The following is a 56,265-nucleotide window of genomic DNA, read 5'->3' as shown; positions in this document are numbered from 1 at the left end:
GGCGCCTCGATCAGCTCGACCGGGGTCGGCTCGAACACGCCGAGCTTGTCGAGAAACGCCTTTTGACGCGCGCCGCCGATATTCAGCGCCATCTTGGCGGTGCCGACATTCGACGATTCGACGATGACATCGGTGACGGAGAGGAGCGGGCCGTAATTCTTGTTCTGGAACTCGCGGATCGTGAAGCGGCCCCATTTCATCGGCGCGTCGGCATCGACCATGGTGTCGGGATTGACCTGCCCCAGCTCCATCGCCTGCGCGGCGGTGAAGATCTTGAAGGTCGAGCCGAGCTCGTAGACCCCCTGCACGGCGCGGTTGAACAGCGGGCTGTCGCCGGCATCGCCCTCGGTAAGAGGGCGGGGACGGTCGTTGGGGTCGAAATCGGGCAACGAGACCATCGACACGATCTCGCCGGTATGGATGTCCATGAGGATGCCGGCCGCGCCCTTGGCGTTCATCAGCCGCATCCCCCCCTCGAGCACCTGCCGCATCGTGTGCTGAACGGTGGTGTCGATGCTCAGTTGCAGCGGCGTGCCGCCATTGGCGGGGTCGCGCAGCCAGTCGTCCATCGCCTTTTCGATGCCCGCGACGCCGATCACCTCGGCTGAGCTGACGCCCTCGCGGCCGAAGCTCGCGCCGCCCAGCACATGCGCGGCCAGCCGCCCGTTGGGATAGAGCCGCATCTCGCGCGGGCCGAACAACAGCCCCGGATCGCCGATATCATGGACGGCCTGACGCTGTTCGGGGCTGAGTTTCTTCTTGATCCACAGGAACTTGCGCGGCCCGGTGAAGTCCTTGATCAGCTCTTCCTCATCCATGTCGGGAAAGATCTCGGCCAGCTTCTTCGCGGTGCCGATCCGGTCGATCATGTTGGGCGGCTGCGCATAGAGCGCGAAGGTCGGCAGATTCGTCGCGAGGAGCCGGCCGTTGCGATCGACGATATCGGCGCGCTGCGCGACGATGGCGTTGCCCGCGGCGGCGGCGCGCGGCTCCACCGGCTCGGAGGCGGCCAGCAGCGCCATCCGCCCCCCGATGGCCAGAAAACCGCAGATGAAAAAGACGCAGAGCACCAGCAACCGCCCCTCGGCGCGGCGGCGGGCGGTGTCGCGCATGTCCTCGCGGCGCAGGCGGCGATTCTCTTTCTCGATGGCGTCGGGGTTCTCGCCCTTGCGGCGGGCCTCGAGCACGCGGGCGAGCGGGCGCAGGGGGGTGCGGGTCATTGCAGGGCTCCGAGGCTGTCGACGGTGGCCACCCCGTCGAGATCGAGCGGCGCGCCCAGGCTGTCGCCGCGATAGGGGATCTGCGCCGCGTCGGCGAATTGCTGCGGGGCGAGCGGCAGCAGGCCCAGCCGGTCGAAATTGATCTCGGCCAGGTCGCGCAGCCGCTCGGGTCGGTTGAGATAGGCCCATTCGGCCCGCAGGATGGTCAGGTCGGAATGGGCCCGCCCGATCTGCGCCTGAAGCCGCTCGACCTCGCGCAGGGATTGCTGGGTCGCGTAGTTCTCGGAATAGGCCCAGTAGGCCAGCGCGATGACGGCCAGTCCCGGCAAGACATAAAACAGCGTCTTCATGTCGTCCTTCCAAATGGGCCATCGTATTTCGGCAGGCCGAGCGCGGCGCGGGGCGCGGGCCCGGCAGGCGCGTCGGTGCGCCGCGCGATGCGCAGCCGCGCCGAGCGGGCGCGCGGGTTGGCCGCGACCTCGTCGGCATCGGCCTTGATCCCGCGGGTCACGTCGGCAAAGCGGGGCGCGGCGATGCGGGCGGCCGGCGCGTGTCGGTTGCCCGCCCCTCCGCCATCCGAACGTGCCTGCAGGAACCGTTTGACGACGCGGTCTTCCATCGAGTGAAAGCTGACCACGGCCAGCCAGCCGCCCGGCGCCAAGGCCCGCTCGGCCGCCTCGAGCCCGGCGGCGAGCTGGCCGAACTCGTCATTGACCGCAATGCGCAGCGCCTGAAAGCTGCGTGTGGCGGGGTGGCTCTGGCCGGGCTTGGGGCGCGGCAGGACGCCCGCCACGATCTCAGCGAGGCGCCCGGTGGTCACGATCGGGGCCTCGGCGCGGGCGCGCAGGATGGCGCGGGCGATGCGGCGCGCGGCGCGTTCCTCGCCGTAATGAAACAGGATATCGGCCAGCGCGGCCTCGTCGGCGGTGGCCACGAGATCGGCCGCGGAGGGGCCGTCATCGCCCATCCGCATGTCGAGCGGCCCGTCGCGCATGAACGAGAACCCCCGCTCGGGGCGGTCGAGCTGCATCGAGGACACCCCGAGATCGAGTACGACGCCATCCGCGGGCGCGCCCGCGAGCCGGTCGAGTTCGGAAAACACCCCCTGGCGCAGAACCAGCCGGTCGCCCAGCGCGGCGGCCCAGCCCTCGGCCATCGCGAACACGGTGGGGTCGCGGTCGATGCCCACCACGCGCGCGGCCCCGGCGTCGAGCAGGGCCCGCGCATAGCCGCCCGCGCCGAAGGTGCCGTCGACCCACAGCCTCGAGACCGGCGCGCAATGCGCAAGGATCGAGCCGATCAGGACAGGGACATGGGGGCGGTCCGGGGCGGCGGCCATGGTCAGGACGCTCCGGGCAGCGGACCGGTCAGCAGCGAGGCCGGGTCGAGCGTATCGTCGATCTCGTCCTCGTCGGGGAAGTGCGGCATGGCCATCGTCTCGTAGGCCTCGGGGCTCCACATCTCGATATGCTCGCCCGAGCCGACCATGACCACGGTGCCCGCCGCCTCGGAGCCCTTTACGCTTTCGGGCAGGCCCAGCAGCGGCCGCGCCTTGGCGGGGATGACGATGCGGCCGTTGGGGTCGATGGGACAGGCCACCGCCGAGTGGAAATAGAACCGCTCGAGCATCCAGCGCCGCTTGGTGCCGGGGGTGTGGCTGCGGACCAGTTGGGTGATGCGGTTCATCCGCTCCTTGTCGATCACCTCGATATAGGCGCGGCTGGAGTTGATGAGCATGATGAGCCGGGGATTCTCGCCGGCAGGGCGGTTCTGATCGTTGAGATCGAGCAGGCGACGGAATTCGGCGGGCACCGACATGCGGTACTTGTTGTCGACCTTGGGGTCGTGCTTGCCGAAATATCCGTCGAGCACCTCGTCCCGCCCTCGCTGCTGCCCCGTATCGCGGGGGCCTGCGCCCCGAAACGATTGCGGCGACCCGGACTGCTGCCACTGCCCGGATCGCCGCCCTGCCCGGAAAACCGGGCCTTATCCGACTGCGCGCGCCGCCTGGGGGGATGTCGCTCGCCCGCGCGCCGGAGCCTTCAACCATGGAAAGACGCTTGCCTGTACTACTTCCAGCCTCTGTCGTAAGCCGTTGTTATTATTAGGTGTTCAGGATCTTGATCGTCCCTCGTTCACCGTCGCTTTCCATGGCTAATGGGATAGCTTGGGATCACGTACCACCGCAACCATTTTCTTCGCCAGACGCGCCGCGGTCGGTCGCGACTATGGCCCGAACTACACACAAAGAGAAATATTCCGTGACGAACACCGCGCATCTCGTGGGTGTGTCACTCGACACATACCAGATGTAGGGATGAAAAGACTCGACAGATTTGGGCGGAATTGGGGCGGTATCGTGCCGGTTCTGCCACGCCCGGCCCCCCGCAGCCATATTCCTGCGTGAAAAGACATGGCCTCGCCGGGAATCGGGGGGCTGGTGGACTCCGATTCCATCGAGACCCGGCGGTGGATTCCCATCTCATCCGAACCCGGCACCCGCCCATGGGCATCGCCGACGCGCTTCCAAGCCCCCGAGCCATGCGTTTGCTGCAAAGCAGCATTGAGCGGCGGCGGGATTGTGCAATCGCAGCATGAGCGTATGTTCTGCCCAACACCGGCGCTAACACGGCCGGCACGCAGGATTGCACGAGGACGAGTTCGATGAGCGACGCCACCTTCCGCCCCGCCCGCCAAGGCGGCACCGGCCTTGCCGGGATGTTCGCCGGCCTGCGCGCCCGGATCGCGGCGCGCCGGATCTATGTCGACACGGTGCGCGAACTGTCGCGCCTGTCGAACCGCGAACTCGCCGATCTCGGCCTGCACCGTTCGGCCATCGAGGCCGCGGCGCGGGATGCGGCCTACGGCCGGGTCTGATCCCGGCGGAACGAATTCGGCACGGGCGCATTCAGCCCCGAGCCACATGAGACAGCGGAACGGGCCGACCTCCTCCCCGGCTTGTTTCGCTCAGCGCGGCGGCGCCGACCTCCTCCCCGGCGTCGCCGCGAAATCATACCCGAGTTACGGGCGCCCTCTCCTCCCTTGGGCGCACGTATGATCGCGGCGGCGCCGACCTCCTCCCCGGTGCCGCCGCAACAGTTTCCCGGTTACGCGCACCCTCTCCTCCCTTGGGTGCACGTAAGATAGCGGCGGCGCCGACCTCCTCCCCGGTGCCGCCGCAACAGTTTCCCGGTTACGGGCGCCCTCTCCTCCCTTGGGTGCACGTAAGATAGCGGCGGCGCCGACCTCCTCCCCGGTGCCGCCGCGCATCTTCTCTGTTTCCTGAAATACTCACGGGCGCGACGCCCGGCCACCGCGCGTCAGAACGGCACGTCGTCCGCCGCATCGGCCGGGACGACGTAGCGGCCGACGACCTTCTTGGTGCCCGCCTTGTCAAAGGCGATCCCGAGCTTGTCGCCCTCGATTCCCTCGACCGTGCCGTATCCGAACTTGGTGTGGAACACCCTGTCCCCCTCGGAAAAGGCGGAAACGGCCTGCGCGTCGATCACCATCTCGCGGGTTTCGCGCGGCTGGCTCATCGGGCGCGACTGCGCGCGGGCCTGCAGCCGCCGCCAGCCGGGCGAATTGTAGACATCGGCGCGGCTGGCCTTGTCGTGCAGGTCGCTGGCCTGGCCCGTCATGATCTGGGGCGACGCGCTCGCGGCCATTCCCGCCGCGCCGAAGCCGCCGCCATAGAGGCCCGGCGGGGTGAGAACCTCGACGTGATCGGCGGGAAGCTCGTCGATGAACCGCGACGGCAGCGCCGATTGCCATTGCCCGTAGACGCGGCGGTTGGCGGCAAAGCTGACGGTCGCAACCTCTTCGGCGCGGGTCAGGCCGACATAGGCGAGGCGCCGTTCTTCCTCTAGGCCCTTGAGCCCCGATTCGTCCATGGAGCGTTGGGACGGGAAAAGCCCGTCCTCCCACCCCGGCAGAAACACGGCGGCGAATTCCAAACCCTTGGCGGCGTGCAGCGTCATCACCGACACGCGATCCTCGCCCCGGTCCTTCTCGTTATCCATGATCAGCGCGACATGCTCGAGAAACCCTTGCAGGTTCTCGAAATTTTCCAGCGCCTTGACCAGTTCCTTGAGGTTTTCGAGCCGTCCGGGCGCCTCGGGCGTCTTGTCGTTCTGCCACATCGCCGTGTAGCCCGATTCGTCGAGAATGCGCTCGGCCAGTTCGACATGGCCGGTCTCGGGGTCGCGCACCGCGTCGTGCCAGCGGTCGAGCCCGTCGACGAGGCGGCGCAGCTCGGCCCCGCCCTTGCCGCCCGGCCCCCCTTCGGAGAGCAGGATCCGCGCGCCGTCGAGCAGCGAGGCGCCATGCGCGCGGGCGGTGGTCTGGATCCTTTGCTGGGCCTTGTCGCCCAGGCCCCGCTTGGGCGTGTTCACGATCCGCTCGAAGGCGAGATCGTCGTCGGGGCTGACGGCGAGGCGGAAATAGGCCATCGCGTCGCGAATCTCGAGACGTTCGTAGAATCGGGGACCGCCGATCACGCGATAGGGCAGCCCGATGGTCAGGAACCGGTCCTCGAAGGCGCGCATCTGATGGCTGGCGCGCACGAGAATCGCCATCTCGTTCAGGGCGATGGGGCGCATGCCGCGCGTGCCGCGCATGGCGGCCTCGATCTCCTCGCCGATCCAGCGGGCCTCTTCCTCGCCGTCCCAATGCCCGATGAGGCGGACCTTTTCGCCCTCGGTCTCGGCCGTCCAGAGCGTCTTGCCCAACCGCCCCTCGTTGGCGTCGATCACGCCGCTCGCCGCGGCGAGGATATGCGGGGTAGAGCGGTAGTTCTGTTCCAGCCGCACCACCTTGGCGCCCGGAAAATCCTTTTCGAACCGCAGGATGTTGCCCACCTCGGCGCCGCGCCAGCCATAGATCGACTGATCGTCGTCGCCCACGCAGCAGATGTTGCGATGACCCTGCGCGAGCAGGCGCAGCCACAGATACTGGGCGACGTTGGTATCCTGGTACTCGTCCACGAGGATATAGCGGAACCAGCGCTGGTACTGCGCGAGCACGTCATCATGCGTCTGGAAGATCGTGAGCATGTGCAGCAGCAGGTCGCCGAAATCGACGGCGTTCAGCTCGATCAGGCGGCGCTGGTAATAGTCGTAAAGCTCGGTGCCGCGATTGTTGAAGGCCGACGCCTCGGAGGCGGGCACCTTTTCGGGCGTCCAGGCGCGGTTCTTCCAATGGTCGATCAGCCCCGAGAGCTGGCGCGCGGGCCAGCGTTTCTCGTCGATATTCTCGGCCGCAATCAACTGCTTGAGCAGGCGAAGCTGGTCGTCGGTATCGAGGATGGTAAAGTTCGACTTGAGCCCGACGAGCTCGGCATGGCGGCGCAGCAGCTTGACGCAGATCGCGTGGAAGGTGCCCAGCCACGGCATCCCCTCGATCGCATGGCCCATGGACCGGCCGACGCGATCCTTCATCTCGCGCGCGGCCTTGTTGGTGAAGGTGACGGCGAGGATCTCGTTCGGCCGGGCGCGACCCTGAAGCATGAGGTGCGCGATTCGCGCGGTCAGCGCCTTGGTCTTGCCGGTGCCCGCCCCGGCCAGCATCAGAACGGGGCCGTCCAGCGTCTCGACCGCCTCGCGCTGCGCGGGGTTGAGGTCGTCGAGATAAGGCGCGGGGCGCGCGCCCATGGCCCGTTGGGACAGGGGAACGGCGGCCGCCTCGAAGGCATCGTCTTCGTCGAACTGACTCATGGCCGACAATCTAGACCGGGACGCGCCCGAACGGAAGGGCGCGTTCGCGCTCCGTTCCGCATGTTGCGGCGGCCCGCCCGGAACGCGGCCCCGGCGGTCCGCATTTCCCACCCGGATCGACCGAAGGGAAGCACCATGCTGCTGGCCATTCTCTATTCGACGCTCGCCGGCGCGACGATTCCGCTGGGCGGCTGGCTCGCGATGCGCGGCTGGCCGCCGGCAAGGGGCGCCCGCGCGACCGAGATCACCCATGGCGTCATCGCCTTCGGCGGGGGCGCGCTGGTCGCGGCGGTGGCGTTCGTGCTGGTGCCCGACGGCGCCGAAAAGGTGCCGGTGTGGCTGGCGTTGGCGGCTTTCGCGGCGGGCGGCGTGTTCTTTCTGTGGCTCGACCGCCGGATCGCGCGTTCGGGCAGCCAGAAATCGCAGCTTGTCGCGATGCTGTCGGATTTCATCCCCGAGGCGCTGGCGCTGGGGGCGCTGATGGCCTCGGGGGGGTCGCGGCTGTTGATGGCGCTGCTCATCGCGCTTCAGAACCTGCCCGAGGGATTCAACGCCTTTCGCGAAATGGAAAAGGGCGGCGGGCATGACCGCGGCCGCACCCTGAAGATCTTTGCCGCGCTGGCCTGTCTCGGACCGGTGGCGGCGGTGCTGGGCCATGTCGTGCTGTCGGATTTCGACGGCGTGCTGGGTACGGTCATGCTCTTCGCGGCGGGGGGCATCCTTTACCTCGTCTTCGAGGATATCGCCCCGCAGGTGCGGCTCGAGCGCGATTTCCTGCCGCCGCTCGGCGCCGTGGGCGGGTTCGCGCTGGGCATGGCGGGGCATCTGATCCTGCCGTGAGGGCAGGCGCGGCCCTTGCCCGTGCATCGGCTTGACCCTACGCTTTGCCGCGACTGCGAAAGGCGCACCCCCATGACAGAATTCGACAAGATCCTCATCGCCAACCGCGGCGAGATCGCCATACGCGTGATGCGCGCGGCCAACGAGATGGGCAAGCGGACGGTCGCCGTCTATGCCGAGGAGGACAAGCTGAGCCTCCACCGCTTCAAGGCGGACGAGGCCTATCGCATCGGCGCGGGGATGGGGCCGGTCGCCGCCTACCTGTCGATCGACGAGATCATCCGCGTGGCCCGCGCCTGCGGCGCCGACGCGATCCACCCCGGCTATGGGCTGCTTTCGGAAAACCCCGATTTCGTCGATGCCTGCACCGCCGCCGGGATCGCCTTCATCGGGCCCAGGGCCGAGACGATGCGACAGCTGGGCGACAAGGCCAGCGCCCGGCAGGTAGCCATCGCCGCGGGCGTGCCCGTGATCCCGGCCTCGGACGTGCTGGGCGAGGACATGGCCGCCACCCGCGCCGCCGCCGGGGACATCGGCTATCCGCTGATGCTCAAGGCCTCGTGGGGCGGCGGCGGGCGGGGGATGCGCGCCATCTCGGGGCCGGACGAGCTGGAGGAAAAGGTGCTGGAGGGGCGGCGCGAGGCCGAGGCGGCCTTTGGCAACGGGGAGGGATATCTCGAAAAGATGATCCTGCGCGCCCGCCATGTCGAGGTGCAGATCCTCGGCGACCGGATGGGAAACATCTATCACCTGTGGGAGCGCGACTGCTCGGTGCAGCGGCGCAACCAGAAGGTCGTCGAGCGTGCCCCCGCCCCCTATCTCTCGGGCGCGCAGCGCGAACGCATCTGCAACCTCGGCAAGAAGATCGCCGAGCATGTCGGCTATGAATGCGCCGGCACCATCGAGTTCCTGATGGATATGGAAACGGGCGAGTTCTATTTCATCGAGGTCAACCCGCGCGTGCAGGTCGAGCACACCGTCACCGAGGAAGTGACCGGCATCGACATCGTGCGCGCCCAGATCCTGATCGCCGAGGGCAAGTCGCTGACCGAGGCGACCGGCACGGCCAGCCAATACGACGTCGCGCTGTCGGGCCACGCGATCCAGTGCCGCATCACCACCGAGGATCCGACCAACAATTTCATCCCCGATTACGGCCGGATCACCGCCTATCGGGGGGCGACGGGCATGGGAATCCGGCTCGACGGGGGCACGGCCTATTCGGGCGCCGTCATCACGCGGTTCTACGATTCGCTGCTGGAAAAGGTCACGGCCTGGGCGCCGACCCCCGAGGCCGCCATCGCACGGATGGACCGCGCCCTGCGCGAATTCCGCATCCGCGGCGTCAGCACGAATATCGACTTTGTCATCAACCTGCTGAAACACCCCACCTTCCTGTCGAACGAGTATCACACCCGCTTCATCGACCAGACGCCCGAGCTGTTCGATTTCCGGCCGCGTCGCGACCGCGCGACCAAGCTGCTGACCTATATCGCCGACGTGACGGTGAACGGGCATCCCGAGACCGAAGGCCGCCCCCGCCCCCATGCCGAGGCGCGCGCCCCCGTGCCCCCTGCCCTGCGCGCCGAAAGCCCCGCGCACGGAACCCGCCAGATCCTCGAGGAGGACGGACCGCAGGCGGTGGCCGACTGGATGGCGGCGCAGACCCGCCTGTTGATCACCGACACCACCATGCGCGACGGGCACCAGTCGCTGCTGGCGACGCGGATGCGATCCATCGACATGATCCGCGCCGCGCCCGCCTATGCGGCGAACCTGCCCGGCCTGTTCTCGGTCGAATGCTGGGGCGGCGCGACCTTCGACGTGGCCTATCGGTTCCTGCAGGAATGCCCCTGGCAGCGCCTGCGCGACCTGCGCGCCGCTATGCCGAATGTCATGACGCAGATGCTGTTCCGCGCCTCGAACGGGGTCGGCTATACCAGCTATCCCGACAATGTCGTCGCGGGTTTCGTCGCGCAGGCGGCGGCGTCGGGAGTGGACGTGTTCCGCGTCTTCGACAGCCTCAACTGGACGCCGAACCTGCGCGTCGCCATGGATGCGGTGAACGAGGCCGGAAAGCTCTGCGAGGGCTCGATCTGCTACACGGGCGACATGTTCGACCCCGACCGGGCGAAATACGACCTCAAGTATTACGTCGCCATGGCGCATGAGCTGAAGGACGCGGGCGCGCACGTGCTGGGGCTCAAGGACATGGCGGGGCTGCTCAAGCCGCGCGCGGCCGCGGTGCTGGTGCGCACGCTCAAGGACGAGGTGGGCCTGCCCATCCACCTGCACACCCACGACACGGCGGGCATCGCCTGCGCCACGATCCTCGCCGCGGCCGAGGCGGGGGTGGACGCGGTCGATTGCGCCATGGACGCGCTGTCGGGCAATACCAGCCAGGCGACGCTCGGCACCATCGTCGAGGCGCTGCGCCGGACCGACCGCGATACCGGGCTCGATATCGACGCGATCCGCGAGATCTCGAACTACTGGGAGGCCGTGCGCGCCCATTACGCGGCCTTCGAGAGCGGAATGCAGGCCCCCGCCTCCGAGGTCTACCTGCACGAGATGCCCGGCGGGCAGTTCACCAACCTCAAGGCGCAGGCGCGCTCCATGGGGCTCGAGGAGCGCTGGCACGAGGTCGCGCATACCTATGCCGAGGTGAACCGCATGTTCGGCGATATCGTCAAGGTCACGCCGTCCTCCAAGACGGTGGGCGACATGGCGCTGATGATGGTGAGCCAGGGCCTGACCCGCGCCGAGGTCGAAGACCCCGCCACCGACGTCACCTTTCCCGATTCGGTGGTCGAGATGATGCGCGGCAGCCTTGGCCAGCCCCCCGGCGGGTGGCCGCGCGGCATCCGCGACAAGGTGCTCAAGGGCGAGACCCCGATCGAGGGGCGGCCGGGCGCGCATCTGGCGCCGGTCGATTTCGAGGCCGCGCGCCGCGATGCCGCGCAGGCCGCAGGTGGGGTCGCGATCGACGACGAGGATTTGATGGGATACCTGATGTATCCCAAGGTCTTCGCCGATTACCGCCGCCGCAACGAGGAATACGGCCCGGTCCGCACCCTGCCCACGCAGACGTTTTTCTACGGGATGCAGCCGGGCGAGGAGATCTCGGTCGAGATCGACCCCGGCAAGACGCTCGAGATCCGTTGTCAGGCCGTGGGCGAGACGAACGACCGCGGCGAGGTGCGGGTGTTCTTTGAGCTGAACGGCCAGCCCCGCGCCGCCCGCGTGCCCGACCGCAAGCGCGCCGGCACCCGCGCCGCCGCGCGCAAGGCCGAGCCGGGCAACCCCGCGCAGATCGGCGCGCCCATGCCCGGCGTGGTGGCCACCGTCGCGGCCGAGCCCGGCAAGCACGTGCGGCAGGGCGATCTGCTGCTGACCATCGAGGCGATGAAGATGGAGACCGGGCTGCATGCCGACCGCGACGCGGTCATCAAGGCGGTACTGGTCACTCCCGGCGCGCAGATCGACGCCAAGGACCTGCTGATCGAATACGAGACCTGACACCGGGCCGGGCGGCGCGCGGACGCCGCCCGCTTTTCCCGGTCGAAAGCCCTTGCACCCGCGGCGCGGCGGCGATAAATCGCCCCCACCCAACGGTAAGCGGGCGTAGCTCAGGGGTAGAGCATTACCTTGCCAAGGTAAGGGTCGGGCGTTCGAATCGCCTCGCCCGCTCCATTGGGACCGACAGACTGGCAGCGCGGGCGTAGCTCAGGGGTAGAGCATTACCTTGCCAAGGTAAGGGTCGGGCGTTCGAATCGCCTCGCCCGCTCCAGTCGTCACGGTTTCCCGTATCGTCGAAACCCATGCGGCGGCGTCGCTCAACCCGCCTCGACCAGCCGCCCGCCCGACAGGCGCACCTGCCGGTCCATGCGTCCGGCCAGCTCGAGGTTGTGGGTCGCGATCAGCGCGGCCAGCCCCGTCTCGCGAACCAGTGTCATCAGCGCCTGATAGACCGTCTCGGAGGTTTCGGGGTCGAGATTCCCCGTCGGCTCGTCGGCCAGAAGCAGGCGCGGCGCATTGGCCAGCGCCCGGCACAGCGCGACGCGCTGCTGCTCGCCCCCCGACAGGGCCGAGGGGCGGTGATCGGCGCGGTGCTCGACCCCGACCGAGGCGAGCAGCCGCATGGCCCGCGCCCAAGCCTCGGCCCGCGCGACACCATGGGCCAGTTGCGGCAGAACGACATTCTCGGCCGCCGTGAACTCGGGCAGAAGGTGGTGGAACTGGTAGACGAACCCCACATCGGCGCGGCGCGCGCGGGTGCGGCGGCGGTCGGGCAGATCGGTCATGTCTTCTCCGCCCAGCCAGACGCGGCCGGCATCGGGCGTGTCGAGCAGCCCCGAGATATGCAGCAGCGTCGACTTGCCCGCCCCCGAGGGTGCGACCAGCGCCACGACCTCGCCGCGCGACACGGTCAGATCGGCATCGCGCAGCACCTGCACCGCATTGGGCCGGCCGGGGTTGTAGCCCTTGGCGATCCCGTCGAGCCGCAGAACCTCACTCATAGCGCAGCGCCTCGACCGGGTTCATCCGCGCCGCGCGCCGCGCGGGAAAGATGGTGACGACAAAGCTGAGCCCCAGCGACAGGGCCACCGCCGACAGCACGTCGCCCGCCTGGAGCTTCGCCGGCAGCGCATATATCCCCCGGATCGACGGATCCCACGCGCCGCCGCCCGACAGCCAGTTCACGGCCGAAAAGATCGGGTCGATATAGATCGCGAAGAGAACGCCGAGGATCACCCCGAACAGCGTGCCCAGCACCCCGGTCAGCGATCCGCAGATGAAGAACACCCGCAGCACCGACCCTTCGGTCAGGCCGACGGTACGCAGGATGCCGATGTCGCGGCCCTTGTTCTTGACCAGCATGATGAGCCCCGAGACGATGTTCATCGAGGCGATCAGCACCAGCACCGAAAGGATCACGAACATCACGTTATCCTCGATATCGAGCGCGCGCAGGAACGACCCGCTGGCATCGCGCCAGGTCCAGGCCAGCGCCGCGCCGCCCGCCGCGTCGAGAATGGCGGGCACGGCGGCATCGACCGCGTCGGGCTCGTCGAGCATGACCTCGATCTCGGTCGCGGCGTTATCGGCGTTGAAATAGGTCTGCGCGGCGGCAAAGGGCATGTAGACCCGCGTGCGGTCGATATCGTAGCGCCCGGCGGTAAAGATATAGACGACCTCGTAGGCCGAGACCCGCGGCGAGGTGCCGAAGGGCGTGCGCGCCCCGTCGGGCGAGATCAGGCGGATCGTGTCGCCCACCCGCGCGCCCAGCTCGCGCGCGACGCCCGAGCCGATGGCCACACCCTCGATATCCCCGACGCCGAACCGATCGAGCGTGCCCTCGGCCTCCTGCGGCTCGGCCACGCGGGGCACCTGCGCGAGATCGGAGGCGCGGATGCCGAACACCTCGACCCCGGCGTTCCGGCCGGCGAGGCTCGCCATGACCTGCCCGCGGACCAGGGGCGCCGCGGCGCTGACGCCGTCTATTGCGGCGATGCGCGCGGCCCGGTCGTCGTAATCCTCGATCTGCGCCGTGCCGCGGCCCGCGGCCGAATAATCGGCCTCGTAGACGGTGACATGGGCATTGGCCCCGAGGATCGTGTCGACGAACTCGGCCCGGAACCCCGCGCGCACCGACAACGTGGCGATCAGCGCGAAGACGGCGAGCGTGATGCCGATGAGGCTGATCCAGGTCATGCCGCTCACCCCGCCCTCTGCGCGGCGCGCGCGCAGGTAGCGCCAGGCGATGAGCCATTCGAAACGCGAGAACGGTGCGGGAGAGGCGGCCACGGCGGGGGCTCCGGGGTTTGGCGATGCGCCGGAGCCTTGGCGGCTTCGCGCCCGGCCGTCAAGCCGCGCGCGGGCGGACCCCGCGCCTCCGCCCCCGTCTTCTCTTTTCCAAATACCCATATGCGGCCGGCGACAGGCGGCGCGTCCGCCGGTCAGGCGGCTTTCGGCCGAAAGGCCTCGGCGGGCCAGTTGGCCGCGGCGGCGGGGGTGATCCCCTCGCGCTCGAGCACGGCGCCGACCAGCCGGAAGCCCAGCGTATGGCCCGCCCAGCGCGCCCGCCCGCCCGCGCCATAGAACCATTCGGCATGATCATAGCCCGGATCGTCCCAGGCGCTCAGCGCCTCGGACATGGGCGGGTCGATCTCGTCGTCGTCATAGGCCTTTTCCCAGGGCGCGGCCGGGGGGCCGAAGGCCTGTTTCGCGAATTGCCCGGCCAGCCCCTCGCTGACCAGCGCCTCGCCCAGCGTGCGACCGTAGCCCGGCCCGTCCCAGCGCATCGAGTGGTGCATCCCATGCGCGAGCGACCGCTGGAACACGCCGTTGGGGTTGCGCGTGATCTCGGGATTGGCGGGATCGACCGTGATGAAGATCTGCCCCGCGCTTGGCGAATGGCCCAGATGCCCCAGCTCGGGCACGACCTCGGTGCCGGGGCGGATGACGATATCCACGGGGCCGGGATCGCAGATGGCGCGGATGCGCGAATCGGCATCCTTCACGATCCGGGCGAGCCAGGCGCGGTTGGTGCGCAGACGCCCGCGGGCGTCGAGGAAATGCAATGTCGAGGCGGTCATGGCCCCTGTCTGGTTCGCCCCGCGCGCTGCCGCAACCCTGACCTTGCGGCCGCGCCCGATCCGCGCGACTTTCCGCCCGCCCCTTCCCTGCACGGACCAAAGGCCATGTTCCAGAGCTTCACGATCGACGCCCCGTCCGAGCCGCATGGCGACCGTATCGCGCGGCTGCGCGAGGGGATGCGGGGGGACGGGCTCGACGCGTTCCTCGTTCCGCGGGCGGACGCCTTCCAGGGCGAATACGTCGCCCCCTGCGATGCGCGGCTGGCCTGGCTCACGGGGTTCACCGGCTCGGCCGGGATCGCCGCCGTTACGGGCGACGCGGCCGCGCTGTTCGTTGACGGGCGCTATACCATCCAGGGGCGCGAACAGGCCCCCGAGGGGGTCGAGATCGTCGACTGGCCGGCGACGCGGCCGGGCGAATGGCTGGCCGGACGGCTGGCGCGCGGCGCGCGGGTGGGGTTCGATCCGTGGTTGCATACCCGTTCCGAGATCGACGCGCTGGAAAAGGCACTCGGCCCCGATATCGCCGCGGTGCCCGTGGGGGCGAACCCGGTGGACGCGGCCTGGCCCGACCGCCCCGCCCCGCCCCGCGGCGCGGTCACGCGCTGGCCCGACCGGCTGGCCGGCCGCACCCGCGCCGAAAAGACCGCGGGGATCGCGGCCGATCTGCGCGCGGCGGGGCAGGATTGGGCGGTGCTCAGCCTGCCCGACAGCATCGCGTGGCTGCTTAACATCCGCGGCAGCGATATCCCGCGCAACCCGGTGCCCCATGGGTTCGCTATCCTCGAGGCGGCGACGGGCGGCGTGCGGCTGTTCATCGACGCGGCCAAGCTGGACGCGCTCGGCGGGGCGCTCAAGGGGGTGGCGGTCTTTCCGCCCGACGCGATCCTTTCGGCGCTGGCCGAGCTCTCCGGCACGGTGCGGCTCGACCCCGACAGCGCGCCCCATGCCTTCGGGCGGGCGCTGGAACAGGCGGGGCTGCGGATCGACTGGGCGCCCGATCCCTGCCTCTTGCCCAAGGCGCGCAAGACCGATGCCGAGATCGCGGCGACCACGCAGGCGCATCTGCGCGACGCCGCGGCGATGTGCCGGTTCCTGCACTGGCTCGACGGGCGGCTGGCCGCGGTCTGCGACGGCACCCCCCTGACCGAGATCGACGCGGTCCGCGCGCTCGAGGGGTTCCGCGTCGATACCGGCGCGCTGCGCGATATCAGCTTCGAGACCATCGCGGGGGCGGGGCCGAACGGCGCGCTGCCGCATTACCGGGTGAGCGAGCGATCGAACCGCGCGCTCGCGCCGGGCGAGCTTTTGCTGATCGACAGCGGCGGGCAATACGAGGACGGGACGACCGACATCACCCGCACCTTTGTCGCCGGGCGCCCCGATGACGACCAGATCGACAGCTATACCCGCGTGCTCAAGGGGCTGATCGCCCTGTCGCGGGCGCGGTTCCCCAGGGGGCTCGCCGGGCGCGATCTCGACCCGCTGGCGCGCGCGGCGCTGTGGCGCGGCGGCAAGGACTACGCCCATGGCACCGGCCACGGCGTCGGGGTCTACCTGTCCGTCCACGAAGGCCCGCAAAGCATCAGCCGGCGCGGCAAGTTGCCGCTCGAGCCGGGCATGATCGTGTCGAACGAGCCGGGCCATTACGTCGAGGGACGGTTCGGCGTGCGGCTCGAGAACCTCATCGTCGTCGTGCCCGCCCCGCGGATCGAGGGCGGCGACGCGGGGCGGGACATGCTGGCATTCGAGACGCTGACATGGGTGCCGTTCGAGCGGCGGCTGATCGACGTGGACGCGCTGTCGCCCGGCGAACGCGCCTGGATCGACGCCTATCACCAGGGCGTCGCGCATCGCATGACGGGGCGGCTGCCGCCCGAGGTCGCCGATTGGCTGGGGCGGGCCACGCGCCCGCTTTGAGGCCCGCGTTGCGCCGCCGGGGTTTGCTGCTAAGGTTCGCGGCGCCGCCTCCCGCGCCGCCTCCGCGATCCGTCGTCGGGCCGCTCGGGCGCGCGCGGCGCGCAACAGGGAACGAGGGACGCATGAGCGGCGATATCAGGATCGAGAAGGCCGAAGGCACATGGGTGGTCCGCGCGGGCGGCGCCGTGGTGGGCGAATCGCAGGACGCCAAGCTGCTTTACGAGGACGACCGACCGTTCATCGTCTATTTCCCGCGCGAGGATATCGCGATGGCGTTCCTCGACCCTTCGGAGAAACGCACGCATTGCCCCCATAAAGGCGACGCCACCTATTTCTCGATCCAGTTGAAAAGCCTCGTCGTGCAGGACGCCGCCTGGAGCTACGAACACCCCAGGGACAAGGTGTCGCAGATCGCGGGACATCTCGCCTTCATGCACGAGAACGTCACGGTCGAGCGGGTCTGACCCCGCCTGCACCGCGCCCCGGCCGGCCGTCAGGAATGTTCCTCGGCGGCGGTCGCGGCCAGCGCGCGGTTATAGGCCCTGAGCGCGTCGAGATGGAACAGCGCGCCCAGGATCTCGGGCGGCTCGCCCGGCGCGCCCATGCGCACCACCGGCAAGAAGGGCCGGTTCGTCGTCTCGAAGATCGGCATGGCCATCTTGAGCGTGGCGTTGCCCTCGACAAAGATGCCCTCCTCGATGGCCTGCCAGATCGCGTCGTCGGGCGCGGCGCGGTCGTGGTCGGGGGTGCGCATGACGTTCTGCACCCGGAACATCGACAGCAGGTAGGCCTGAGGCCCCGCCGAGACGCCGATATTGCGCCGCTCGAGCTGGGTGAGAAAGAACGACCGGTGCACCAGCCGCGACGCGACCGCCGACGAGATCGAGACCGCGACCATCACGGCAAGCCCCGTCTGCCAGTCTCCGGTCAGCTCGAACACGATCAGCGTGGTCGAGATCGGCGCGCCGAGAACCGCGGCGGCCAGCGCCCCCATACCCGCCAGCGCGTATAGCGTCTCGGACCCGGACTGGTCGGGAAAAACCGAGGTCGCGACCAGCCCGAAGGCTAGCCCCACCAGCGAGCCCAGCATCAGCGAGGGCGAGAATATCCCGCCGCCCATCCGTCCGCCCATGGTGATCGCCACGGCCGCCGTCTTGACCGCGGCGAGCGTCACCGCCGTTGCAAGGGTCAGCTGCCCCGTCAGCGCCTGCGATGTCGTCTCGTAGCCCACGCCGATGATCTGGGGAAAGGCCAGCGCGATGACTCCCAGCAGCGCGCCCGCCAGCATCGGGCGCAGCGGCCCCGGCAACCTCAGCCGGGCCTGCGCGGCATTGCCCAGATCCTCGACCCAGAACACCGAGCGCATGAGCACCACGGCCATGAGCCCGCAGACCAGCCCGAGCAGGAGAAAGGCCGGAAGCTCGGTGTAGAAGGCCAGCGCGCCCGGCTCGGTCAGGGTGAACTCGGTCACGTCGCCGAACTCGAGCCGGTTGATGACGGTGCCCGCCGCGCTGGCGATGACGATGGGGGCAAAGGCATGAAGCGCGAAATGGCGCAGCACCACCTCGAGCGCGAAGAGCGCACCGGCGATGGGCGCGTTGAAACTGGCCGAGACCGCCGCCGCAACCGCGCAGCCCAGCAGGTCGCGCGCCGTGATCCCGCGCGCGGCGATGGCATCGTTGACCCATGTGGCCAGCACCGCCGCCATCAGGACTACCGGCCCCTCGCGTCCCGACGACCCGCCCGAACCCAGCGTGATGAGCGAGGCCGCCGTCGAGGCGACGCCCGCCCGGGTCTCGACCCGGCCATCGCGCAGCGCCGCGCCCTCGATCACCTCGGCGACGGAATGAACGCGCCCCTCGCGGGTGAACCGGTGCAGGATCAGCCCCACGACCAGCCCGCCCAGCATCGGCCAGAGCACGACGAGCTGCCACGGAAGCTCGCGCGCGGCGGTGGTCAGGCGCTGCACCTCGTCGACATCGTAGAGCAGCGTCTGAAGCGCCTCGATGCCCTTGCGGAAGAACAGCGCGGCAAAGCCCGAGGCGATCCCGATGCCCAGCGCAATCAGCCAGAACTGCACCTGCCCCGGCCCGCGGTCGCGCAGCAGGTTCCACCCGCTCCGCGCCCGGACGAGCAGCGGCGCCAGCCGCGAAGCCTGCGATCCGGGCTTGACCCCTGCCATGTATCGCCCACTATCCCCCAGCTATTCCAAGGCGTTAGTTTACATAGGTCACAAGGCGATGCCAGACGGAGCACAGCCGGGCGGCCCTCTCGCGCGCCGCAGCGGCGGATGAGCGGCGGGCGGGGCGCCTCGGTCGCGGCCGTTATGGTCGCCGCGATGCTGTGGGGGACGACGGGAACGGTGCAGGCCGCCCTGCCCGCGGCGCGCGATCCGCTGGCGGTGGGCGCGCTGCGGCTGGCATTCGGCGCGGCGGCGCTGGTGGCGCTGGCGCTGGCGGACCCGGCCTGCCGGCGCGCGGCGCGGGGGCTGCCATGGCGGGGCATCGGTTTCGCCGCCATCGCGATCGCGGGCTATAACCTGTTGTTCTTTCACGCGGTCGGGGCGGCCGGCGTCGGGATCGGCACCGCCGTCACCATCGGCAGCGCCCCGCTTTGGACCACCGCGTGGGAGATCGCGTCCCAGCGCCGCCTGCCGGGCGCGCTGCGCGCGGGCGGGCAGCTCGTGTCGGTGGCGGGGGTGGGGCTGCTGGGGCTCGGTGCCGGGTCCGCCATGGGTGCCGGTGCGGGCGCGGGCATCGCCGCGGCGCTGGGGGCGGGGGCCTGCTATGCCGCCTATTCGCTGGCCACCAGCCGTATCGGGGCGCGCGCGCCATCGACCGCCATCGCGGCAGCGACATTCACGCTGGCGGCGCTGCTGACGGCGCCGGTGCTGGCCCTGCGCCCGCCGGTGTGGATCGACGCGCCCGCCGACTGGGCGCTGATCGCGTATCTCGGGGTGGGAGCGACGGGCCTGTCCTATGCGCTGTATACATGGGGCCTGCGCGGCGTCGCAGCCTCGACCGCGGTCACGCTGGCCCTGGCCGAGCCGGTGACGGCCTGGATCCTGGCCGGCACCCTGGTGGGCGAGCCTGTGACATGGCGCGCGAGCCTCGGGATCGGGGCGATCCTTGCAGGGCTCGCGGTCGTGGCGCTCGTGCCCGCGCGGCGCGGGCCATAGAGGCTCAGCCCTTTTCGAGCGCCTCGATCCGGGCCTTGAGCGCCTCGTTCTCTTCGCGCGCCTTCTGGGCCATCGCGCGGACGGCGTCGAACTCTTCTCGGGTCACGAGATCGCGATCGGCGAGAAAGCGGTCGATCATCCCGTTCATGGCGGTCTGCGCCTCGTCCCGCGCGCCCTGTGCCACGCCCATGGCGTTGGTCATGAGCTGCGAGAAATCGTCGAACATCTTGTTGCGGGTCTGCATGCCTGTCTCCTGATGGGGCGTGCATGACATATGGAGCCACGCCCCCCGGACGCAAGGTTGACTTCCCCGCGGACCGGAGGCCTTGTCCCCGCCATGCTGCTGGCGATCCCCTTTCCCGACATCTCGCCCGAGATCTTCACGATCCGGCTGGGCGATTTCGCGTTCTCGCTGCGCTGGTACGCGCTGGCCTATATCGTGGGCATCCTCGCGGGCTGGCGGCTGGCGGTGATGGCGGTGCGGCGCGATGCGCTCTGGCCCGGCGGCACGGCCCCGATGACCGCGCAGGCCGTCGAGGAATTGATGACCGCCATCGTCCTCGGCGTGATCCTCGGCGGGCGGCTGGGGTTCGTGCTGTTCTACCAGCCCGCCTACTACCTGTCGCATCCCGCCGAGATCCTCGCCGTCTGGCAGGGCGGCATGTCGTTTCACGGCGGCATGCTGGGCGTCGCCATCGGCATCGCGTGGTTCGCCTGGCGCAAGGGCGTGCGGCCGCTGGCGGTGCTCGACCTTGCCGCGCTGGGCACCCCGCCGGGGCTGCTGCTGGGGCGGATCGCGAATTTCATCAATGCCGAGCTTTGGGGGCGGCCGACCGACCTGCCCTGGGGGGTCGTCTTTCCCGGCATCGCGGCGCAGGACTGCCCCGGCGTCGCGGGGCTCTGCGCGCGCCATCCCTCGCAGCTCTACGAGGCCGGGCTCGAAGGGCTGTTGCTGGGGGCCGCGCTGATCTGGCTGGCCTTCGGGCGACGCGCGTTTCGCCGCCCCGGCCTGCTGACGGGCGTGTTCCTCGCGGGCTACGCGGCCAGCCGCATTTTCGTCGAGCTGTTCCGCCAGGCCGATGCGCAGTTCATCACCGCGACGAACCCGATGGGCTATGTCGTGCAGATCGGCGGCGCGGGCCTGTCGATGGGCCAGGTCCTGTCGCTGCCGATGCTCGCGATCGGGGTGGCCTTCATCGTCGCGGCGCTGTCGGGACGCACGGCGCGGGCATGACCCCGCTCGGCCGGATTCTCCTGCGCCAGATCGCGGCCACCGGCCCGCTCAGCGTGGCCGATTACATGGCGGCCTGCCTGCTGCACCCCGATCACGGCTATTACAGCACCCGCGACCCGCTGGGCCGGGCCGGCGATTTCGTCACCGCCCCCGAGATCAGCCAGATGTTCGGAGAGCTCGTCGGGCTGGCGCTGGCGCAGGCCTGGCTCGATCGCGGGTCGCCCGCACCCGTGATCCTTGCCGAGCTGGGGCCGGGGCGCGGCACGCTGATGGCCGACGCGCTGCGCGCGACGCGCGGCGTCGCGGGGTTTCACGCCGCGATCCGTCTGCATATGGTCGAGGTCTCGCCCGATCTGCGCGCGGCGCAATCGGCGGCACTTTTGCAGTTCGCGCCGATGTTTCACGACCGCCCGGACGAGCTGCCCGACGACCTGCCGCTGTTTCTTGTCGCCAACGAGTTTTTCGACGCCCTGCCCATCCGCCAGTTCCTGCGCGACGGCGAGGGCTGGCGCGAAAGGCTGGTCACGGCCGAGGGCGACAGGCTGCGCTTTGCGCTCGGGCCCGTCGCGCGGCTGGCGGCGCTCGAGCACCGGGTGGCCGATACCGCGCCGGGCGACATGGTCGAGACCTGCGCCCCCGCGACCGCGATAGCCGAGGAGCTGGGCGGCCGCATCGCCGCGCGGGGCGGCATCGCGCTCTTGTTCGATTATGGAAAGGACGGCGCGCCCGGAGACACGTTCCAGGCGGTCCGACGTCACGAAAAGGAAAGCCCGCTGGACAATCCGGGGCAGGCCGACCTGACCGCGCATGTCGATTTTGCGGCCATCGCCGCGGCCGCGCCCTGCGCCGTGGCAGGCCCCGTGCCGCAGGGCGTCTGGCTGGAACGGCTGGGCATCACCGCGCGCGCGCAGGCGCTGGCGCGCGGGCTGACGGGCGCCGCGCTCGACACCCACATCGCCGCCCACCGGCGCTTGACCCACCCCGACGAGATGGGCCAGCTTTTCAAGGCGATGGCCCTGCATGACGGGGCCGCACCGCCACCGGGGCTGACATGATCCGCCCCCCTGCCCGCCCGGAGGCGCCCGTGACGCTCGAGATCCTCACCTCGGACCTGCTCGCACCGATGCGACACGGGTTCTTTACCCGGCGCGGCGGGGCGTCCTCGGGGGTGTTTCGCGGGCTGAATTGCGGCGCGGGCTCGACCGATCAGCGCGATATCGTGGCGATCAACCGCGGCCGGGCCGCGATGGCGATGGGCGTGCCGGCCGCCCAGCTCCGCAGCCTGCACCAGGTCCATTCGCCGCGCGTCGTGGTGGCCGACGACACCCCGCCCGAGACGCCGCCGCAGGCCGATGCGCTCGTCACCGCAACGCCGGGCATCGCCATCGCCGTGCTGACCGCCGATTGCATGCCCGTCCTTTTTGCCGACCGCGCCGCCGGTGTCGTGGGGGCGGCCCATGCGGGCTGGAAAGGGGCCGTGGGCGGCGTGCTCGAGGCGACGATCGACGCGATGGAGCGGCTGGGCGCCCGGCGCGGCGATATCGCGGCGGTGATCGGCCCCTGCATCTCGGTCGAGGCCTACGAGGTCGGGCCGGAGCTGCGCGCGGCCTTTGTCGCCGAAGACCCCGCGGCGGAACGGTTCTTCACGCCCGCGCGGGGCGACCGCCTGATGCTGGACCTGCCCGCCTTCGGGTTGGCCCGGCTGCGCGCGGCGGGCATCGAACGCGCCCGCTGGACGCGCCATTGCACCTATGCCGATCCGTCGCGCTTTTTCTCGTACCGGCGCGCCACCCACCGGCGCGAGGCCGATTACGGGCGGCTGCTCTCGGCGATCCGGGCGGGCTGAGGCACCGTCGCTCCGCCCGCAAATGCCCCGCGTTCGACGCGCGAGCGGCGCGAGCCCGTCCCATTGCGGCCCGAATCCGGCGCCATCCTCACGGCACCGAAAACGCCAAAGGATCGCCCCATGACCAAGCGCCGCTGGATCGCCGCCGCAATCGACAGCTCTCGCAAGTATCGGGCGACGCTGCCCTTTCAGCGCGGATACCGCCCCGTTCGGGCCGCCGACGCCGCCTGAGCCCGCCGCCCGACGCGCCCTTTCCGCCAGACCGGAGGTCTGACCATGTCCACGGACGAGCGGCCGGTTCGGCCCAACGCCTATCCCCCGTCGCGCGGGCCCTGGACCGTGCGCCAGAAACCGCGCTCGGGGCCGGCAGAGTTGCCGCCCCTGACGCAGCGCTATCATGTGATCGGACTAGACCGCGCGGGCGACCCGGTCGAGTTCACGCGCATGGGGCCCGCCACGCCGCTTTTCACCCAGACCTTCGGCGCCATCGTGCATGGCGGGCTGGTGCAGACCATCGACGGCCCCGTCGCGGTCGAGGATCTGCTGCCCGGCGACCGGGTCATCACCTCGAACGGGGTGGACCGCCTGGTGTGGAAAGGCGCGCGCACGATCCTGCCGGGGCGGCGGAAAAGCGCGCTCTACCGAATTCCGGCCGATGCGCTGGGGCTGGGCCGGCCGTCGCGCGACATCCTGCTCGGCCCCGCCGCCCGGCTGGTCAGCCGCCGCGACGCAGTGCGCCGTCTGCTGGGCGTCGATTCGGCGCTGGTGCCGATCTCGGCGCTGGTCGACGGGCAGGCGATCATCGAGATCGCGCCGATCTCGCCGCTGCAATGCTATCACCTGGCCTTTGCGCGGCACTGCACCTTCACCGTCAACGGGCTCGAACTGGAAAGCGCGCATCCCGGCCGGATCGACCGCATCGCGGGGGCCGCGATGCAGGCCCTGTTCCTGTCCTTCTTTCCGCATCTCGAACGGATGGACGAGTTCGGCGCGCTGTCGATGCAGCGCGTGCGCGACGACCTGATCGACCGGATCGTCGCCTGAGGCTCAGGCCCGCCGCGCCAGCCGCGCCTCGAGCACGTCGAAGGGCACGCCCGGCGCATCCTTGGCGCCGCGGATCACGAGCGATGTCTTGACGCTGGCGACATTCGCCGCGGCCGTGAGTTCCGAGGTGAGGAAGGTCTGAAAGCTCGACAGGTCGGGCGCCACGCATTTCAGGATGAAGTCCACCTCGCCGTTCAGCATGTGACATTCCCGAACCAGCGGCCAGGCGCGGCATTTCTCTTCGAAAGCGGCCAGATCCGCCTCGGCCTGGCTTTGCAGCCCCACCATGGCAAAGACCTGCACCTCGAAGCCCAGCGACCGCGCATCCACCGACGCGTGAAATCCGCGGATGAACCCCTGCTCCTCGAGCGTGCGGACCCGCCGCAGGCAAGGCGGCGCCGAGATGCCCACCCGCCGGGCGAGTTCCACGTTGGTCATGCGACCGTCGGCCTGCAATTCCGCCAAGATCTTGCGGTCGATCGCGTCCAGCTTGTGCCCCGGCATCGTCTCACCCATCTGATTTGTCCGAACCCTATGTTCACAGCGCATTCAGCGCAATATTGTTTCACGTTGGCGCAAGATTGCGTCCCGGCCCCTGCCGGGCACGCCGCGGCGGGGGTTCCGGGCCGGGCGGGAAGCTCCTATATCGGCGCCAGATCGCCTTGCAAGGGAATACGCGCCATGTCCAAGACCCGCGACGTCAAGCTGCTCATCATCGGGTCGGGGCCGGCCGGCTATACCGCCGCCGTCTATGCCGCCCGCGCCATGCTCGAGCCTGTGCTGGTGCAGGGCATCCAGCCCGGCGGGCAGCTCACCATCACCACCGATGTCGAGAACTGGCCCGGCGACGCGTCGGTCATGGGCCCCGACCTCATGACCCGGATGGAGGGGCATGCCCGCGCCATGGGTGCCGAGATCGTGTCGGATCACATCGCCTCGGTCGACCTGTCCTCGCGCCCCTTCACCGCCATCGGCGACGACGGCACGACATGGCGCGCGCAGGCGATCATCCTCGCCACGGGGGCGCAGGCGCGCTGGCTGGGCCTCCCGTCGGAAGAGGCGTTCAAGGGCTTCGGCGTCTCGGCCTGCGCGACCTGCGACGGGTTCTTCTACCGCGGCCAGCCGGTCGCGGTGATCGGCGGCGGCAACACGGCTGTCGAAGAGGCGCTGTTCCTGACCAATTTCGCCTCGAAGGTGACGCTGATCCACCGCCGCGACGAGCTGCGGGCCGAAAAGATCATGCAGCAGCGCCTGTTCGACAATCCCAAGGTCGAGGTGCTGTGGAACCATCAGCTCGACGCGGTGACGGGAACGGACTCTCCCAAGGGGGTCGAGGCGGTGCGCGCGCGCCATGTCGAGACGGGCGAGATCACCGAGGTGCCGGTCAAGGGCGTCTTCATCGCCATCGGCCATGCCCCGGCCTCGAGCCTGGTCGAGGGCCAGCTCGAGACGCATCTGGGCGGCTATGTCGTGGTCGAGCCGGGCACGACCCGGACCTCGGTGCCTGGGGTGTTTGCGGCGGGCGACCTGATCGATCACGTCTATCGCCAGGCCGTGACCAGCGCCGGCATGGGCTGCATGGCCGCGCTCGACGCCGAGAAATTCCTGGCCGAACAGGGCGCGACCAGCGGCAAGGACATGTCCGAGCCTCTGGGATGGGGCGCAAAGGTCACAGAAGGCGCCTGATCGCCCCGCATTCCGGCGCGACCCGAACGGGCCGCGCCGGAGGCCGCCTTAGCGCACTTCGCCCGTGGGCTGGGGGGTCGAAGCCGTCTCGGGCGGCAGGACCGGATAGACCACCTCGGGCATCTCGCCGGTCAGCGACCCGAGGAAGGCCGTGATCGCGTCGATCTCGTCCTCGTCCAGATCCGCGCCGAGCTGCGATTCGGCCATGACGGCCACCGCCGTGCGCAGGTCCCACACCGCCCCCGAGTGGAAATAGGGCGCGGTCAGCGCGATGTTGCGCAGAGGTGCGGCCCGGAACACGTATTCGTCGATGGCGGTCTCGGTCACGGCGAACCGGCCCTTGTCCCCCTCGGGCAACACGTCGGCGCCCGGCTTCTCGACGAGGCCGAAGGGATAATACCCCTCGCCGCCGAGATTCACGCCGCCATGGCACGAGGCGCAGCCCGCATCGACGAAAAGCTCGAGCCCCGTCTTCTCGATATCGCTCAGCGCCGCGTCGTCGCCGTTCAGCCAGGCGTCGAAAGGCGCCGGGGTGATGAGCGTCGCCTCGTAGGCCTCGATCGCCTTGGCGAAGTTGTCGAAGGTCACCGGATCGTCCTCGTCGGGGAACGAGGCTTTGAACCATTCGACATATTGCGGCATCGAGTTCAGCGTCGCGATGACGTTGTCGGGGGTGTTGGCCATCTCGACGCCGGCCTGCACCGGGCCCTTGGCCTGCTCGGCGAGGTCGGCGGCGCGGCCGTCCCAGAACTGCGCGTCGTTGAAGACCGAGTTGAGCACCGTGGGCGAGTTGCGCGGCCCCTTTTGCCAGCCATGCCCGATCGAGACGGGCATGTTGTCGTCGCCCCCCGTGGCGAGGTTGTGGCACGAGTTGCACGAGAACACGCCCGAGGCCGACATGCGCGGGTCAAAGAAAAGCGCCTTGCCGAGGTCGATCTTGGCGGGGGTGATCGGGTTGTCGTTCACCGCGGGAACGGTCGAGGGCAGCGGGCGGAACAGATCGGCGGCCACCTCGCGCAGCTCCTGCTGCGCGGCGGCGGCGCAGGCGATGGAAAGGGTCAGTGTGGCTAATCCGGTGGATCTGGCTAGGCGTCTCATGACCGGTTCGTTCCTTCTCTCGGGATGATGAGCGGCCACAGGCTTGCACGCGGCACGGATAACGCCTTGATCCAAATCAAATTGTTCGACGCTCACATGGATTTCGCGGCGCCCGGCCTTCTCTGTTTCCGCAAATACTCACGGCGGGCCGCCGCAGCACGCGGCCGGCCGCAGCAAGGGCGCGAAACCCGGCCCCCGCCCCATGGCGCGGGGGCGATCTGGCGCCGCATTTGCCGCCAAGATGTGCCATTGGCGCCGCGATTCGCGCGGATGCGGCTTTTTGCCTTGGCTTGGCGCCATGCGCGGGCTAAGCGCGGGCCGCCGTCCGAGGGGCGGCCGCGGAACCGTCACTGAGGCCTTTGCCGATCATGCAGCACCAGAATTTCGCCCCCGTCCCGGAACTCTACGTCTCGTACGAGAGCGCCCAGAAGCTGAAGGTCGAGGCCGGCGATCTGGTCTCGCACGATCTGACCCCGCGCCAGATCTGCGACCTCGAGCTGTTGATGAACGGCGGATTCGCGCCGCTCAAGGGCTTCCTCGGGCAGGAGGATTACGACAGCGTCGTCGAGACCATGCGCCTCAAGGACGGCAGCCTCTGGCCGATGCCGATCAATCTCGACGTCTCCGAGGACTTCGCGTCGCGCATCGAGATCGGGCAGGACATCGCGCTGCGCGACCAGGAAGGCGTGATCCTCGCCACCATGACCGTCACCGACAAGTGGAGCCCCGACAAATCGCGCGAGGCCAGGCATGTCTTCGGCGCCGATGACAAAGCGCATCCGGCGGTGAACTACCTGCACAACGAGGCGGGCGCCGTCTATCTGGGCGGGCCGGTCACGGGCATCCAGCAGCCGGTGCATTACGATTTCCGCGCCCGCCGCGACACGCCGAACGAATTGCGCGCCTTCTTCCGCAAGATGGGCTGGCGCCGCGTCGTCGCCTTCCAGACGCGCAACCCGCTGCACCGCGCGCACCAGGAACTCACCTTCCGCGCCGCGAAAGAGGCGCAGGCCAACCTGCTGATCCACCCGGTCGTGGGCATGACAAAGCCGGGCGATGTCGATCACTTCACCCGCGTGCGCTGCTACGAGGCGGTGCTCGACAAGTACCCGGCCGCCACCACCCATATGAGCCTGCTCAACCTCGCGATGCGCATGGCCGGCCCGCGCGAGGCGGTGTGGCACGGCCTGATCCGGCGCAACCACGGCGTGACCCATTTCATCGTCGGCCGCGACCATGCCGGGCCGGGCAAGAACAGCGCGGGCGAGGATTTCTACGGCCCCTATGACGCCCAGGACCTGTTCCGCGAGCATCAGGACGAGATGGGCATCGAGATGGTCGACTTCAAACACATGGTCTATGTGCAGGAGCGCGCCCAGTACGAGCCCGCCGACGAGATCGAGGAAGGCGTGACCGTCCTCAACATCTCGGGCACCGAGCTGCGCCGCCGCCTGGCCGAAGGGCTCGAGATCCCCGAATGGTTCAGCTTTCCCGAGGTGGTGAAAGAGCTGCGCCGGACCCGCCCGCCGCGGGCGCGTCAGGGCTTCACCGTGTTCTTCACGGGCTTTTCCGGCTCGGGCAAATCGACCATCGCGAATGCGCTCATGGTCAAGCTGATGGAGATGGGCGGCCGCCCGGTGACGCTGCTCGATGGGGATATCGTGCGCAAGAACCTCAGCTCCGAGCTGGGTTTCAGCAAGGAACACCGCGACCTCAACATCCGCCGCATCGGCTATGTCGCGAGCGAGATCACCAAGAACGGCGGTATCGCGATCTGCGCGCCCATCGCGCCCTACCAGGCGACGCGGCGCGCGGTGCGCGAGGATATCGAGAATTTCGGCGCCTTCGTCGAAGTGCACGTCGCCACGCCCATCGAGGAATGCGAGCGGCGCGACCGCAAGGGCCTCTACAAGCTCGCGCGCGAGGGCAAGATCAAGGAGTTCACGGGCATCTCGGACCCCTATGACACGCCCGAGAACCCCGAGCTGCGGCTCGACACGACCAATGTCGATGTCGACAACTGCGCCCACCAGGTGCTGCTCAAGCTCGAGAGCATGGGCCTGATCGCGGCCTGAGCGACCCCGACCGCCCTGCCGGACATGCAAAGACCCGCCCCGAGGGGCGGGTCTTATCTTGTCGGGACGGGCGTCGCGTCAGGAATAGGTGGTGCGCATGTCTTCGACGCTCGTCGTCTTGGGCCGGCCCGCCAGCGCGCCGCTGGCAGCCGCGGCAAGACCGAGGATCGAGGCCAGCGACAGCCAGAACGCGGCCGAGGATACCGCATCGGCGGCATTGCCCGCGGCCTCGACGGCACGCTGCTGCAACTCGTCCGCGGTTTCGCGCGCTTGCTCGACGGCTGCGTCGAACCGGTTCTCGACCGTGGCGATGACCTCTTCGACGTCCTGCTCGGTCACGCCGAGACGGTTTCGCAGCACGGCCCGGACCTCTTCGCGATCCTCCTCGGAGAACACCGCGTCCGGCCCTTCGACCAGCCGGTCGAGCGCGCGGTTCACGTCCTCGGAGATGTCGCCGGGCGAGGCCAGCGCATCGGCCACGGCGCGCTGCACGATGTTCACGGCGCGTTCCTGTTCGGATTCGCTCACGACGTTGCGAAAGGCGTTCTCGACCGCGGTGGCGAACTGGCGCGGCGTCACGTTCCGCTCTTGGAGCGTATCGCGGATCTCGGGGGGCAGATCCTCGAAGGAAACACGCTGAGCGATGCCCGACAGGTCGGGAAAGGACAGGTCGTCGGGGGCGACGTATTGCGCGGCATCGACGGCTTGGCGCGCCGCGCTGCTCAGCACGGTCGTCCCGGCGCTGATCGTGGCGCTGGTGCCCGAAATCGCGGCCCAGGCCATCAGGATCGTGGCCGCCGCCCAGATCGCGGCGCCGTGCAGGATCGCCGCCATGCTGCGCGGCACGCCCGAAAGCTTGCCCGCCGCGTAACCGCCCGCGGCCAGCGAAACGAGCTGCGTGACGATGAGATAGATGGCCGAGCCCGAACCGAGACCGCCCAGCGGGTTGCTTTCGCTGTCGGGGTTGATGCTGGCCGCGCCGATGGCGACGCCCAGAGTGGTGAAAAAGATCATGAGACCCACCGCGATGATGGCCCCCACGAAAATCGCGCTCCAGGATGCGCGGGGGAACCTGTCGCCCGGCAGTCGTGTCTTGGCGGCCTCGGCCATGTCAGTCACCCTTGATTTGCTTGCGTTTCCACAAGGGCAACAGGAACGGGCCGTGCGGGTTCCCCCGGCGGGGCGGAAAGGCACCCGCCGGGGGCGCGATCAGGCGGCGGGGGCGAGCCCCCTGCCCTTCAGCAGCGCCTCGGGGCCGGGCATCCGCCCGCGAAAGGCGGTATAGGCCACGTCGGCCTCGACCGTGCCGCCGACCGACAGGATCTCGGCCTCGAGCCGGGCGGCCAGGTTCGTATCGAACGGGCCGTCGCCCTCGCGGAAGGCCTCGAACGCATCGGCATCCATGACCTCGGACCACATGTAGCTGTAATACCCCGCCGAATAGCCGTCGCCCGCGAACACATGCGCAAAATGCGGCGTGGCGTGGCGCATGGCGATGGGCTTGGGCATCCCGATCCCGTCGAGCACCTCTTGCTGGAAGGCCATCGGATCCTCCGGGGCCTCGCCCGCGTGAAACTCGAGATCGACCAGCGCCGAGCCCAGGTATTCGACGGTCTGGAACCCCATGTCATAGGTCGAGGCCGCGAGCATCCGGTCGAGCATGTCGCGCGGCATCGGCTCGCCCGTCTCGGCATGGGTCGCGAACTCGGCCAGCACCTCGGGCAGCTCGAGCCAATGCTCGAAAAGCTGCGAGGGAAGCTCGACGAAATCGCGCGCGACCGAGGTGCCCGAAAGCGAGGGATAGGTCACGTCGCTCAGCAACTGGTGCAGCGCGTGGCCGAACTCGTGAAACAGGGTGCGCGCGTCGTCATAGCTCAGCAGCGCGGGGCGCCCTTCGGGCGGTTTCGCGAAATTGCAGACATTGACGACGACCGGGCGTTCCTCGCCCCCCAGCTTGCCCTGCGACCGGAAGGCCGAACACCACGCGCCCGAGCGTTTCGAGGGCCGGGCGAAGTAGTCGCCGAAGAACACGCCGACATGGCGCCCCTGCCGCGTCACCTCGAAGGCGCGGATATCGGGGTGATAGAGCGGCACGTCGATGGGCGCGACCTCGAGGCCGAAAAGGCGATGCGCGCAGGCGAACGCCGCGTCGATCATCCGGTCGAGCTGCAGATACGGCTTGAGCGCGGCCTCGTCGAGATCGTGTTCCTCCTGGCGGCGCTTTTCGGAATAGTAGCGCCAGTCCCACGGCTCGAGCTCGGCATTGACGCCGTCGGCATGCATCATCGCCGACAGGCGGGTGGCATCCGCCTCGGCCTGCTCCCGCGCGGGCTCCCAGACCTGCATCAGCAGGTCGCGCACCGCCTCGGGCGTCCGGGCCATCTGCGTCTCGAGCTTGTAGGCCGCGAAACTGTCATAGCCCAGCAGGTCGGCGCGTTCCTCGCGCAGGGCGAGGATCTCGCGCGCAATATCGCGGTTGTCGGTCGCCCCGCCGCCCGCGCCGCGCGCGGTCCAGGCGCGCCATGCCTGCTCGCGCAGGTCGCGCCGGGGCGAGAATTGCAGGAACGGCACGATGAGCGAGCGCGACAGCGTCACCGCCGGCCCCCCCGCATCGAGCGACGCCCCCGCCGCGCGCGCCGCCTCGACGACGAAACCGGGCAGACCCTCGAGATCGGCCTCGGACAGGGTCATGTGCCAGTCGCGCTCGTCGGCCAGAAGGTTCTGCGTGAACTCCACCCCCAGCGCCGAAAGCCGCTCGACCACCTGGCGCAGACGGTCGCGCGCCGGCCCGCGCAGCTCGGCCCCCGCGCGGACAAAGGCGCGCCGCGTGACCAGCAAAAGCCGCGCCTGCTCGGGCGTCAGGTCAAGCGTGTCGCGCGCCTGCCAGACCGTCTCGATCCGCTGAAACAGCGGCTCGTTCATGTAGACATCCGACGAATAGGCGCTGAGCATCGGCGAGAACACCCGCTGCAGGCGCTGCCGCTCGGGGTTGGAATCGGCCCCGGCGAGGTTGAAGAACACCCCCAGAACCCGGTCGAGCCGGCGGCCCGCGGATTCCAGCGCCTCGATCGTGTTGGCGAATGTGGGCGCGGCCGCGTCCTCGGCGATGCGCTCCACCGCCGCGCGCGCCTCGGCCAGGGCGGTCTCGACGGCGGGCTCGAAATGGGCATCCTCGATCGCGTCGAAGGGCGGCAGGTCGAACCGGGTCGTCCAGTCATCGAGAAGCGGGTTGCTCACGGGTCATCTCCTGTTGGTCCTGTCGCAGCTAAGTATCCGCGCGCCGCTTCGCCAGCCTGCGCTCGAGCCGGCGGATCAGCAGCGACAGCCCGATGGTCATGACGAGATAGATGTAGGCGACCACGTTATAGGTCTCGAAATAGCGGAAATTGCCCGCCGCCGTGACCTTGCCGAGCTGCGTGATATCGAGAACGCCGACGACCGAGACGAGGCTGGAATCCTTGATCATGGCGACGAAATCATTGCCCAGCGGCGGCAGGATCGTGCGCAGCGCCTGCGGCAGCACGATATGGCGAAACCGCAGCCACGGCCCCAGCCCCAGCGCCTTGGCGGCCTCGACCTGTCCCACCGGGACCGCGGCGAGGCCCGCGCGGAACACCTCGGCGATAAAGGCCGAATAGCCGATGACGAGCGCCATGATCGCCCGCCAGATCAGCGGGAAATCGCGGGTCAGCGCCGGCTCGAACCCGACCAGCGCCGCGATCTCGTTCCAGGCCGCGACCGCCGCGGGCGCCACGACGAAGGCGCAGTACAGCAGCAGCACGAGGATCGGGATGCCGCGCACGATCTCGACATAGAACCGCGCCGCCTGCCGCAGGATCAGCGACCCCGAGCGCGAGGCCACCGCCAGCCCCAACCCCAGCAACGTGGCCAGCGAGAACGACACGACCGTGACGAAAAGCGTGATCCCCGCGCCCCGCACCAGCGTCGACAGGATCTGCGAATAAAGCGCGTCCGACCCGATGCGCCACAGAAAGAACAGGCCCAGCGCGATCGCGGCATAGAGCCACCATGGCCGGTCGCCGGGCGGGCCGCCATCGGGTGTGGAACGGGGAACCGGCCCGGTCATGGCGACGGGGCCGGTATGAAGGTCAGGTCAGGGATCACGCGGCACCCTCCGGGGCGGAACGGTCGGCGCGCCGCGCCCCGCCTTCTCTGTTTCCCGAAATACTCCCGCCGGAGGCGAGGGCCGCAGGCCCTACTGGCCCAGCGGCGTCTCGACGAACCAGATCCGGTCGAGATCGTCCATCGTGCCGTCGGCCTTCATGGCGGCGATGGCGGCGTTCATCGGCGCGACCAGGTCCGAGCCCTTGGGAAAGATGAACCCGAAATCCTCGGTGCCCAGCGGCTCGCCCACGATCTCGAGCGCGCCGTCGGCGCTGTCGACATAGCCCTGCGTGGCCGTGGAATCGGTCAGCGCAAGATCGACGTCACCCACCCTAAGCGCCTGCACCGCGGCGCCGAAGGTCTCGAACTGGCGCATCCGCGGGTTCTGTTCGTCGCCGTCGAGCACGTCGTAGATGCCGACGTAAAAGGGCGTCGTGCCGGGCTGGGCGCCGATCAGCAGGTCGGTATCGGCGGCAAAACTTTCGGCATCGTCGAACCGGTCCTCGCCCGACCGCACCAGCATCCGCATCTCGGATCGCATGTAGGGGTCCGAGAAATCGACCACCTCGGCGCGGTCTTCGCGGATGGTGATGCCGGTCATGCCCATGTCGTATTCGCCACCCGAGACGGCGGGAATCATGCCGTCCCAGCTCGTGTTCTGGAACACGGGGGTGAAGTTCAGACGCTCGGCCATCTCGGCGATGGCGTCGTATTCCCACCCGACCGCGTCATTCGTGCCCGGACGCACGTATTGCAGCGGCGGATAGGCGTTCTCGACCGCGATGGCGACCTCGCGGCCGCCGAGGTCGGGCAGATCCCGCGCGGCTGCGGGAAGGGCCGCTGCCGCGGCGAGGGCGGCAAGGAAAGTGCGGCGGATCATGGGGCGTCCTCCTGGAATTGTCCGGCGTCACACAACCTCATCGCGCCGCGCGCTGCAAGCGTCGCCGGGCGCGCCGCCTCCGCAGACGGGGCAACCGGGGCGCGGCGCGATCCTCATCACCCGGTGATCGGCATGAAGCGCGTCGTGGATCGCGAGCCGCCCGCGCAGCGTCGTGCCGGCGCCGGTCAGCTCCTTGACGGCCTCGGCCGCCATCATCGTGCCGAGGATGCCGGGCAGCGGCCCCAGCACCCCCGCCTCGGCGCAGGTCTGGTTCATCCCGGCCGCCGGGCGGTCGGGAAAGACGCAGGCATAGCAGGGCGTGCCGTCGGCGGGGGCGAATACCGAAAGCTGCCCCTCCCATTGCGACAGCGCGCCCGAGATCAGCGGCACGCCCCGCGCGGTGCAGGCGCGGTTCACCCGGTAGCGCGTATCGAGATCGTCGCAGCCGTCGAGGACCAGATCGTAATCGGCCACGAGATCGGCCGCGATCTCGTCGGTGAGGCGGCGGTGATAGGGGCGCACGGTGACGTTGGGGTTGAGCTCGCGCATCGCCCGCTCGGCCGAGAACACCTTGGGCAGGCCCACGCTCGCGTCGCGGTGGATCACCTGCCGTTGCAGGTTCGTCAGCTCGACCGTGTCGTCGTCGATGACGCCGATGGTGCCCACGCCCGCCGCCGCGAGATACAGCATCGACGGCGCCCCGAGACCCCCCGCGCCGACGACGAGGACTCGCGCCTGCTTCAGCCGCTTTTGCCCCGGCCCGCCGATCTCGCGCAGGATGACGTGGCGGGCATAGCGGTCGAGCTCGCCGGGCGCGAACTCGCCCGGCCGCGTCTCGGGGGGGCGGTTCTCGGGCCGGACGCGTGCGCGCAGCCGGTCGAGCCCCACCCGGTAGGCCGCCACGAGCAGGCCCAGCGCGCCCAGAACCAGCCATTCGCCGGGCGAGCCGCCCAGCGCCTCGCGCAGGGGGGTGCCGGGCGGCAACACCACGTTCAGCGCGACGACCACGACATAAAGCAGCCCCAGCGCGATGGCCCGCGCCTGCGCGGGCCAGCCGAGCTTGCCGCCCGCGAACCATACCCCGGCGGCGAGGATCAGGACGAGAAGCATCAGCCCTCCCCGGTCGAGCCGAACCCGCCGGTGCCGCGCTCGGACGCGTCCAGCGTCTCCACCTCGGTGAACTCGGCCCGCGCGACGCTGGCGAAGACCGCCTGCGCGATGCGCGACCCGTGGGCGATATGGACCGGCTCGGTGCCGAGATTGACCATCAGCACCCCGATCTCGCCGCGGTAATCCGCATCTATCGTGCCCGGCGAATTGACCAGCGTCAGCCCGTGTTTCAGCGCCAACCCCGAGCGCGGCCGGACCTGCATCTCGGTGCCCTGCGGCAGCTCGACGCAAAGCCCGAGCGGGATCAGCGCCCGCTCCATCGGGGACAGCGTCAGGCCCGCCGCGCGGTCGTCCGGGGCAAGGTTCGCGCGCAGATCCGCGCCCGCCGCGCCCGGCGTTTCGTATTCTGGCAGTGCCACCGCCGGGTCGGCGGTCTCGCTGCGCTTGACGGAAATCTTCATGCCAATGCCTCCGCGATCCTGTGGGCGAGCTTGCGCGCGATCTCGGCTTTCGGCGCGCGCGGCCACTCCTCGACCCCCTCGGGCGTCAGCAGGCGGACGGCATTCTCGGCCCCGCCCATGATCCCTGTCGCGGGCGAGACATCGTTGGCCACGATCCAATCGCAGCCCTTGCGCGCGAGCTTGGCGCGGGCATTGGCCAGCACATCATCGGTTTCGGCGGCGAACCCCACGACAAGCCGGGGGCGGTCGGGCGCACGCGACAGGGTGGCGAGGATGTCGGGGTTTTCCGCGAACTCGAGCCGCGGCGCGCCGTCCGGCCCCTTTTTCATCTTGTGCGCGCTGGCATTGGCGACGCGCCAGTCGGCCACCGCCGCCGCCAGAACCGCCGCATCCGCCGGAAGCGCCCGCGTCACCGCGTCCTGCATCTCGGCGGCGGTCTCGACCCGGATCGCGTCGACGCCGGGGGGCGGCGGTACTTCGGCCGGGCCGGTCACGAAACTGACCCGCGCGCCAAGCCCCGCCAGCGCTGCGGCGATGGCCGCGCCCTGCGCCCCCGACGAGCGGTTGGCGATATAGCGCACCGGGTCGATCGGCTCGTGCGTTGGACCCGAGGTGACGATGACGTGCCGCCCGGCAAGCCGCCCGCCGCCCAGACGCGCGCGGATCGCATCGAGGATCTCGGAAGGCTCGGCCATGCGGCCGGGGCCGTATTCGCCGCAGGCCATGTCGCCCGTCCCGGGACCGACGACGGCGATGCCGTCCTGCCGCAGCGTGGCGAGGTTGCGGCGGGTCGCGGCGTGTTCCCACATGCGCACGTTCATCGAGGGCGCGATCAGGACCGGCGTGTCGGTCGCCAGCAAAAGCGTCGAGGCCAGGTCGTCGGCATGGCCGCCCGCCATCTTGGCCATGAGATCGGCCGTAGCCGGCGCGACCACCAACAGGTCCGCCACGCGCGAAAGCTGGATATGGCCCATCTCGGCCTCGTCGGTCAGATCCCACAGGTCCGAAAAGACCCGCTTTCCGGCCAGCGACGATACCGAAAGCGGGGTGACGAACTCGGCTCCCGCGCGGGTCAGCACCGGCGTCACCTCGGCCCCTTCGGCCCGCGCGCGGCGGATCAGGTCGAGCGACTTGTAGGCCGCGATCCCGCCTCCGACGATCAACAATAGATGCTTGCCTGCGAGCATGGGGCCCCCGTGTGCCGCCGCTGCGTCACGGCGCGGGGCGGACCCTAGGCCGCTGCGCGCGCCAAGCCAAGCCGCCCCGCCCTATCGCAGCGGCGCGCAGGGATCGACGGGCCGCTCCGGCGGGGCCTCGGTCACGAGCCACGCGTCATAGGGCGGCGCATCCTCGGGCGGCTCGGTGAACTGTCCGATGGCGGTGATCGAGATCTCGGGCAAAGCCTGCCGCACAAGGGCCGGAACGCCGCGATCGCGCCGCGCATGGCCGTTGCCGGTGACGATGGCCACCGGGTGCTGCCCCGCCTCGAACGCGGCCACGGCGGCGGCGGCCAGTGCGGCATCGCGCAGGCGCTGCGCCTCGACCATGCCGGGCAACGCCGTCTCGGGCAAAAGGTCGCAATGGGCGGCGGCAATCTCGGCCGTCATCCCGGCCAGGGCGTCCCGCGGCAGCGCGCGGTCGAGCCCGAAGCGCGCCGCCCCAGTCCCGAACGCTGCTGCCGCGCCCCCGTCGAGCGCCCGACGAAGGTCGTCCCGCGCGACCTCGGCCCCGTGGATCGTGGCCCCCACGTCATGCGCCGCGGCAAAGACGGGCGCGTAGATCGCGAAATCGGGCCAGCCGCGCGCGCTCCACTCCAGCCGCGCGGCCAGGGCGTCCGCGGGCTCGCCCGCATGGCGGGTCGCCACCGGCCCAAGCGCCTCGGGCAGCATCTCGAACACCACCGCACCCGCGCCCATGCGGCGAATCAATTCGGCCTGGTTGCGATGATGCGCCGGGGCGTCGTGTTCTTCGCCCATGACGACGATCTGCGCATCGAGGGGGATCGCGTCGGCCGCGGTCTCGGAAAACACCGCGGGCGCGACCCCGAACAGGATCGCGCCGCACAGTGCCGTGAGCCGGAGCATGCCGGGCTCAGGAGAGGAAATTATGCACCTCGGCGCATTGGTTCTCGAGCTGCTTGCGCATCTTGCCGAAGGCCGCCGCCTCGAGCTGGCGCACCCGCTCTTTCGAGAGGCCCAGCTCGGTCCCCAGCGATTCCAGCGTCCGGGGCTGGTCGCGCAGCTTGCGTTCGCGGACGATGAACCGCTCGCGGTCATTGAGATTGCCCATCGCCTCGACCAGCCAGATCCGCAGCGTGTCGATATCCTTGTTGTGTGTCACGGTCTCGTCGGCCCGCGCGCTGTCATCCTCGAGCGCGTCGATCCACTGGCGGCCCTCGTCCTCGGTCGACTGCGTGGCGTTCAGCGAGAAATCGGACCCGGCCAGCCGTCCTTCCATCATCTCGACGTCGTGGAGCGGCACGCCCACCTCCTTTGAGATCATCTGGCGCATGGTCTGCCGGTCGAGCCGTTCGCCGCGCGACGCCGCCTCGCGCTCGAGCCGGGCCTGAACCCGCCGCATGTTGAAGAACAGCGATTTCTGGCTCGAGGTCGACCCGGTGCGCACCATGGACCAGTTGCGCATGACATAATCCTGGATCGAGGCCTTGATCCACCAAACCGCATAGGTCGAGAACCGCACGCCGCGATCGGGGTCGAACTTGTCCGCGGCCTTCATCAGCCCCAGCCCGGCCTCTTGCACAAGGTCGTTCATCGGCGCGCCGTACCGCTTGAACTTGGCGGCCATCGAGATCGCGAGACGCATGTAGGCCGTGATGAGCCTGTGCAGCGCCGCCTCGTCCCGCTCGTCGCGCCAGGCATAGGCCAGCCGCAGCTCGGTCTCGGCATCGAGAAGCTCGGCCTGCATCGCGCGCCGTGACAGTGTCTGATCGGAAAATCCGTCGAAAGCCATGTTCTAACCCCTTGGGTCTCGCCGACCGTTGCCCGGCCGCTTTTTCACATCCCTGAAGGTCAAGACGGCGGGCGTCGCGAAAAGTTCCCGCGCCCGGTTGCAATTTCTGCGACGCGGTCTAGCCCGCCCCGCGCGAAAATCGGTGCGACCGCGTTAACCGCCGGGAAAGGGCGCCGGGGCCATGTTGGCGATGCGTTCAGAAAGGATGCCGCCCGCGCCATGGTCACACGCGCCTATACCGTCGCCTTCGAAGGAATCGAAACCCGGCTGGTCGAGGTGCAATGCGCCGTCTCGGCCGGTCTGCCGGGATTCTCGATCGTGGGGCTGCCCGACAAGGCGGTGAGCGAGGCGCGCGAACGGGTACGCGCCGCGCTTCAGTCGCTGGCCATCGCGCTGCCCTCCAAACGGATCACCGTGAACCTCTCGCCGGCCGACCTGCCGAAAGAGGGGTCGCATTTCGATCTGCCCATCGCGCTCGCCCTGCTGGCCGCGCTGGAAATCGTCGCGCCCGACGCCGTCGAAGAGACGCTGGCGCTGGGGGAATTGTCGCTCGACGGGCGGCTCGATCCCGTGCCGGGCGCGCTGCCCGCGGCGATGCGCGCCGCCGAGGATGGGCGGACCCTGCTCTGCCCCCGCGGATCGGGCGCCGAGGCGGCCTGGGTCGAGGCCGCGCGCGTCATCGCCCCGCCGACGCTGATGGCCGCGATCCAGCATTTCACGGGACAGGCGCCGCTCGACGCCGCGACGCCGGGCGAGGTGGCGACCGGCCCGGCCGCGCCCTGCCTTTCCGAGGTGCGCGGGCAGGAACGCGCGAAACGCGCGCTCGAGATCGCGGCCGCGGGGCGCCACCACATCTTTCTCTGCGGCACGCCCGGCTCGGGCAAGTCGATGCTGGCCCAGCGCCTGCCGGGCCTGTTGCCGCCGCTGTCGCCCGTCGAAGCGCTCGAGACCTCGATGGTCCACTCGCTTGCCGGGCTGCTGGACGAGGGCGGGCTGTCGCGCAGCCGCCCCTTTCAGGAGCCGCATCACACCGCCTCGATGGCTGCGCTGGTGGGCGGCGGCAAGGGGGCCAAGCCCGGCCAGATCAGCCTTGCGCATAACGGGGTGCTGTTCATGGACGAGTTTCCCGAATTTGCCCGTGCCGTGCTCGAGACGCTGCGCCAGCCTATCGAGACCGGCGAGGTGGTGATCGCTCGGGCCAACGCCCATGTGCGCTATCCCTGCCGATTCCTGCTGATCGCCGCGGCCAATCCCTGCCGATGCGGATACCTGCCCGACGCGAACCGCGCCTGCGCCCGCGCGCCGGTCTGCGGGGCCGATTACATGGCGCGGGTGTCGGGGCCGCTGCTCGACCGGTTCGACATCCGCATCGAGGTGCCGGCCGTCGACCTGGCGGAGCTCGACCGCGCACCGGGCGGCGAACGGTCCGCGGCCGTGGCCGCGCGGGTCGCTGCGGCCCGGCAGCGCCAGGCCGCGCGCTATGCCGGGGCGCCCGGCATCCGCGTGAATGCCGAGCTTTCGGGCGCGCGGCTGGACGAGGTCGCGTCACCCGATCCCGAGGCCCGCGCCATGCTGCTGAAAGCGGCCGAGAAGTTCGGGCTCTCGGCGCGGGGGTTTCACCGCATCCGCCGCGTCGCGCGCACGATCGCCGATCTCGACGGATCCGAGGCGGTGCGCCTGCCCCATGTGGCCGAGGCGATCTCGTTCAGGATCAGCTTTGCTCCGGGCTAGGGGCGCGACGACGCCTTGCCCGAGGCCCGCCTCGCCTCGATGACCTCCCAGATACGGCCGGCGATATCGGTGCCGTCGAACCGCTCGAGCTCCTGCAGGCCGGTGGGCGAGGTCAGGTTGATCTCGGTCAGATAGGCGCCGATCACGTCGATCCCGACAAAGATCTGCCCGGTCTCGCGCAGCCGCGGTCCGATCGCCGCGCAGATCTCGAGATCGCGCTCGGTCAGCGCGGCCTTTTCGGCCCGTCCGCCGACATGCATGTTCGACCGGGTCTCGCCGGTGGCCGGGACGCGGTTGATGGCCCCCACGGGTTCGCCGTCGACGAGGATGATCCGCTTGTCGCCCTCCTGCACCGCGGGCAGGAATTTCTGGGCGATCAGAGGCTCGCGCGAGATCCCCGCGAACATCTCGTGCAGCGAGGCGAGGTTGCCGTCGCCCTGCCCGAGCTTGAACACCCCCGCCCCGCCATTGCCGTAGAGCGGCTTGAGGATGATGTCGCCATGCCGCTCGCGAAAGGCGCGCAACCGGTCGAGATCGCGCGCGATCATGGTCGGCGGGATGAGGTCGGGAAATTGCAGGACGAGCAGTTTTTCGGGGAAGTTGCGCACCCAGAACGGATCGTTGACGACCAGCGTTCCGGGCGCCAGCAGGTCGAGCAGATGGGTGGTGGTGATATAGCCCATGTCGAAGGGCGGGTCCTGGCGCAGCCAGACCACGTCCATCTCGGACAAGTCGCGCATTTCGGGCGTACCGAGCGCGGCATGGTCGCCCTTGACGCGCTGAACGCGGAGGGTGCTGAGCGCGGCGCAGACCCGGCCCTCGTCCCATGTCAGCCGGTCTGGAGTGTAGTAGAACAATTCATGCCCGCGATCCTGCGCGGCTTCGGCCAGGCGGAACGTGCTGTCGGCGTCGATGTCGATCGGGCCGATGGGGTCCATCTGAAAGGCGATCCTGAGCGTCACGCGCGCATCCTTCGGTCGGGGTGGTCCGGCCAGATGTGGCGCGGCAGGACGCCGGAGGCAACCGCTACATCAACGCGTTCTCGATGACCTCGATCCGGCCGGCGCCATCGACCAGCGCGACCTCGACCCGCATCTCGGTGGCGAGCCCGTCCGACAGCCGGGCAACGTATTCCTCGCAGGCGGTGCCGATCCGGCCCAGCTGACGCGCCGACAGGCTTTCGGCCGCACGGGCATGGCTGGGCGCCGACTTGACCTCGACGAAGACGATCGCATCACGGTCGCGCAGGATCATGTCGACCTCGCCCGCCTTGCCGCGCCAGCGCCGTTCCAGAACCTCGCAGCCGCGATCGACATAGCGGCGCGCCACATGGTCCTCGGCCGCGCGACCGGCCTCGAAATTGCGGGCGCCGCGCAGGCGCCGGGCGCGTCGGGCGGGTTCGACCGGGCGCATCCACGGCATCGCCGCATCGTTCAGGGCCTGTGCCGTCGCAATCATTCCCCGGTCTCCTTTCCCAGTTCGAGGGCGCGCTGATAGACATCGCGCCGCGGCACGCCCAACGCCTCGGCGACGAAACGGGCGGCATCCTTCACACTCATGTCGCGCATTGCGGTGCGCAGCGCGGTATCGACATCGCCCGAATCGGGCCCGCCGCGGGGGCGGTCGACGACGATCACGATCTCGCCTTTCGGTGCCACCTCCCGCACCCCTTCTGTTAGCACATCCAGCCGCCCCTGTCGCACCTCTTCGAACTTCTTGGTTAACTCCCGGCAGATCGCCGCCTCGCGATTGCCGAGCTCGTCCAGCATCGCCGCAAGGCTCTCGGCGCATCGGCGCGCGGTCTCGAAAAAGATCAGCGTGGCGGGCACCTGCGCGAGATCGCGCAGCATCCGGCGCCGGTCGCCATCCGCCGCCGGGAGGAACCCCGCGAACAGGAACCGGTCGCTCGGCAGTCCCGACAGGCTGAGCGCGGCCAGCGGCGCCGACGGCCCCGGCGCGGTGGTCACGAGCCCGCCCGCCGCGCGCACGCCGCGCGCCAGCGCATAGCCCGGATCGGCCACCAGCGGCGTTCCCGCATCCGACGCAAAGGCGACCGAACGGCCCTCGGCCACGGCGGCCTCGATCCGGGGGCGCATCGCCGCGCCGTTATGGTCGTGATAGGGCAGGATCGTGCGCCCCCGCAGCGCGATGCCGTGGATCTCGAGCAGCTTGCGCAGCACGCGTGTATCCTCTGCGGCCAGGATGTCCGCGTCGCGCAGGATATCGAGCGCGCGCAGCGTGATATCGCGGGCGGCGCCGATCGGCGTGGCCACGAGATAGAGACCGGGCGCGAGCCCGCTCATTCGTCCTCGGACGATTTACAGATTTCCGGCAAGCGCCTAATGTCCTTCCTGCAACCTTCGCCCGGAGACGACCCCCGAATGTTTGACCGCCTGCCCGCGATCCGCAAGTCGGCGCGCCGCCTTGCCGCAAGTCTCGCCGCCGTCGCCGCCATCGCGGCCTGCGGCCCCCTGCCCTCGCTGGGCGGTCTCGGCGGCGGCGCGGGCGGCGGAACCGGTCCGCGGATCGACGCGTCGGCCCCGGTGCCCGTGGCGCTGCTGGTGCCCAAGGGCGAATCGGGCGGCGGCGGGGTGATCGGGCAGGCGCTCGAGAACGCGGCGCGGCTGGCGGCCACGAACCGCATCGATCTGCGTGTCTACGACACCGGCGGCAACCCGTCGAGCGCGGCCGGCGCGGCCAGCCGCGCGGTCTCGGAAGGGGCGCAGATCGTGCTCGGGCCGCTCTACACCCAGACGACCACGGCCGTGACGCAGGCGCTCCAGGGGCAGAACGTCAACATCGTGTCGTTTTCGAACAACACCGTCGTTGCGGGCGGCAACGTTTTCATCCTCGGGCAGACATTCGCCGACACCGCCCAGCGGCTGAGCAGCTTTGCCCGCCGGCAGGGACGCTCGGCGGTGGCCATCGTGCATGGCGACGACCTGGCCGGGCAGACCGGGCGCGACGCCATCGCGGGGGCGGTGCAGGCCGCGGGGCTGCGCGTGGCGACGGTGCAGGCCTATCCGCTGTCGCAACAGGGGATCACCGAATCCGGGCCGCGCATCGCGCAGGCCGTCACCTCGTCGGGTGCCGACGCCGTGTTCCTGACCGCGGGCGTCAGCGCCGACCTGCCCCTCATCGCGACGGCCCTGCCCGAGAACGGGGTCAGCCCCGGCGCGGTGCAGTATCTCGGCCTGACGCGCTGGAACTCGGCGCCGCAGGCGCTGGCGCTGCCGGGGCTTCAGGGCGGGCTCTTCACCCTGCCCAACCAGGGCGCGGTCGCCGCGTTCGAGGCACGCTACCGCGCGGCCTACGGCACCGATCCGCATCCGCTGGCCGGGCTCGGCTTCGATGCGGTCGCGGCGGTCGACGCGCTGATCGCGACCGGCAACCCGATGGCACTGACCTCGGGGGCGCTGACGCGTCCGGGCGGCTTCAACGGCGCCTACGGCGCGTTCCGCCTGCTGCCCGACGGCACCAACAACCGCGCCCTCGCCGTCGCCCAGGTCGCCAACAACCAGGTGCAGATCCTTGACCCCGCCCCCTCGGGCTTCGGCGGCGCCGGTCTCTGAGACCGCCGGCCCCGACGACGCCCACCGCCTTCCGTCGGAACTGATCTGCCCGCCCCCGACGCTGTTCGACGGCGCCGAGGTGCGCGCGCGGATCGACGCGGCGGCGGGGCCGGACGCCGATGCCGCCGCCATCCGCGCCGCCGCGGTGTTGGTCCTGCGCGAGGTGCAGGGCACCGCCCGCGCGAGGATCGCCGCCGCCTTCGCCGAACGGCCCCGCGCGGCGCGCCCAACCGTCTCGGCCTATAGCTGGCTGACCGACCGCATCGTCGAGACCGTATTCGCGCTGGTGATCGACCGCCTGCATCCCCGGCCCAACGCCACCGCCGGCGAGCGTCTCGCGATCCTCGCCGTGGGCGGCTACGGCCGGGCCGAGATGGCGCCCCATTCCGATATCGACCTGCTGTTCCTGACCCCGTGGAAGATCACTGGCTGGGCGGAGAGCGTGATCGAATCCATGCTCTACATCCTGTGGGATTTGCGGCTGAAGGTCGGCCATGCCAGCCGTACCATCCCCGATTGCGTCCGGCTGGGGCGCGCCGATTTCACCATCCGCACGGCGCTTCTCGAACACAGGTTTCTCACGGGCGACGGGGCGCTGGGCGCCGAGCTGCACGAAACCCTCTGGTCCGAGCTGTTCTCGCCCGAGAGTCACGGCGAATACATTGCCGCCAAGCTCGAGGAACGCGCCGCACGCCATCGCAAGCAGGGCGGCCAGCGTTACGTGGTCGAGCCGAACGTGAAAGAGGCCAAGGGCGGGCTGCGCGACCTGCAGACGCTGTTCTGGATCGCGAAATACGTCAACCATGTGCAGGATGCGGGCGATCTCGTGGGGCTCGGCACCTTTACCCGCGACGAGTTCGACAGCTTCGTCGAGGCCGAATCCTTCCTGCTTGCGGTGCGCTGTCACCTGCACCTCGTCACGGGACGCGCGATGGACCAGCTCACCTTCGACCTCCAGGTCGAGACCGCCGCGCGCATGGGCTATGTCGACAAGGGCGGGCGCCGCGCGGTCGAGCACTTCATGCAGGATTATTTCCGCCACGCCACGCGGGTGGGCGAGCTTACGCGCATCCTGCTGACCGCGCTCGAGGCCGACCACAAGAAAGAGGCGCCGCCGCTCGAGGGGCTGTTCCGGCGCCGGCGCAAGCTGCGGCCGGGCTACGCCATCCGCCACAACCGCCTGACCGTCGAGGACCCCGAGGCCTTTCTCGCCGACCCGGTCAACCTGCTGCGGATCTTCGACGAGGCGCTGCGCACCGGCTACCTGCTGCACCCCGACGCGATGCGGCTGATCGCGGCCAATCTCGGCCGCATCGACGACGGCGTGCGCACCACCCCCGAGGCGATCCGCATCTTCTTCGACATGATGCTCAAGCACGGCAATCCCGACCGCGCGCTGCGCCGCATGAACGAGCTCGGCGTGCTGGCGGCCTTCCTGCCCGAGTTCGAGCCCATCGTCGCGATGATGCAGTTCAACATGTATCACCACTACACGGTGGACGAACACACCATCCAGTGCCTCCACCACCTCAGCCGGATCGAGGCGGGCGAGCTGGCCGAGGAACTGCCCTATTGCACTCGCATCGCGGCCGGGGGCGGGATCAACCGGCGCGTCCTGCATCTGGCGCTGCTGCTGCACGATATCGGCAAGGGCCGGGACGAGGATCACTCGGTTCTGGGGGCGCGGATCGCGCGCAAGGTGGCGCCGCGGCTGGGGCTGGGGCGCGCCGATGCCGAGACGGTCGAATGGCTCGTGCGCTATCACCTGCTGATGTCCGACATGGCGCAGAAACGCGACCTGTCCGATCCGCGGACGGTGCGCGACTTCGCCAAGGCGGTGCGCACGCGCAAGCGGCTCGACATGCTCTTCGTCCTGACGGTCTGCGATATCCGCGCCGTCGGGCCGGGCACCTGGAACAACTGGAAGGCACAGCTTCTGCGCGCGCTCTACAGCGAGACGGCCAATGCGCTCGAGAACGGGCTCGAGGCGCTCAACCGCGAGACCCGCGGCAACGAGGCGCGCCGCCGCCTGCGCGAGGCGCTGGCCGATTGGGACGGCCGGGCACTGCGCGTCGAGACCGGGCGCCACTACCCGCCCTATTGGCAGGGGCTCGACACCGAAAGCCATGTCGCCTTCGCGCGGCTGCTGCGCGACATCGACAATGACGGCATCCGGCTCGACATCGAAGAGGATCGCGACCGCGACGCCACCCGCATCTGTTTCGCCATGGCCGATCATCCGGGCATCTTCAGCCGGCTGGCCGGGGCGCTGGCGCTCGCGGGCGCGAACGTGGTCGATGCGCGCACCTATACCTCCAAGGACGGCTATGCCACGGCGGTGTTCTGGGTGCAGGACGGGGAAGGCCACCCCTATGACCGCGACCGCATTCCGCGCCTGCGCCGCATCATCGACGACACGCTGCGCGGCGAGGTCATCGCCCGAGAGGGGCTGCGCGACCGCGACCGCATCAAGAAACGCGAGCGCGGGTTCCGCGTGCCGACCACCATCGCCTTCGACAACGAGGGCTCCGAGATCTACACCATCGTCGAGGTCGATACGCGCGACCGCCCCGGATTGCTCCACGACCTGACGCGGGTGCTGGCCGCCGACAATATCTCGATCGCCTCGGCGGTGATCGCCACCTATGGCGAGCAGGTCGTCGATACCTTCTACGTCAAGGACATGTTCGGCCTGAAACTCTATTCCGACAACCGCCAGCGCACGCTCGAACGCAAGCTGCGCGCCGCGATCGAGGACGGCGCGCGGCGCGCGGCGGCCGAACCGGCCTGAGCCTGCGCGCGGGGCCTTGCGCGCCCCCGCCGCCCCGCCGCATAGGGGGCGGACAATCGCAGATCGAAAGCCCCGAGATGCCCGGCCTCGCGCGCCCCGCCCCCCTGTCTTCTCTTTCCAAATACCCCACGGCACTCCGCCGGCCGCGGGGCGTCCGGCCATGAGCGGCGCGCCGCGGCTCATCAAGGGCTTCCTGACCGTCGGGGTCTGGACGCTGGTCAGCCGGGTGCTGGGATTCGCGCGCGACATCGCCATCGCCGCCTATCTCGGCGCGGGCCCGGTGGCCGAGGCCTTTCTCGTCGCGTTCTCCCTGCCCAACATGTTCCGCCGCTTTTTCGCCGAGGGCGCGTTCAACATGGCCTTCGTCCCGCTCTACGCGAAGAAGCTCGGCGAGGGGCGCGAGGCGGCGGATGCGTTTGCCCGCGACGCGGTTGCGATGATGGTGGCGGGGCTGACGCTGTTCACCGTGATCGGGGTGCTGGCCATGCCGGCGCTGGTGCTGGCCATGGCCAGCGGGTTCGCCGAGGATGCGCGCTTCGATCTCGCCGTGGCCTACGGACGGATCGCCTTTCCCTATATCCTGCTCATCTCGCTCGCGGCGCTGGTCTCGGGCGTTCTGAACTCGGCCGAGCGTTACCTCGCCGCCGCCGCCGCGCCCGCCCTGCTCAACATCGTGTTCATCTCGGCGATGGCGCTGGCGGCCGCGATGCCCGGCACGGCGCAGGCGCTGCTCGGCGCGACCGAGACGCCGCGCGTCGTGGGCCGCGCGCTGGCGCTGGCGGTGCCGCTGGGCGGGATCGCCCAGCTTGGACTGGTCTGGTGGGCGGCCGCGCGGGCGGGCCACCGGCTGTTGCCGCGCCATCGCCCGAGGCTTACCCCCGAGCTGAAGCGTCTGCTCGTCATCGCCGCGCCCGCGGCGCTGGCCGGCGGCGTGGTGCAGGTGAACCTGCTCGTCGGTCGGCAGGTCGCCAGCTATTTCGACGGGGCCGTGGCGTGGCTGAACTATGCCGACCGGCTCTACCAGTTGCCGCTCGGCGTGGTCGGCATCGCCATCGGGGTCGTGCTGCTGCCGGACCTGTCGCGCCGCCTCAAGGCGGGGGACGACGCGGGCGGGCGCGACGCGCTGAGCCGCGCGGCCGAGTTCGCGCTGCTGCTGACCGTGCCCTGCGCGGTGGCGTTCCTCGCGGTGCCCGGACCGCTGGTCTCGGTGCTGTTCCAGCGCGGCGCCTTCGACGCGGGGGACGCGCAGGCCACGGCGCTGGCGCTGACGATCTACGGGCTGGGGCTGCCGGCCTTCGTGCTGCAGAAGGTCTGGCAGCCGCTCTATTTCGCGCGCGAGGATACCCGCACGCCGCTGCGTTTCGCGCTGGTGTCGCTGGTGGTGAACGCGGCGGTGGCCATCGGCCTCGCCCCGGTCATCGGCTTTGCGGCCGCGGCGCTGGGCACCACGCTGGCGGCCTGGGCGATGGCCGCGCTGCTGGTGCGCGGCACGGGCGGGATGGGCGATACGGCACGGCTCGACGCGCGGGTGATGGGCCGGATCCCGCGCATCGTCGCGGCGTCGCTCGCGATGGGCGCGGTGCTCTGGGCGGTCGAGCGCGCGCTGGCGCCGCTTTGGGGCGGCCCGGCCGAAGGGCTGGCGCTCGCGCTTCTGGTGGGTGCGGGGATCGCCGCCTATTTCGGCATCGGCGCCTTGATCGGGGCGGTCGTCTGGCGCGAGATCCGCGGCGCGCTGCGCCGTCAGCGCTGACGCAGCTTTTCCATGACCCGCGACCACCCGCCGGGTGAGACCACGAAGGACAGCAGGAACCCCGCGCAGAACCCCGCGAGGTCGGCGACCCAATCGAGCCCGGTGCCGAACAGAAGGCCGAAGGCAAGCTGGATGCCCATGAGCACCGCGATCAGGCGAAAGGCCTGCAACCGGCTTTCCCCGATCGCGCCGAGCCCGGTCCACAGGATGAAGGTATAGGCCCCGATCAGCCCATAGACCGCCGGATAGCCCCCGACGAGCGCGGTGGGCGTGTCGAGAAGCAGCCCGTAGGTCGCCGCGCCGAGGATGGCCGAGCCGGCGAAGACCGCGACCGTGGCCCATTGCGAAAAGGTCTCGGCCACCATCTTGCCCAGCGCCAGCAGGAACACAAGCACGAACAGCGCGTGTCCCGCGCCCAGATGCACGAAGGCATAGCTCAAGAGCCGCAGAACCTCGCGCGGGGGCCAGACGTTCAGCGCGATCATGCGGTCGAAGACCTGCGGCGCGAAGGCGAAGGCGTTGAGCGCCGAGAGCCGCATCCCCACCCCCGAAGCGCCGCCCACGATCCCGGCATTGCCAAGCTGGAACAGGATTTCGGGCACCGCGATCAACGCGGCCAGCGCGATCACGACGGGCGGCAGCGCGTTGAACGGATTGACGTTGGGGTTCAGCGACATGCGATGGGGTTTCCTTGACGGGGTCTGGCCCCCTCGGTAAGCCAGCGGCGCCGCCTTTTCCAGCAGGACAGAACCCATGACCGAGCCCCGCTTCACCCCGCGCGTCTTCTCGGGCATCCAGCCTTCGGGGGGGCTGACGCTGGGCAATTACCTCGGCGCGATCAAGCGTTTCGCCGACATGCAGGAGGCCGGCGGGCACCAGACGATCTATTGCATGGTCGACATGCACGCGATCACCGTCTGGCAGGACCCGGCGGCGCTGACGCGCAACACGCGCGAACTGGCGGCGGGATACCTCGCCGCAGGGATCGACCCCGAACGCTCGATCCTGTTCAACCAGTCCCGCGTGCCCGAGCATGCGCAGCTTGCCTGGATCTTCAACTGCGTGGCGCGGATGGGCTGGATGGGCCGCATGACGCAATGGAAGGACAAGGCCGGCAAGAACGCCGAAAACGCGTCGCTGGGGCTTTTCGCCTATCCCGCGCTGATGGCCGCCGATATCCTCGTCTATCATGCGACGCATGTGCCCGTGGGCGAGGACCAGAAACAGCATCTCGAGCTGACCCGCGACATCGCGGCCAAGTTCAACCACGATTACGGGGTCGAGTTCTTTCCCATGACCGAGCCCGTGATCGAGGGCACGGGCACCCGCGTCATGTCCCTGCGCGACGGCACCAGGAAGATGTCCAAATCCGACCCGTCGGATGCCAGCCGCATCAACCTGACCGACGATGCCGACGCCATCGCGCGCAAGATCCGCAAGGCCCGGACCGATCCCGACCCGCTGCCGCAGGACTACAAGGCGCTTGACGGCCGCCCCGAGGCCCGCAACCTCGTCAACATCTTTGCCGCGCTCCGCGATATCTCGACCGACGCGGCGATGGCGCAGGTCGGGGGGCAGAATTTCGGCGAGTTCAAGCCGATGCTGGCCGATCTCGCGGTGGAAAAGCTGGCCCCCGTATCGGCCGAGATGGCGCGGCTGATGAACGACCCGGCCGAGATCGACCGCATCATGGCCCGCGGCGCCGAGCGCGCGCGCGAGATCGCGGCGCCGATCCTGGCCGAGACCTATCGCATCACCGGCATGATCGGCTGAGGCGGTCGGGGGCACGCCCTGCCCTTCACACCCGGCCCCGTCGGACTAGGCTTCGTGCGACTGCAAAAGGAGTGCGACCGATGTTCACGCATATCATGGCCCCCGTCGACATGACGGCCCTGCCGACATTGAAACGCGCGCTGGACGCGGCCGCCGACATGGCCCGCCATCACGGCGCGCGCGTGACCTATGTCTCGGCGACCAACAACACGCCCGGCCGGGTCGCGCGCACCCCCGAAGAGTTCGGCGCCAAGCTTGCCGCCTTTGCCGAGGAGCAGGGCAAGACCCACGGGATCGAGACCGCGTCCCATGCGCTCGTCCTGCACGACGCGCGCCACGATCTCGACCGGGCGCTGGTGCGCGCGGCCTCGGACCTCAAGGCCGACCTGGTCGTCATGGCGTCGCACGAGCCCAAGTTCTCGGATTACTTCTGGTCGTCGAACGGGGGCGCGGTGGCCGAACATGCCCGCGCCTCGGTTCTGATCGTGCGCGGCGGCCCGACGCCGGCCTGATCGCGCATGGCGCAGCCGGGCTGGACCTCGGGCGGGCCGCGATGTTTAGTCCCGCCGAAATCGGGACAGAGGGGCAAGGCATGGCGACCGGCACGGATATCCGCACCTGGTATCGAGGCAAGTGGCACGACGACGACGTGCCGGTGATGCGCGCCGCCGATCACGGGGCCTGGCTCGGGTCGACGGTGTTTGACGGGGCCCGCTTTGCCCACGGGGTCGCGCCCGACCTTCTCGCCCATTGCGAGCGGGTCAATGCCTCGGCGCGCGCGCTCGCGATCACGCCGACATTCACGGCGCAGGCCATCCACGATCTCGCCTGGGAGGGGCTGAAACGCTATCCCGCCGATGCCGCCGTCTATATCCGCCCGATGTACTGGGCCATCGACGGCGGCGCCGGGGCCATCGCGCCCGGCGGGGTCGAGACGGGGTTCTGCATCTGCCTCGAAGCGATCCCGCTGGCGCCCGACGACGCCACGGTGACGCTGACGCGGACGCGGTTCCGTCGGCCCGTGCTCGAGGATGCGGTGGTCAATGCCAAGGCCGGCTGCCTTTATCCCAACAACGCGCGCATGATGATGGAGGCGCGCGCCAAGGGCTTCGGCAACGCGCTGGTGGCCGACGCGCTGGGCAATGTCGCCGAAAGCGCCACGGCCAACGTGTTCATCGTGCGCGACGGGGTGGCGATGACGCCCGTGCCCAACGGCACCTTCCTTGCCGGGATCACGCGCAACCGCCATATCGACCTGCTCCGCCGCGACGGGGTCGAGGTGCGCGAGACGGTGCTGGGTTTCGCCGATGTCGAGGCCGCCGACGAGGTCTTTCTGACCGGCAACATGTCCAAGATCACCCCCGTCACGGCCTTTGACGACGTGACCTACCAGGCGGGGCCGATCGCCGCGCGGGCGCGCAAGCTTTACTGGGACTGGGCGCTGAGCGCGGCCTGACCCGGTCGCGCGCGGGCCGAGTTGCGCGGCGCCGGCCGCTGCGCCATTCTGCCCCGCGGAGGTATCCCGATGCGCAAGTTCCTTGTGGTGCTGGACGACAGCCGCGAATGTCTCAACGCGATGCGTTTCGCGGCGATGCGCGCGGCCAATACCGGCGGCGGTGTCACGATCCTGTCGATCATCCCCCCCGAGGAGTTCAGCCACTGGATCGGCGTCGGCACGATCATGCGCGAAGAGGCGCGCGAGCGCATCCACGCCCATTTCGAGGTATTCGCCAAGTGGATGCGCGACCGGCTGAACGTCGATCCCGAGCTTGTCATACGCGAGGGCGAGCATGTGCCCGAACTGCTGGCCCATATCCGCGAGGATCCCGAGATCGGGGTCGTGGTTCTGGGCGCGGGACAGGGCAAGCAGGGGCCGGGCCCGCTGGTCACGCAGCTCGTGCGCGTCTCGGGCGGGCTGCCGGTGCCGCTGACCATCGTGCCCGGCGGGCTCGACAAGACCCAGCTCGAGCAGATCACGTGACCGACACGCCCGCGCGGGCGACCCCGCTTTCGGCCGCGCCGGCGCAGCGGATCGCCTGGATCGACCGGGCGCGGGGCGTCGCGCTGATCGCGATGATCGTCTATCATTTCAGCTTCGACCTCAGCTTTCTCGGCATCGTCGACTGGCCCGTGGGCGGTCATCCGCTCTGGCGCGGATTCGCCATGGCCATCGCGGGCAGCTTTATCGCACTGGCGGGACTGTCGCTGGCCATCGCCGCCCAAGGGGGCCTGCGATGGCGGCCCTACCTGCGGCGCCTGTTGCGGATCGCGGCAGCGGCGGCGGTGGTCACGGTCGCGACCTGGGCCGCGATGCCCTGGCCGGTGTGGTTCGGCATCCTGCACGCCATCGCGACATTCTCGGTGCTGGCCCTGCCCTTCGTGCTGCTGCCCGCCCGCATCGGCGCGCCCGCCGCGGCGCTGGCGGGCATCGTCGTCTTTGCGGGGCAGTGGCTGTTCGTCTCGCCGATCTTCGCAAGCCCCTGGCTGACCCCGCTGGGCCTGTCGCCGACGCCCCTGCCCTCGTTCGATTACGAGCCGATCTTCCCGTGGTTCGCGCTCATGCTGCTGGGCGTCGCGCTGGCCCCGGTCGTGCCGCTGCGCCGCGGGCCGGTCGCGGGCGATCCGGTGGCGCGCATGGGGCGGAACAGTCTCGCGATCTACCTGCTGCACCAGCCCATCCTGCTCGGGCTGCTGATCGCGGCCCAGCGGATCGGGCTAATTTAGAATCGTTCCAAGGATTGACACGCGCCCGGCGGCTTCGCATATCGGGGAGGTACTGAAAGGGCTGTCCGATGTTCATCCAGACCGAAACCACGCCGAACCCCGCTACGCTGAAGTTCCTGCCCGGCCAGACCGTGCTGGACAGCGGGACCGCCGATTTCCCGACGCCCGACGCGGCGGGCGACTCGCCGCTCGCGCAGCGGATCTTCGGGGTCGAGGGCACGACGGGGGTGTTTCTCGGAAACGACTTCGTGACCGTGACCAAGGCCGAAGGGGCCGAGTGGGACCATATCAAGCCCGCGATCCTCGGCGCCATCATGGAGCATTTCCAGTCCGGCCAGCCGGTCATGACCACCGATGGGCAGGCCGCCGGCGGCCATGCCGCGCATGACGGTCCCGACGGCGAGATCGTCGTCCAGATCAAGGAGCTGCTGGACACCCGCGTGCGCCCGGCCGTCGCGCAGGATGGCGGCGACATTACGTTCCACGGCTTTGACCGGGGCGTGGTCTATCTGCATATGCAGGGCGCCTGCGCCGGATGCCCCTCGTCCACGCTGACGCTCAAGATGGGGATCGAGAACCTGCTGCGCCATTACATCCCCGAGGTGGTCGAGGTTCGCCCGGTTGCCTGACCCGCGACCGACCCTCGGGTTCGACACATCGGCCGCGCATTGCGCGGCCGCTTTGCTGTCGGGCGAGCGCATCGTGGCCCATCGCCACGAGGACATGACCCGCGGTCAGGCCGAGCGGCTGATGGTCCTGCTGGGCGAGCTGCTGCAAGAGGCCGGCGCCGAATGGGCCGATCTCGACCGGATCGCCGTGGGGGTCGGGCCGGGCAACTTCACCGGCATCCGCATCTCGGTCGCTGCGGCGCGCGGCCTGTCCATGGGGCTCGGCATCCCGGCGGTCGGGGTCTCGACGCTCGATGCGCTCGGGCTGGGATGCGCCCGCCCCTGCGTGACCAGCGTCGATGCGCGCGGCGGCAAGCTCTATCTCGCGGCGGAGGGCGGCGCGCCCGAGATGGCCGCGCTCGACGCGCTGCCCCCTCTGCCTGACGGGGCAAGGGTGATCGGGTTCGAGGCGGCGCGCCTTGCCGCGGCCTGTGGCGGGCGACCGGCCGAACCGGCGATGCCCTTGGCCGAGGCCATCGCGCGGATCGGGGCGGCGGCCGATCCCGGCGCCGCCCGGCCCGCACCGCTCTATATCCGCGCGCCCGATGCCGCGCCCGCGCGGCCCGCGCCGCCCATCGCATGACCGACGCCGAGCTTGCGCGCCTGCACGCCGCCGCCATGACGGTGCCGCGGCCGTGGTCGGCAGCCGAGATCGCGACGCTCAGGATGATGCCGGGCGCCATCCTCGCCATCCGGCCCGACGGCTTCGCCATCGGGCGCGTCGTTCTGGACGAGGCCGAACTGTTGACCGTGGCGGTCGCCCCGCACGCGCGGCGCCGGGGTCTGGGGCGCGCCCTGCTGGCCATCTATCACGCCGAGGCGCGGGCGCGCGGCGCGGGGCGCAGCCTGCTCGAGGTCGCAGACGGCAACCGGGCCGCCCGCGCGCTTTACGAGGCCGAGGGCTATGCCGCCTGCGGGCTGCGCCGCGCCTATTACACCGAGGCGACACCGCCCCAGGACGCCATCGTGATGGCCCGCGACCTCGCCCCATGACGCAACGAGAAGCGCCGTTTCACCCGGCGCTGGCGCGTTTGTGGCCGCTTCCGGTCTTGACCCTTCGCGGCCGCTCCGGCCTTATCGCGGGGTCACGAACGGATCGCGGCGCGCCGTGCGCCGACGATCCGCAGGCATCTGGGAGAGACCGACCATGACCTTCACGAAAACCCTTCTCGGCGCGGCCGCAGCGGGCGCGCTGCTGGCGGGGGCCGCCTCGGCCGAGCCGGGGCTCATCATCGACCTCGGCGGGAAGTTCGACAAATCCTTCAACGAAAGCGCCTTTACCGGCGCCCAGCGCTGGGTCGAAGAGACCGGCGGCGACTACATGGAGACCGAGCTGGCATCCGAAGCGCAGCGCGAACAGACCATGCGCCGCATGGCCGAGCGTGGCGCGAACCCGGTCATGGTGCTGGGCTTTGCCAATGCCTCGACGCTCGAGACCGTGGCGCCCGACTATCCCGACACCACATTCGTCATCGTCGATGCGGTGGTCGACCAGCCCAACGTGCAATCGGTCGTCTTTGCCGAGCACGAGGGCAGCTATCTCGCCGGCATGATGGCGGCTATGGCCTCGGAAACGGACACGGTCAGCTTTGTGGGCGGCATGGACGTTCCGCTGATCCGCAAGTTCGCCTGCGGCTATGCCCAGGGCGCCAAGGCGGTGAACCCCGATATCGAGGTGATCTCGAACATGACGGGCACCACGCCCTCGGCCTGGAACGATCCCGTCAAGGGCGGAGAGCTGACGCGCAGCCAGGTCAGCCAGGGCTCGGACGTGGTCTATGCCGCGGCGGGCGGCACCGGCACCGGCGTTCTGCAAGCCGCCGCCGACGAGGGCATCATGGCCATCGGCGTCGACAGCAACCAGAACTACATGCATCCGGGCACGATGCTGACCTCGATGGTCAAGCGCGTGGACAACGCCGTCTATGACGCCTTCGAGGCCGCCCAGAACGGCAATCTCGAGACCGGGTTGCAGGAAAAGAATCTCAGCAACGATGGCGTCGTCGTCGCCATGGACGAGTTCAACGCCGATCTCGTCACCGAAGAGATGACCGCGGCCGTCGAACAGGCCAAGGCCGATATCGTCTCGGGCGAGATCCAGGTTCACGACTATTCGTCGGATGACAGCTGCCCCGCGCTCGATTTCTGATCCGACAGTGAAACGCAGGCCGCGCCGCCGATCCGGGCGGCGCGGCCGACCCCTTGCAAAGGCCGCCTCCGCATGACCGAGCCCGCGATCGAGCTGAAAGGCATCTCCAAGTCGTTCGGGCAGGTCCAGGCCAACAGGAATATCTCGATCCGCGTCATGCCGGGCACGATCCACGGCATCATCGGCGAGAACGGGGCCGGGAAATCGACGCTGATGTCGATCCTCTACGGGTTCTACAAGGCCGATTCGGGCGACGTGTTCATCCGCGGCACCCGCACCGAGATCCCCGACAGCCAGGCCGCGATCGCCGCGGGCATCGGCATGGTGTTCCAGCATTTCAAGCTGGTGCAGAATTTCACCGTGCTCGAGAACATCGTCCTCGGCGCCGAAGAAGGCCCCCTTCTGCGAAGCTCGCTCGCGCGGGCGCGCAAGCTGCTCAAGCAGCTTTCCGATGAATACGAGCTTCACGTCGACCCCGATGCCCGGATCGAGGATCTGGGCGTGGGGATGCAGCAGCGCGTCGAGATCCTCAAGGCGCTCTATCGCCGGGCCGATATCCTGATCCTCGACGAGCCGACGGGCGTTCTGACCCCGGCCGAGGCGGATCACCTGTTCCGCATCCTCCAGGGGCTCAAGCGCGAGGGAAAGACCGTCATCCTCATCACGCACAAGCTGCGCGAGATCATGGAGGTGACCGACACGGTCAGCGTCATGCGCCGTGGCGAGATGGAGGCGACGGTGAACACCGCCGAGACCAGCCCCGAGGAGCTGGCCGAGCTGATGGTCGGCCGCAAGGTGCTGCTGCGCGTCGACAAGGCTCCCGCCACGCCCGGCGACGTGGTGCTCGAGGTCGAGAACCTGTCGGTCAGGGACGATGCCGGCGTCGAGCGGCTGCGCGGGGTGTCGCTTCGGGTGCGTCGGGGCGAGATCCTCGGGCTGGCCGGTGTGGCCGGCAACGGGCAGTCAGAACTGCTCGAGGTTCTGGGCGGGATGCGCGAGGGGCGCGGCCGCGTCACGATGAACGGCACGGCGCTGGACCTGACGGGCGCGCGGTCGGACGCCCGCACGCGGCGCCAGCGCGGCATCGCCCATGTCCCCGAGGACCGC

51 protein-coding genes and 2 tRNA genes (2 of these 53 cut by a window edge) are annotated in these 56,265 nt (G+C 69.7%); 28 read left to right on the top strand and 25 right to left on the bottom strand.

Annotation, left to right across the window (positions count from 1 at the left end):
• The 4 genes in view from E2L08_RS04805 to E2L08_RS04790 are tightly spaced (each overlapping or abutting the next) and all read right to left on the bottom strand, a layout consistent with a single transcriptional unit that may run on beyond the window.
• A protein-coding gene (locus E2L08_RS04805; protein ID WP_133395921.1) for a peptidoglycan D,D-transpeptidase FtsI family protein crosses the window boundary here: on the bottom strand, positions 1-1,220 show its 5' portion. 574 nt of this gene lie to the left of the window's left edge; 1,220 of the gene's 1,794 nt are visible here — the first part of the coding sequence; it begins with the start codon at positions 1,218-1,220; its stop codon lies beyond the left edge, outside the window.
• Positions 1,217-1,570 (bottom strand): cell division protein FtsL, encoded by a 354-nt coding sequence (gene ftsL / locus E2L08_RS04800; RefSeq protein WP_133395920.1) that lies wholly within the window; start codon positions 1,568-1,570, stop codon positions 1,217-1,219. The genes E2L08_RS04805 and ftsL overlap by 4 nt, the downstream gene beginning before the upstream one ends.
• A complete protein-coding gene (gene rsmH / locus E2L08_RS04795) occupies positions 1,567-2,565 on the bottom strand; it encodes a 16S rRNA (cytosine(1402)-N(4))-methyltransferase RsmH (RefSeq protein ID WP_370450613.1) in 999 nt (332 codons plus the stop codon). Before rsmH ends, ftsL begins: the two co-directional genes overlap by 4 nt.
• Positions 2,562-3,092 carry a division/cell wall cluster transcriptional repressor MraZ gene (locus E2L08_RS04790; RefSeq protein WP_133395918.1) on the bottom strand — a complete coding sequence of 177 codons (531 nt, stop codon included), beginning with the start codon at positions 3,090-3,092 and terminating at the stop codon, positions 2,562-2,564. The genes rsmH and E2L08_RS04790 overlap by 4 nt, the downstream gene beginning before the upstream one ends.
• A 792-nt stretch (positions 3,093-3,884) precedes the next feature.
• Here E2L08_RS04790 and E2L08_RS04785 point away from each other — a divergent pair.
• Positions 3,885-4,097, top strand: coding sequence for a DUF1127 domain-containing protein (locus E2L08_RS04785; RefSeq protein WP_133395917.1), 213 nt, complete (start codon positions 3,885-3,887; stop codon positions 4,095-4,097).
• Positions 4,098-4,540: 443 nt separating this feature from the next.
• Here E2L08_RS04785 and E2L08_RS04780 read toward each other — a convergent pair whose 3' ends face one another.
• Positions 4,541-6,934, bottom strand: a complete 2,394-nt coding sequence (locus E2L08_RS04780; protein ID WP_133395916.1) for an ATP-dependent helicase — start codon at positions 6,932-6,934, stop codon at positions 4,541-4,543.
• 135 nt (positions 6,935-7,069) lie between these two features.
• On the opposite strand from E2L08_RS04780, the gene E2L08_RS04775 reads away from it, so the two are divergent.
• The 4 genes from E2L08_RS04775 to E2L08_RS04760 all read left to right on the top strand — a co-directional run bounded on the left by E2L08_RS04775 (position 7,070) and on the right by E2L08_RS04760 (position 11,564).
• A complete protein-coding gene (locus E2L08_RS04775) occupies positions 7,070-7,774 on the top strand; it encodes a ZIP family metal transporter (protein ID WP_133395915.1) in 705 nt (234 codons plus the stop codon).
• 72 nt (positions 7,775-7,846) lie between these two features.
• Positions 7,847-11,293, top strand: coding sequence for a pyruvate carboxylase (locus tag E2L08_RS04770; RefSeq protein ID WP_133395914.1), 3,447 nt, complete (start codon positions 7,847-7,849; stop codon positions 11,291-11,293).
• Positions 11,294-11,392: 99 nt separating this feature from the next.
• A tRNA-Gly gene (locus tag E2L08_RS04765) sits at positions 11,393-11,467 on the top strand.
• Between the two features lie 22 nt (positions 11,468-11,489).
• A tRNA-Gly gene (locus E2L08_RS04760) sits at positions 11,490-11,564 on the top strand.
• 46 nt (positions 11,565-11,610) lie between these two features.
• Here the strand turns inward: E2L08_RS04760 and E2L08_RS04755 are convergent.
• The 3 genes from E2L08_RS04755 to E2L08_RS04745 form a co-directional block, all read right to left on the bottom strand.
• The gene (locus tag E2L08_RS04755) at positions 11,611-12,294 is read right to left on the bottom strand and encodes an ABC transporter ATP-binding protein (protein WP_133395913.1); all 684 of its coding nucleotides are present in this window, start codon (positions 12,292-12,294) and stop codon (positions 11,611-11,613) included.
• Positions 12,287-13,582: a lipoprotein-releasing ABC transporter permease subunit gene (locus tag E2L08_RS04750; protein WP_133395912.1), complete on the bottom strand. Its 1,296-nt coding sequence runs from the start codon at positions 13,580-13,582 to the stop codon at positions 12,287-12,289. Before E2L08_RS04750 ends, E2L08_RS04755 begins: the two co-directional genes overlap by 8 nt.
• Positions 13,583-13,734: 152 nt before the next feature.
• Complete coding sequence (locus E2L08_RS04745) at positions 13,735-14,373, bottom strand: DUF2268 domain-containing putative Zn-dependent protease (protein WP_168771046.1); 639 nt, start codon at positions 14,371-14,373, stop codon at positions 13,735-13,737.
• A 105-nt stretch (positions 14,374-14,478) separates the two neighbouring features.
• On the opposite strand from E2L08_RS04745, the gene E2L08_RS04740 reads away from it, so the two are divergent.
• On the top strand, positions 14,479-16,293 hold the full coding sequence (locus E2L08_RS04740; RefSeq protein WP_133395910.1) for an aminopeptidase P family protein: 1,815 nt from the start codon (positions 14,479-14,481) through the stop codon (positions 16,291-16,293).
• A gap of 122 nt (positions 16,294-16,415) precedes the next feature.
• Positions 16,416-16,757, top strand: coding sequence for a DUF427 domain-containing protein (locus tag E2L08_RS04735; RefSeq protein ID WP_133395909.1), 342 nt, complete (start codon positions 16,416-16,418; stop codon positions 16,755-16,757).
• A 29-nt stretch (positions 16,758-16,786) separates the two neighbouring features.
• Here the strand turns inward: E2L08_RS04735 and E2L08_RS04730 are convergent, their stop codons facing one another.
• Positions 16,787-18,475, bottom strand: a complete 1,689-nt coding sequence (locus E2L08_RS04730; protein ID WP_133395908.1) for a chloride channel protein — start codon at positions 18,473-18,475, stop codon at positions 16,787-16,789.
• A 156-nt stretch (positions 18,476-18,631) separates the two neighbouring features.
• Here E2L08_RS04730 and E2L08_RS04725 point away from each other — a divergent pair, with 156 nt between their 5' ends.
• Positions 18,632-19,471 (top strand): DMT family transporter, encoded by an 840-nt coding sequence (locus tag E2L08_RS04725; protein ID WP_240758114.1) that lies wholly within the window; start codon positions 18,632-18,634, stop codon positions 19,469-19,471.
• Positions 19,472-19,475: 4 nt separating this feature from the next.
• Here E2L08_RS04725 and E2L08_RS04720 read toward each other — a convergent pair whose 3' ends face one another.
• Complete coding sequence (locus tag E2L08_RS04720) at positions 19,476-19,715, bottom strand: accessory factor UbiK family protein (protein WP_133395906.1); 240 nt, start codon at positions 19,713-19,715, stop codon at positions 19,476-19,478.
• A 93-nt stretch (positions 19,716-19,808) separates the two neighbouring features.
• On the opposite strand from E2L08_RS04720, the gene lgt reads away from it, so the two are divergent.
• The 4 genes from lgt (at position 19,809) to E2L08_RS04700 (ending at position 23,595) form a co-directional block, all read left to right on the top strand.
• Positions 19,809-20,705, top strand: a complete 897-nt coding sequence (gene lgt, locus E2L08_RS04715) for a prolipoprotein diacylglyceryl transferase (RefSeq protein WP_133395905.1) — start codon at positions 19,809-19,811, stop codon at positions 20,703-20,705.
• The gene (locus E2L08_RS04710) at positions 20,702-21,760 is read left to right on the top strand and encodes a class I SAM-dependent methyltransferase (RefSeq protein ID WP_133395904.1); all 1,059 of its coding nucleotides are present in this window, start codon (positions 20,702-20,704) and stop codon (positions 21,758-21,760) included. Before lgt ends, E2L08_RS04710 begins: the two co-directional genes overlap by 4 nt.
• 29 nt (positions 21,761-21,789) lie before the next feature.
• Positions 21,790-22,551, top strand: coding sequence for a peptidoglycan editing factor PgeF (pgeF, locus tag E2L08_RS04705; protein ID WP_133395953.1), 762 nt, complete (start codon positions 21,790-21,792; stop codon positions 22,549-22,551).
• A 276-nt stretch (positions 22,552-22,827) separates the two neighbouring features.
• Positions 22,828-23,595 carry a Hint domain-containing protein gene (locus E2L08_RS04700; protein ID WP_133395903.1) on the top strand — a complete coding sequence of 256 codons (768 nt, stop codon included), beginning with the start codon at positions 22,828-22,830 and terminating at the stop codon, positions 23,593-23,595.
• A gap of 3 nt (positions 23,596-23,598) precedes the next feature.
• On the opposite strand, the gene E2L08_RS04695 is transcribed toward E2L08_RS04700, so the two are convergent.
• A complete protein-coding gene (locus E2L08_RS04695) occupies positions 23,599-24,099 on the bottom strand; it encodes an Lrp/AsnC family transcriptional regulator (RefSeq protein WP_133395952.1) in 501 nt (166 codons plus the stop codon).
• A gap of 177 nt (positions 24,100-24,276) precedes the next feature.
• On the opposite strand from E2L08_RS04695, the gene trxB reads away from it, so the two are divergent.
• A complete protein-coding gene (trxB, locus tag E2L08_RS04690) occupies positions 24,277-25,281 on the top strand; it encodes a thioredoxin-disulfide reductase (protein ID WP_133395902.1) in 1,005 nt (334 codons plus the stop codon).
• A gap of 48 nt (positions 25,282-25,329) precedes the next feature.
• Here trxB and E2L08_RS04685 read toward each other — a convergent pair whose 3' ends face one another.
• Entirely contained in the window at positions 25,330-26,379 is a 1,050-nt protein-coding gene (locus E2L08_RS04685; RefSeq protein ID WP_133395901.1) for a cytochrome-c peroxidase, read from the bottom strand.
• Between the two features lie 368 nt (positions 26,380-26,747).
• Here E2L08_RS04685 and E2L08_RS04680 point away from each other — a divergent pair, with 368 nt between their 5' ends.
• Positions 26,748-28,454, top strand: a complete 1,707-nt coding sequence (locus E2L08_RS04680) for a bifunctional sulfate adenylyltransferase/adenylylsulfate kinase (protein WP_133395900.1) — start codon at positions 26,748-26,750, stop codon at positions 28,452-28,454.
• 78 nt (positions 28,455-28,532) lie between these two features.
• On the opposite strand, the gene E2L08_RS04675 is transcribed toward E2L08_RS04680, so the two are convergent.
• The 9 genes from E2L08_RS04675 to E2L08_RS04635 all read right to left on the bottom strand — a co-directional run bounded on the left by E2L08_RS04675 (position 28,533) and on the right by E2L08_RS04635 (position 38,000).
• Positions 28,533-29,564, bottom strand: a complete 1,032-nt coding sequence (locus E2L08_RS04675; protein WP_133395899.1) for a hypothetical protein — start codon at positions 29,562-29,564, stop codon at positions 28,533-28,535.
• A gap of 99 nt (positions 29,565-29,663) precedes the next feature.
• Entirely contained in the window at positions 29,664-31,691 is a 2,028-nt protein-coding gene (locus E2L08_RS04670) for a M3 family metallopeptidase (RefSeq protein WP_133395898.1), read from the bottom strand.
• Positions 31,692-31,719: 28 nt separating this feature from the next.
• The gene (locus E2L08_RS04665; protein ID WP_133395897.1) at positions 31,720-32,541 is read right to left on the bottom strand and encodes an amino acid ABC transporter permease; all 822 of its coding nucleotides are present in this window, start codon (positions 32,539-32,541) and stop codon (positions 31,720-31,722) included.
• A 129-nt stretch (positions 32,542-32,670) separates the two neighbouring features.
• Positions 32,671-33,459, bottom strand: coding sequence for a transporter substrate-binding domain-containing protein (locus E2L08_RS04660; protein WP_133395896.1), 789 nt, complete (start codon positions 33,457-33,459; stop codon positions 32,671-32,673).
• 27 nt (positions 33,460-33,486) lie between these two features.
• Positions 33,487-34,569, bottom strand: coding sequence for a HesA/MoeB/ThiF family protein (locus E2L08_RS04655; RefSeq protein ID WP_133395895.1), 1,083 nt, complete (start codon positions 34,567-34,569; stop codon positions 33,487-33,489).
• Positions 34,569-35,030 carry a dUTP diphosphatase gene (gene dut / locus E2L08_RS04650; protein ID WP_133395894.1) on the bottom strand — a complete coding sequence of 154 codons (462 nt, stop codon included), beginning with the start codon at positions 35,028-35,030 and terminating at the stop codon, positions 34,569-34,571. The genes E2L08_RS04655 and dut overlap by 1 nt, the downstream gene beginning before the upstream one ends.
• A complete protein-coding gene (coaBC, locus tag E2L08_RS04645; protein WP_133395893.1) occupies positions 35,027-36,217 on the bottom strand; it encodes a bifunctional phosphopantothenoylcysteine decarboxylase/phosphopantothenate--cysteine ligase CoaBC in 1,191 nt (396 codons plus the stop codon). The genes dut and coaBC overlap by 4 nt, the downstream gene beginning before the upstream one ends.
• A gap of 81 nt (positions 36,218-36,298) precedes the next feature.
• Positions 36,299-37,114 (bottom strand): ChaN family lipoprotein, encoded by an 816-nt coding sequence (locus E2L08_RS04640; protein ID WP_133395892.1) that lies wholly within the window; start codon positions 37,112-37,114, stop codon positions 36,299-36,301.
• Positions 37,115-37,121: 7 nt separating this feature from the next.
• Positions 37,122-38,000 (bottom strand): RNA polymerase factor sigma-32, encoded by an 879-nt coding sequence (locus E2L08_RS04635; protein ID WP_133395891.1) that lies wholly within the window; start codon positions 37,998-38,000, stop codon positions 37,122-37,124.
• Positions 38,001-38,219: 219 nt separating this feature from the next.
• Between E2L08_RS04635 and E2L08_RS04630 the strand changes: the two genes are divergently transcribed.
• On the top strand, positions 38,220-39,731 hold the full coding sequence (locus E2L08_RS04630; RefSeq protein WP_133395890.1) for a YifB family Mg chelatase-like AAA ATPase: 1,512 nt from the start codon (positions 38,220-38,222) through the stop codon (positions 39,729-39,731).
• Here the strand turns inward: E2L08_RS04630 and gshB are convergent.
• The 3 genes from gshB to rsmI form a co-directional block, all read right to left on the bottom strand.
• Positions 39,728-40,693: a glutathione synthase gene (gshB, locus tag E2L08_RS04625; RefSeq protein WP_133395889.1), complete on the bottom strand. Its 966-nt coding sequence runs from the start codon at positions 40,691-40,693 to the stop codon at positions 39,728-39,730. The genes E2L08_RS04630 and gshB overlap by 4 nt on opposite strands.
• 64 nt (positions 40,694-40,757) lie before the next feature.
• Positions 40,758-41,189 carry a YraN family protein gene (locus E2L08_RS04620; RefSeq protein WP_240758113.1) on the bottom strand — a complete coding sequence of 144 codons (432 nt, stop codon included), beginning with the start codon at positions 41,187-41,189 and terminating at the stop codon, positions 40,758-40,760.
• Positions 41,186-42,034 (bottom strand): 16S rRNA (cytidine(1402)-2'-O)-methyltransferase, encoded by an 849-nt coding sequence (rsmI, locus tag E2L08_RS04615; protein ID WP_133395888.1) that lies wholly within the window; start codon positions 42,032-42,034, stop codon positions 41,186-41,188. The genes E2L08_RS04620 and rsmI overlap by 4 nt, the downstream gene beginning before the upstream one ends.
• 78 nt (positions 42,035-42,112) lie before the next feature.
• On the opposite strand from rsmI, the gene E2L08_RS04610 reads away from it, so the two are divergent.
• The 3 genes from E2L08_RS04610 (at position 42,113) to murJ (ending at position 47,844) form a co-directional block, all read left to right on the top strand.
• On the top strand, positions 42,113-43,303 hold the full coding sequence (locus tag E2L08_RS04610; protein WP_133395887.1) for a penicillin-binding protein activator: 1,191 nt from the start codon (positions 42,113-42,115) through the stop codon (positions 43,301-43,303).
• Complete coding sequence (locus E2L08_RS04605; RefSeq protein ID WP_133395886.1) at positions 43,263-46,094, top strand: [protein-PII] uridylyltransferase; 2,832 nt, start codon at positions 43,263-43,265, stop codon at positions 46,092-46,094. The genes E2L08_RS04610 and E2L08_RS04605 overlap by 41 nt, the downstream gene beginning before the upstream one ends.
• Before the next feature lie 160 nt (positions 46,095-46,254).
• Complete coding sequence (gene murJ / locus E2L08_RS04600; RefSeq protein WP_133395885.1) at positions 46,255-47,844, top strand: murein biosynthesis integral membrane protein MurJ; 1,590 nt, start codon at positions 46,255-46,257, stop codon at positions 47,842-47,844.
• Here murJ and E2L08_RS04595 read toward each other — a convergent pair.
• A complete protein-coding gene (locus tag E2L08_RS04595) occupies positions 47,835-48,521 on the bottom strand; it encodes a rhomboid family intramembrane serine protease (protein WP_133395884.1) in 687 nt (228 codons plus the stop codon). The two genes, murJ and E2L08_RS04595, sit on opposite strands and share 10 nt — an antisense overlap.
• Positions 48,522-48,597: 76 nt before the next feature.
• On the opposite strand from E2L08_RS04595, the gene trpS reads away from it, so the two are divergent.
• From trpS to E2L08_RS04545, 10 genes are all read left to right on the top strand, one after another.
• Positions 48,598-49,617, top strand: a complete 1,020-nt coding sequence (trpS, locus tag E2L08_RS04590) for a tryptophan--tRNA ligase (protein ID WP_133395883.1) — start codon at positions 48,598-48,600, stop codon at positions 49,615-49,617.
• A gap of 80 nt (positions 49,618-49,697) precedes the next feature.
• Complete coding sequence (locus E2L08_RS04585) at positions 49,698-50,129, top strand: universal stress protein (RefSeq protein ID WP_133395882.1); 432 nt, start codon at positions 49,698-49,700, stop codon at positions 50,127-50,129.
• Between the two features lie 80 nt (positions 50,130-50,209).
• Positions 50,210-51,073, top strand: a complete 864-nt coding sequence (locus tag E2L08_RS04580; protein WP_133395881.1) for a branched-chain amino acid aminotransferase — start codon at positions 50,210-50,212, stop codon at positions 51,071-51,073.
• 69 nt (positions 51,074-51,142) lie between these two features.
• The gene (locus tag E2L08_RS04575; RefSeq protein WP_133395880.1) at positions 51,143-51,598 is read left to right on the top strand and encodes a universal stress protein; all 456 of its coding nucleotides are present in this window, start codon (positions 51,143-51,145) and stop codon (positions 51,596-51,598) included.
• A complete protein-coding gene (locus E2L08_RS04570; RefSeq protein ID WP_133395879.1) occupies positions 51,595-52,341 on the top strand; it encodes an acetyltransferase domain-containing protein in 747 nt (248 codons plus the stop codon). Before E2L08_RS04575 ends, E2L08_RS04570 begins: the two co-directional genes overlap by 4 nt.
• A 68-nt stretch (positions 52,342-52,409) precedes the next feature.
• Positions 52,410-52,970 carry a NifU family protein gene (locus E2L08_RS04565; RefSeq protein WP_133395878.1) on the top strand — a complete coding sequence of 187 codons (561 nt, stop codon included), beginning with the start codon at positions 52,410-52,412 and terminating at the stop codon, positions 52,968-52,970.
• Entirely contained in the window at positions 52,963-53,592 is a 630-nt protein-coding gene (gene tsaB / locus E2L08_RS04560) for a tRNA (adenosine(37)-N6)-threonylcarbamoyltransferase complex dimerization subunit type 1 TsaB (protein WP_133395877.1), read from the top strand. Before E2L08_RS04565 ends, tsaB begins: the two co-directional genes overlap by 8 nt.
• Complete coding sequence (locus tag E2L08_RS04555) at positions 53,589-54,002, top strand: GNAT family N-acetyltransferase (RefSeq protein ID WP_133395876.1); 414 nt, start codon at positions 53,589-53,591, stop codon at positions 54,000-54,002. The genes tsaB and E2L08_RS04555 overlap by 4 nt, the downstream gene beginning before the upstream one ends.
• A gap of 154 nt (positions 54,003-54,156) precedes the next feature.
• A complete protein-coding gene (locus E2L08_RS04550; protein WP_133395875.1) occupies positions 54,157-55,158 on the top strand; it encodes a BMP family lipoprotein in 1,002 nt (333 codons plus the stop codon).
• A 72-nt stretch (positions 55,159-55,230) separates the two neighbouring features.
• On the top strand, positions 55,231-56,265 hold the 5' portion of the coding sequence (locus tag E2L08_RS04545) for an ABC transporter ATP-binding protein (RefSeq protein ID WP_133395874.1). 552 nt of this gene lie beyond the right edge of the window; 1,035 of the gene's 1,587 nt are visible here — the first part of the coding sequence; the start codon lies at positions 55,231-55,233; its stop codon lies off the right edge, out of view.

This window comes from Palleronia sediminis, assembly GCF_004358695.1.
Classification (GTDB): Bacteria; Pseudomonadota; Alphaproteobacteria; order Rhodobacterales; family Rhodobacteraceae; genus Palleronia; species Palleronia sediminis.
Note: the sequence above shows the minus strand (reverse complement) of the source record. Positions and strands in the feature narration are given on the sequence as shown.

Excerpts from the sequence above, each read along its gene's own strand:
- ftsL (WP_133395920.1), bottom strand. The coding sequence starts at position 1,570 with ATGAAGACGCTGTTTTATGTCTTGCCGGGACTGGCCGTCATCGCGCTG.
- E2L08_RS04785 (WP_133395917.1), top strand. The coding sequence starts at position 3,885 with ATGAGCGACGCCACCTTCCGCCCCGCCCGCCAAGGCGGCACCGGCCTT.
- E2L08_RS04780 (WP_133395916.1), bottom strand. The coding sequence starts at position 6,934 with ATGAGTCAGTTCGACGAAGACGATGCCTTCGAGGCGGCCGCCGTTCCC.
- E2L08_RS04775 (WP_133395915.1), top strand. The coding sequence starts at position 7,070 with ATGCTGCTGGCCATTCTCTATTCGACGCTCGCCGGCGCGACGATTCCG.
- E2L08_RS04770 (WP_133395914.1), top strand. The coding sequence starts at position 7,847 with ATGACAGAATTCGACAAGATCCTCATCGCCAACCGCGGCGAGATCGCC.
- E2L08_RS04755 (WP_133395913.1), bottom strand. The coding sequence starts at position 12,294 with ATGAGTGAGGTTCTGCGGCTCGACGGGATCGCCAAGGGCTACAACCCC.
- E2L08_RS04745 (WP_168771046.1), bottom strand. The coding sequence starts at position 14,373 with ATGACCGCCTCGACATTGCATTTCCTCGACGCCCGCGGGCGTCTGCGC.
- E2L08_RS04740 (WP_133395910.1), top strand. The coding sequence starts at position 14,479 with ATGTTCCAGAGCTTCACGATCGACGCCCCGTCCGAGCCGCATGGCGAC.
- E2L08_RS04735 (WP_133395909.1), top strand. The coding sequence starts at position 16,416 with ATGAGCGGCGATATCAGGATCGAGAAGGCCGAAGGCACATGGGTGGTC.
- E2L08_RS04730 (WP_133395908.1), bottom strand. The coding sequence starts at position 18,475 with ATGGCAGGGGTCAAGCCCGGATCGCAGGCTTCGCGGCTGGCGCCGCTG.
- E2L08_RS04725 (WP_240758114.1), top strand. The coding sequence starts at position 18,632 with ATGCTGTGGGGGACGACGGGAACGGTGCAGGCCGCCCTGCCCGCGGCG.
- E2L08_RS04720 (WP_133395906.1), bottom strand. The coding sequence starts at position 19,715 with ATGCAGACCCGCAACAAGATGTTCGACGATTTCTCGCAGCTCATGACC.
- lgt (WP_133395905.1), top strand. The coding sequence starts at position 19,809 with ATGCTGCTGGCGATCCCCTTTCCCGACATCTCGCCCGAGATCTTCACG.
- E2L08_RS04710 (WP_133395904.1), top strand. The coding sequence starts at position 20,702 with ATGACCCCGCTCGGCCGGATTCTCCTGCGCCAGATCGCGGCCACCGGC.
- E2L08_RS04700 (WP_133395903.1), top strand. The coding sequence starts at position 22,828 with ATGTCCACGGACGAGCGGCCGGTTCGGCCCAACGCCTATCCCCCGTCG.
- E2L08_RS04695 (WP_133395952.1), bottom strand. The coding sequence starts at position 24,099 with ATGCCGGGGCACAAGCTGGACGCGATCGACCGCAAGATCTTGGCGGAA.
- trxB (WP_133395902.1), top strand. The coding sequence starts at position 24,277 with ATGTCCAAGACCCGCGACGTCAAGCTGCTCATCATCGGGTCGGGGCCG.
- E2L08_RS04685 (WP_133395901.1), bottom strand. The coding sequence starts at position 26,379 with ATGAGACGCCTAGCCAGATCCACCGGATTAGCCACACTGACCCTTTCC.
- E2L08_RS04680 (WP_133395900.1), top strand. The coding sequence starts at position 26,748 with ATGCAGCACCAGAATTTCGCCCCCGTCCCGGAACTCTACGTCTCGTAC.
- E2L08_RS04675 (WP_133395899.1), bottom strand. The coding sequence starts at position 29,564 with ATGGCCGAGGCCGCCAAGACACGACTGCCGGGCGACAGGTTCCCCCGC.
- E2L08_RS04665 (WP_133395897.1), bottom strand. The coding sequence starts at position 32,541 with ATGACCGGGCCGGTTCCCCGTTCCACACCCGATGGCGGCCCGCCCGGC.
- E2L08_RS04660 (WP_133395896.1), bottom strand. The coding sequence starts at position 33,459 with ATGATCCGCCGCACTTTCCTTGCCGCCCTCGCCGCGGCAGCGGCCCTT.
- E2L08_RS04655 (WP_133395895.1), bottom strand. The coding sequence starts at position 34,569 with ATGCTTCTCGTCCTGATCCTCGCCGCCGGGGTATGGTTCGCGGGCGGC.
- dut (WP_133395894.1), bottom strand. The coding sequence starts at position 35,030 with ATGAAGATTTCCGTCAAGCGCAGCGAGACCGCCGACCCGGCGGTGGCA.
- coaBC (WP_133395893.1), bottom strand. The coding sequence starts at position 36,217 with ATGCTCGCAGGCAAGCATCTATTGTTGATCGTCGGAGGCGGGATCGCG.
- E2L08_RS04640 (WP_133395892.1), bottom strand. The coding sequence starts at position 37,114 with ATGCTCCGGCTCACGGCACTGTGCGGCGCGATCCTGTTCGGGGTCGCG.
- E2L08_RS04635 (WP_133395891.1), bottom strand. The coding sequence starts at position 38,000 with ATGGCTTTCGACGGATTTTCCGATCAGACACTGTCACGGCGCGCGATG.
- E2L08_RS04630 (WP_133395890.1), top strand. The coding sequence starts at position 38,220 with ATGGTCACACGCGCCTATACCGTCGCCTTCGAAGGAATCGAAACCCGG.
- E2L08_RS04620 (WP_240758113.1), bottom strand. The coding sequence starts at position 41,189 with ATGATTGCGACGGCACAGGCCCTGAACGATGCGGCGATGCCGTGGATG.
- rsmI (WP_133395888.1), bottom strand. The coding sequence starts at position 42,034 with ATGAGCGGGCTCGCGCCCGGTCTCTATCTCGTGGCCACGCCGATCGGC.
- E2L08_RS04610 (WP_133395887.1), top strand. The coding sequence starts at position 42,113 with ATGTTTGACCGCCTGCCCGCGATCCGCAAGTCGGCGCGCCGCCTTGCC.
- murJ (WP_133395885.1), top strand. The coding sequence starts at position 46,255 with ATGAGCGGCGCGCCGCGGCTCATCAAGGGCTTCCTGACCGTCGGGGTC.
- E2L08_RS04595 (WP_133395884.1), bottom strand. The coding sequence starts at position 48,521 with ATGTCGCTGAACCCCAACGTCAATCCGTTCAACGCGCTGCCGCCCGTC.
- trpS (WP_133395883.1), top strand. The coding sequence starts at position 48,598 with ATGACCGAGCCCCGCTTCACCCCGCGCGTCTTCTCGGGCATCCAGCCT.
- E2L08_RS04585 (WP_133395882.1), top strand. The coding sequence starts at position 49,698 with ATGTTCACGCATATCATGGCCCCCGTCGACATGACGGCCCTGCCGACA.
- E2L08_RS04580 (WP_133395881.1), top strand. The coding sequence starts at position 50,210 with ATGGCGACCGGCACGGATATCCGCACCTGGTATCGAGGCAAGTGGCAC.
- E2L08_RS04575 (WP_133395880.1), top strand. The coding sequence starts at position 51,143 with ATGCGCAAGTTCCTTGTGGTGCTGGACGACAGCCGCGAATGTCTCAAC.
- E2L08_RS04565 (WP_133395878.1), top strand. The coding sequence starts at position 52,410 with ATGTTCATCCAGACCGAAACCACGCCGAACCCCGCTACGCTGAAGTTC.
- E2L08_RS04555 (WP_133395876.1), top strand. The coding sequence starts at position 53,589 with ATGACCGACGCCGAGCTTGCGCGCCTGCACGCCGCCGCCATGACGGTG.
- E2L08_RS04550 (WP_133395875.1), top strand. The coding sequence starts at position 54,157 with ATGACCTTCACGAAAACCCTTCTCGGCGCGGCCGCAGCGGGCGCGCTG.